The 57,671-nt window shown below is 59.4% G+C and carries 54 protein-coding genes, 1 tRNA gene and 1 pseudogene (1 of these 56 running past the window's edge); 23 read left to right on the top strand and 33 right to left on the bottom strand.

The features are described 5' to 3' along the window. The 4 genes from GOQ28_RS09230 to GOQ28_RS09215 all read left to right on the top strand — a co-directional run. Positions 1-691, top strand: the 3' portion of a protein-coding gene (locus tag GOQ28_RS09230) for a hypothetical protein (protein WP_160356251.1). It extends 1,193 nt beyond the left edge of the window; the window shows 691 of its 1,884 coding nt (coding positions 1,194-1,884); its start codon lies off the left edge, out of view; its stop codon occupies positions 689-691. Between the two features lie 30 nt (positions 692-721). Continuing rightward, on the top strand, positions 722-1,168 hold the full coding sequence (locus tag GOQ28_RS09225; protein WP_160350952.1) for a hypothetical protein: 447 nt from the start codon (positions 722-724) through the stop codon (positions 1,166-1,168). Positions 1,169-1,420: 252 nt separating this feature from the next. Next, positions 1,421-3,604 (top strand): sulfatase family protein, encoded by a 2,184-nt coding sequence (locus GOQ28_RS09220; RefSeq protein ID WP_160356250.1) that lies wholly within the window; start codon positions 1,421-1,423, stop codon positions 3,602-3,604. Then, the gene (locus GOQ28_RS09215) at positions 3,591-4,733 is read left to right on the top strand and encodes a formylglycine-generating enzyme family protein (RefSeq protein ID WP_160356249.1); all 1,143 of its coding nucleotides are present in this window, start codon (positions 3,591-3,593) and stop codon (positions 4,731-4,733) included. Before GOQ28_RS09220 ends, GOQ28_RS09215 begins: the two co-directional genes overlap by 14 nt. A gap of 4 nt (positions 4,734-4,737) precedes the next feature. Here the strand turns inward: GOQ28_RS09215 and gspF are convergent, their stop codons facing one another. The 11 genes from gspF to gspG are packed head-to-tail and all read right to left on the bottom strand — an operon-like array spanning position 4,738 to position 15,065. Further along, positions 4,738-5,949, bottom strand: a complete 1,212-nt coding sequence (gspF, locus tag GOQ28_RS09210; protein ID WP_160356248.1) for a type II secretion system inner membrane protein GspF — start codon at positions 5,947-5,949, stop codon at positions 4,738-4,740. Positions 5,950-5,969: 20 nt separating this feature from the next. Continuing rightward, positions 5,970-7,391 carry a type II secretion system ATPase GspE gene (gspE, locus tag GOQ28_RS09205; protein WP_160356247.1) on the bottom strand — a complete coding sequence of 474 codons (1,422 nt, stop codon included), beginning with the start codon at positions 7,389-7,391 and terminating at the stop codon, positions 5,970-5,972. Continuing rightward, positions 7,388-9,838 (bottom strand): type II secretion system secretin GspD, encoded by a 2,451-nt coding sequence (gene gspD / locus GOQ28_RS09200; protein WP_236844294.1) that lies wholly within the window; start codon positions 9,836-9,838, stop codon positions 7,388-7,390. The genes gspE and gspD overlap by 4 nt, the downstream gene beginning before the upstream one ends. A gap of 22 nt (positions 9,839-9,860) precedes the next feature. Then, positions 9,861-10,613 (bottom strand): type II secretion system protein N, encoded by a 753-nt coding sequence (gene gspN, locus GOQ28_RS09195; RefSeq protein ID WP_160350958.1) that lies wholly within the window; start codon positions 10,611-10,613, stop codon positions 9,861-9,863. Further along, positions 10,610-11,206 carry a type II secretion system protein GspM gene (gene gspM / locus GOQ28_RS09190; RefSeq protein WP_160350959.1) on the bottom strand — a complete coding sequence of 199 codons (597 nt, stop codon included), beginning with the start codon at positions 11,204-11,206 and terminating at the stop codon, positions 10,610-10,612. Before gspM ends, gspN begins: the two co-directional genes overlap by 4 nt. After that, positions 11,203-12,204: a type II secretion system protein GspL gene (gene gspL, locus GOQ28_RS09185; RefSeq protein ID WP_160356246.1), complete on the bottom strand. Its 1,002-nt coding sequence runs from the start codon at positions 12,202-12,204 to the stop codon at positions 11,203-11,205. Before gspL ends, gspM begins: the two co-directional genes overlap by 4 nt. Positions 12,205-12,229: 25 nt before the next feature. Then, positions 12,230-13,165, bottom strand: a complete 936-nt coding sequence (gene gspK / locus GOQ28_RS09180) for a type II secretion system minor pseudopilin GspK (RefSeq protein ID WP_160356245.1) — start codon at positions 13,163-13,165, stop codon at positions 12,230-12,232. Further along, the gene (locus tag GOQ28_RS09175; protein WP_160356244.1) at positions 13,162-13,770 is read right to left on the bottom strand and encodes a PulJ/GspJ family protein; all 609 of its coding nucleotides are present in this window, start codon (positions 13,768-13,770) and stop codon (positions 13,162-13,164) included. The genes gspK and GOQ28_RS09175 overlap by 4 nt, the downstream gene beginning before the upstream one ends. Next, positions 13,767-14,138 (bottom strand): type II secretion system minor pseudopilin GspI, encoded by a 372-nt coding sequence (gspI, locus tag GOQ28_RS09170; RefSeq protein ID WP_160356243.1) that lies wholly within the window; start codon positions 14,136-14,138, stop codon positions 13,767-13,769. Before gspI ends, GOQ28_RS09175 begins: the two co-directional genes overlap by 4 nt. After that, positions 14,135-14,659 carry a GspH/FimT family pseudopilin gene (locus tag GOQ28_RS09165; protein ID WP_272898843.1) on the bottom strand — a complete coding sequence of 175 codons (525 nt, stop codon included), beginning with the start codon at positions 14,657-14,659 and terminating at the stop codon, positions 14,135-14,137. Before GOQ28_RS09165 ends, gspI begins: the two co-directional genes overlap by 4 nt. Then, positions 14,637-15,065, bottom strand: a complete 429-nt coding sequence (gene gspG, locus GOQ28_RS09160) for a type II secretion system major pseudopilin GspG (RefSeq protein WP_160356241.1) — start codon at positions 15,063-15,065, stop codon at positions 14,637-14,639. The genes GOQ28_RS09165 and gspG overlap by 23 nt, the downstream gene beginning before the upstream one ends. 218 nt (positions 15,066-15,283) lie before the next feature. Between gspG and GOQ28_RS09155 the strand changes: the two genes are divergently transcribed. Then, positions 15,284-15,676, top strand: a complete 393-nt coding sequence (locus tag GOQ28_RS09155) for a type II secretion system protein N (RefSeq protein ID WP_160356240.1) — start codon at positions 15,284-15,286, stop codon at positions 15,674-15,676. Positions 15,677-15,769: 93 nt separating this feature from the next. Next, positions 15,770-15,845, top strand: a tRNA-Asn gene (locus GOQ28_RS09150). A gap of 67 nt (positions 15,846-15,912) precedes the next feature. Here the strand turns inward: GOQ28_RS09150 and GOQ28_RS09145 are convergent. The 3 genes from GOQ28_RS09145 to GOQ28_RS09135 all read right to left on the bottom strand — a co-directional run bounded on the left by GOQ28_RS09145 (position 15,913) and on the right by GOQ28_RS09135 (position 19,328). Continuing rightward, positions 15,913-17,394: an aldehyde dehydrogenase family protein gene (locus GOQ28_RS09145; RefSeq protein ID WP_160356239.1), complete on the bottom strand. Its 1,482-nt coding sequence runs from the start codon at positions 17,392-17,394 to the stop codon at positions 15,913-15,915. 13 nt (positions 17,395-17,407) lie between these two features. Next, on the bottom strand, positions 17,408-18,358 hold the full coding sequence (gene speB / locus GOQ28_RS09140) for an agmatinase (protein ID WP_160356238.1): 951 nt from the start codon (positions 18,356-18,358) through the stop codon (positions 17,408-17,410). A gap of 145 nt (positions 18,359-18,503) precedes the next feature. Continuing rightward, complete coding sequence (locus tag GOQ28_RS09135; RefSeq protein WP_160356237.1) at positions 18,504-19,328, bottom strand: helix-turn-helix transcriptional regulator; 825 nt, start codon at positions 19,326-19,328, stop codon at positions 18,504-18,506. 213 nt (positions 19,329-19,541) lie between these two features. Between GOQ28_RS09135 and GOQ28_RS09130 the strand changes: the two genes are divergently transcribed. From GOQ28_RS09130 to GOQ28_RS09110, 5 genes are all read left to right on the top strand, one after another. Then, a complete protein-coding gene (locus tag GOQ28_RS09130; RefSeq protein WP_160356236.1) occupies positions 19,542-19,883 on the top strand; it encodes a cupin domain-containing protein in 342 nt (113 codons plus the stop codon). An 87-nt stretch (positions 19,884-19,970) separates the two neighbouring features. Next, positions 19,971-21,452: an NAD(P)/FAD-dependent oxidoreductase gene (locus GOQ28_RS09125; RefSeq protein ID WP_160356235.1), complete on the top strand. Its 1,482-nt coding sequence runs from the start codon at positions 19,971-19,973 to the stop codon at positions 21,450-21,452. Between the two features lie 52 nt (positions 21,453-21,504). Further along, a complete protein-coding gene (locus GOQ28_RS09120) occupies positions 21,505-22,464 on the top strand; it encodes a LysR family transcriptional regulator (RefSeq protein ID WP_160356234.1) in 960 nt (319 codons plus the stop codon). Positions 22,465-22,589: 125 nt separating this feature from the next. Further along, positions 22,590-24,101, top strand: a complete 1,512-nt coding sequence (locus GOQ28_RS09115) for a purine-cytosine permease family protein (protein WP_160356233.1) — start codon at positions 22,590-22,592, stop codon at positions 24,099-24,101. Positions 24,102-24,191: 90 nt separating this feature from the next. Continuing rightward, positions 24,192-24,956: a TorF family putative porin gene (locus tag GOQ28_RS09110; RefSeq protein WP_160356232.1), complete on the top strand. Its 765-nt coding sequence runs from the start codon at positions 24,192-24,194 to the stop codon at positions 24,954-24,956. 76 nt (positions 24,957-25,032) lie between these two features. Here GOQ28_RS09110 and GOQ28_RS09105 read toward each other — a convergent pair whose 3' ends face one another. From GOQ28_RS09105 to GOQ28_RS09090, 4 genes are all read right to left on the bottom strand, one after another. After that, positions 25,033-25,593, bottom strand: a complete 561-nt coding sequence (locus GOQ28_RS09105; RefSeq protein WP_160356231.1) for a hypothetical protein — start codon at positions 25,591-25,593, stop codon at positions 25,033-25,035. Positions 25,594-25,597: 4 nt separating this feature from the next. Next, a complete protein-coding gene (locus GOQ28_RS09100) occupies positions 25,598-28,114 on the bottom strand; it encodes a fimbria/pilus outer membrane usher protein (RefSeq protein WP_160356230.1) in 2,517 nt (838 codons plus the stop codon). 11 nt (positions 28,115-28,125) lie between these two features. Next, positions 28,126-28,863: a fimbria/pilus chaperone family protein gene (locus GOQ28_RS09095; protein ID WP_202109679.1), complete on the bottom strand. Its 738-nt coding sequence runs from the start codon at positions 28,861-28,863 to the stop codon at positions 28,126-28,128. 215 nt (positions 28,864-29,078) lie between these two features. Next, positions 29,079-29,714, bottom strand: coding sequence for a DUF1120 domain-containing protein (locus GOQ28_RS09090; protein WP_160356229.1), 636 nt, complete (start codon positions 29,712-29,714; stop codon positions 29,079-29,081). A 134-nt stretch (positions 29,715-29,848) separates the two neighbouring features. On the opposite strand from GOQ28_RS09090, the pseudogene GOQ28_RS09085 reads away from it, so the two are divergent. Further along, positions 29,849-30,423: pseudogene (locus GOQ28_RS09085) on the top strand (IS3 family transposase); the annotation flags it as partial. 131 nt (positions 30,424-30,554) lie between these two features. Here GOQ28_RS09085 and GOQ28_RS09080 read toward each other — a convergent pair. After that, on the bottom strand, positions 30,555-31,193 hold the full coding sequence (locus GOQ28_RS09080) for a DUF1120 domain-containing protein (RefSeq protein ID WP_160356228.1): 639 nt from the start codon (positions 31,191-31,193) through the stop codon (positions 30,555-30,557). 1,234 nt (positions 31,194-32,427) lie between these two features. On the opposite strand from GOQ28_RS09080, the gene pagP reads away from it, so the two are divergent. Next, entirely contained in the window at positions 32,428-32,979 is a 552-nt protein-coding gene (gene pagP, locus GOQ28_RS09075) for a lipid IV(A) palmitoyltransferase PagP (protein ID WP_160356227.1), read from the top strand. Here the strand turns inward: pagP and GOQ28_RS09070 are convergent. Then, complete coding sequence (locus GOQ28_RS09070; protein ID WP_160356226.1) at positions 32,976-34,457, bottom strand: sensor histidine kinase; 1,482 nt, start codon at positions 34,455-34,457, stop codon at positions 32,976-32,978. The genes pagP and GOQ28_RS09070 overlap by 4 nt on opposite strands. Further along, positions 34,457-35,170, bottom strand: a complete 714-nt coding sequence (locus GOQ28_RS09065) for a response regulator transcription factor (protein ID WP_160356225.1) — start codon at positions 35,168-35,170, stop codon at positions 34,457-34,459. Before GOQ28_RS09065 ends, GOQ28_RS09070 begins: the two co-directional genes overlap by 1 nt. 122 nt (positions 35,171-35,292) lie before the next feature. On the opposite strand from GOQ28_RS09065, the gene GOQ28_RS09060 reads away from it, so the two are divergent. The 6 genes from GOQ28_RS09060 (at position 35,293) to GOQ28_RS09035 (ending at position 41,554) form a co-directional block, all read left to right on the top strand. Next, positions 35,293-35,925: a cytochrome b/b6 domain-containing protein gene (locus GOQ28_RS09060; RefSeq protein WP_160356224.1), complete on the top strand. Its 633-nt coding sequence runs from the start codon at positions 35,293-35,295 to the stop codon at positions 35,923-35,925. A gap of 12 nt (positions 35,926-35,937) precedes the next feature. Next, on the top strand, positions 35,938-36,729 hold the full coding sequence (locus tag GOQ28_RS09055; RefSeq protein WP_160356223.1) for a molybdopterin-dependent oxidoreductase: 792 nt from the start codon (positions 35,938-35,940) through the stop codon (positions 36,727-36,729). 47 nt (positions 36,730-36,776) lie between these two features. After that, complete coding sequence (locus GOQ28_RS09050) at positions 36,777-37,049, top strand: pentapeptide MXKDX repeat protein (RefSeq protein ID WP_160356222.1); 273 nt, start codon at positions 36,777-36,779, stop codon at positions 37,047-37,049. A 98-nt stretch (positions 37,050-37,147) separates the two neighbouring features. Next, positions 37,148-37,423 carry a DUF4148 domain-containing protein gene (locus GOQ28_RS09045; protein ID WP_160356221.1) on the top strand — a complete coding sequence of 92 codons (276 nt, stop codon included), beginning with the start codon at positions 37,148-37,150 and terminating at the stop codon, positions 37,421-37,423. A gap of 294 nt (positions 37,424-37,717) precedes the next feature. After that, entirely contained in the window at positions 37,718-38,062 is a 345-nt protein-coding gene (locus GOQ28_RS09040; RefSeq protein ID WP_160356220.1) for a helix-turn-helix domain-containing protein, read from the top strand. A gap of 351 nt (positions 38,063-38,413) precedes the next feature. Continuing rightward, positions 38,414-41,554 carry a hybrid sensor histidine kinase/response regulator gene (locus GOQ28_RS09035; protein ID WP_160356219.1) on the top strand — a complete coding sequence of 1,047 codons (3,141 nt, stop codon included), beginning with the start codon at positions 38,414-38,416 and terminating at the stop codon, positions 41,552-41,554. On the opposite strand, the gene GOQ28_RS09030 is transcribed toward GOQ28_RS09035, so the two are convergent. After that, on the bottom strand, positions 41,551-42,216 hold the full coding sequence (locus tag GOQ28_RS09030; RefSeq protein WP_160350988.1) for a response regulator transcription factor: 666 nt from the start codon (positions 42,214-42,216) through the stop codon (positions 41,551-41,553). The two genes, GOQ28_RS09035 and GOQ28_RS09030, sit on opposite strands and share 4 nt — an antisense overlap. A gap of 294 nt (positions 42,217-42,510) precedes the next feature. On the opposite strand from GOQ28_RS09030, the gene GOQ28_RS09025 reads away from it, so the two are divergent. After that, the gene (locus tag GOQ28_RS09025) at positions 42,511-43,815 is read left to right on the top strand and encodes an MASE1 domain-containing protein (protein WP_160356218.1); all 1,305 of its coding nucleotides are present in this window, start codon (positions 42,511-42,513) and stop codon (positions 43,813-43,815) included. Beyond that, on the top strand, positions 43,793-44,623 hold the full coding sequence (locus tag GOQ28_RS09020; protein ID WP_160356217.1) for an alpha/beta hydrolase: 831 nt from the start codon (positions 43,793-43,795) through the stop codon (positions 44,621-44,623). The genes GOQ28_RS09025 and GOQ28_RS09020 overlap by 23 nt, the downstream gene beginning before the upstream one ends. Positions 44,624-44,749: 126 nt before the next feature. Here the strand turns inward: GOQ28_RS09020 and GOQ28_RS09015 are convergent, their stop codons facing one another. The 6 genes from GOQ28_RS09015 to GOQ28_RS08990 all read right to left on the bottom strand — a co-directional run bounded on the left by GOQ28_RS09015 (position 44,750) and on the right by GOQ28_RS08990 (position 52,741). Further along, entirely contained in the window at positions 44,750-46,558 is a 1,809-nt protein-coding gene (locus tag GOQ28_RS09015; RefSeq protein WP_160356278.1) for an IlvD/Edd family dehydratase, read from the bottom strand. A 122-nt stretch (positions 46,559-46,680) separates the two neighbouring features. Next, positions 46,681-47,634, bottom strand: a complete 954-nt coding sequence (locus tag GOQ28_RS09010) for a 2-hydroxyacid dehydrogenase (RefSeq protein ID WP_160356216.1) — start codon at positions 47,632-47,634, stop codon at positions 46,681-46,683. Positions 47,635-47,664: 30 nt separating this feature from the next. Continuing rightward, positions 47,665-48,996 (bottom strand): MFS transporter, encoded by a 1,332-nt coding sequence (locus GOQ28_RS09005; protein WP_160350993.1) that lies wholly within the window; start codon positions 48,994-48,996, stop codon positions 47,665-47,667. Between the two features lie 69 nt (positions 48,997-49,065). Further along, a complete protein-coding gene (locus GOQ28_RS09000; protein WP_160350994.1) occupies positions 49,066-49,857 on the bottom strand; it encodes an SDR family oxidoreductase in 792 nt (263 codons plus the stop codon). A gap of 63 nt (positions 49,858-49,920) precedes the next feature. Then, complete coding sequence (locus GOQ28_RS08995) at positions 49,921-51,501, bottom strand: aldehyde dehydrogenase (NADP(+)) (protein ID WP_160356215.1); 1,581 nt, start codon at positions 51,499-51,501, stop codon at positions 49,921-49,923. Positions 51,502-51,601: 100 nt separating this feature from the next. Continuing rightward, on the bottom strand, positions 51,602-52,741 hold the full coding sequence (locus GOQ28_RS08990) for an iron-containing alcohol dehydrogenase (RefSeq protein ID WP_160356214.1): 1,140 nt from the start codon (positions 52,739-52,741) through the stop codon (positions 51,602-51,604). A gap of 182 nt (positions 52,742-52,923) precedes the next feature. Between GOQ28_RS08990 and GOQ28_RS08985 the strand changes: the two genes are divergently transcribed. Further along, on the top strand, positions 52,924-53,841 hold the full coding sequence (locus GOQ28_RS08985; protein ID WP_160350997.1) for a LysR family transcriptional regulator: 918 nt from the start codon (positions 52,924-52,926) through the stop codon (positions 53,839-53,841). A gap of 381 nt (positions 53,842-54,222) precedes the next feature. On the opposite strand, the gene GOQ28_RS08980 is transcribed toward GOQ28_RS08985, so the two are convergent. The 5 genes from GOQ28_RS08980 to GOQ28_RS08965 all read right to left on the bottom strand — a co-directional run bounded on the left by GOQ28_RS08980 (position 54,223) and on the right by GOQ28_RS08965 (position 56,350). Beyond that, positions 54,223-54,498 (bottom strand): DUF4148 domain-containing protein, encoded by a 276-nt coding sequence (locus GOQ28_RS08980; RefSeq protein ID WP_236844292.1) that lies wholly within the window; start codon positions 54,496-54,498, stop codon positions 54,223-54,225. 74 nt (positions 54,499-54,572) lie between these two features. After that, positions 54,573-55,100 (bottom strand): nuclear transport factor 2 family protein, encoded by a 528-nt coding sequence (locus GOQ28_RS08975; protein ID WP_160350999.1) that lies wholly within the window; start codon positions 55,098-55,100, stop codon positions 54,573-54,575. Further along, positions 55,097-55,447 (bottom strand): carboxymuconolactone decarboxylase family protein, encoded by a 351-nt coding sequence (locus GOQ28_RS08970; protein ID WP_236844291.1) that lies wholly within the window; start codon positions 55,445-55,447, stop codon positions 55,097-55,099. Before GOQ28_RS08970 ends, GOQ28_RS08975 begins: the two co-directional genes overlap by 4 nt. Further along, complete coding sequence (locus GOQ28_RS18520) at positions 55,444-55,581, bottom strand: hypothetical protein (protein ID WP_202109453.1); 138 nt, start codon at positions 55,579-55,581, stop codon at positions 55,444-55,446. The genes GOQ28_RS08970 and GOQ28_RS18520 overlap by 4 nt, the downstream gene beginning before the upstream one ends. Before the next feature lie 37 nt (positions 55,582-55,618). Then, positions 55,619-56,350: an SDR family oxidoreductase gene (locus GOQ28_RS08965; RefSeq protein WP_160351000.1), complete on the bottom strand. Its 732-nt coding sequence runs from the start codon at positions 56,348-56,350 to the stop codon at positions 55,619-55,621. A 248-nt stretch (positions 56,351-56,598) separates the two neighbouring features. On the opposite strand from GOQ28_RS08965, the gene GOQ28_RS08960 reads away from it, so the two are divergent. Then, entirely contained in the window at positions 56,599-57,561 is a 963-nt protein-coding gene (locus GOQ28_RS08960) for an AraC family transcriptional regulator (protein ID WP_160356277.1), read from the top strand. The last annotated feature ends 110 nt before the right edge of the window (positions 57,562-57,671 follow it).

The following is a 57,671-nucleotide window of genomic DNA, read 5'->3' as shown; positions in this document are numbered from 1 at the left end:
GGCGAGTGCGGCGGGCGCAGTCTATGCGTTCTCGACCCGGCGCATGACCCTGCCCGAACGCGTGGCGCTGAGTATCAATGACAAGATTGAGACCGTACTCGATAGCAAGCTGGCCGACCTGATGAAGGCCAATATGGATGTGCAGATCGGACGTCTGGGCCGCGGCGAGCCGCCCGCGCTCACGCCCGAAAGCGTCGCGCGCAAGCTGGATGCCGCCTTTGCCATGAAAGACATGGTCAACAGCTACGAAAGCACCGTGCGCGCGCGCCGCCGCCATGTCGCCGCCGAAGTCAGCAAGGCGCAACACATCCGTCTGGAAAGCCATCAGCGCCTGCGAAATGCCGCACTGGGCGTAACGGCCAGCTTTGTGCTGCTGGAGATCGGCGGGCGAATTCAGGACCATCGCGATCTGCAGGCGGGTACGGATGCTTTTTCCTATCTGTATTGGCTTGAGCGCGGGAAACTTGACGCGAATGCACCCACCGCAACGCCCGAAACGCCAATCACCACACTGGATTGCGCTCGCACCGAGGTCGTGCAGCAGCAGCCTCCCAGTTCCGACTGTCTGAATCAGTGGCGAGACAGCGCGCTTGCGTCCTCTTCCCAACTATTGTTTCTGGTATTTTTGATCGCGATGCTGATGTTCGCGGTTCGCGTGATACGCCCCGTCGAAAAGCCAGACACACTCTAGAACCCCGCTTTTTTCACAGGAGCACCCAGTATGAGCCGCAGTATTGCCGAGGGCTTGACCCAGTATTTCCAGACCTTGCTCGACAGCGAGGGCTTTAACCGTGGGCAGGCCCAATGGGATGACTCCGCGCAGACGGCCGACCTGATCTTCAAGGTCGAAGGCCGCAACTACATCCTGATCGCCGATGCCGACGACCCCGATTTCGTGCGCCTGGTGTTTCCGAATTTCTGGCCGTTGGAAAGCGACGAAGAATTCGCTGCCGCTCTGCAAGCTATCTCCATGGTGAATGGCCGCTGCAAGGGCGCGAAGATCCATGCCAACAGTGCCAATGACAACATCATTGTGACGACCGAGTTCCTGATTTCGGCAACGGACCCGCAACTGCCCAGCGGTTTATTCGTGCGCTATATCCGCATGATCAATAACGCGGCCGACGAGTTTGCGCGCATCATGCGTGAGTTTTCGAATCAGGGGTAATGTCGGCACTGCGCTGGCTGCGTAGTGGCAGCTCGCGCAGGCAATGCCCTGCAACGCCTTCAAATGCCGGGCGCCCGTGCGGGACTAGACCTGGGTATAGCCTGGCGCTCCCAAGAAAAAACCTTTTTTGACGTGCCTTATTGCCCCCCCTCCGGTAAACTTCTGCTCCAAATTGATTCAAAAAATAAACAGGGGAAGTCGTCGGAAGCAGGCGTCGGCCCGGATATTGTGCAGTTCTAGCCGATAGAGGGCATGTTGAAAAATAGGCTATGTTCACTGCCGCTGGCAGGATTGATTGCGCTCGCTCTTGCCGGATGCGATGGCGGTGGCTCCCATCATGAGTCAGATCCCGCGCCGAGCCCGCCTCAGGCGTCCAACATTCTGTTCATGATCATGGACGACGTCGGCATCGATCAGATGGCCGCGTTTGGATACGGTGGCGCCACGCCGCCAAAGCTGCCCAATATCGGTGCGGTTGCCAATGCAGGACTGCGGTTTCATAACACGTGGTCCATGCCGGAATGCTCCCCTGGGCGCGCTTCCTTTTTTGTCGGGCGCTATCCGTTCCGCACGAATATCTATCAGGCCATCGGCCCGAATGATTTGGCGAACTCACAAGTCTCGCCTTATGACGTGACGGTGCCGAAACTGCTTAAACGCGCCGGGTATGAGAACGGCATGTTCGGCAAGTTTCATTTGGCGGGGCCCGAGAATAACGAAGCCGAAAACATGACGCCTCGCGTCTTGGGCTGGGATTACTTCTATGGGTGGATTGGCGGTTTGCCGGGGTCGATCGATACGACGGCGGGCGGGATCGCCGCGGAGAGCACGTATTCCTGCGGATTTGTTCCCGGCAAACATGCGGGCGGCACGGACTCTGGCGCCTGCTATCAGGCCGACAACAGTTGCCGCGAAATCACGCGTACCGCCTTATCCCAAGATGCCGCAGGGCTGCAGTGTCTGAGTTCGGGCGGGATCTTTGTGCCAGATGAAACCTGCGGCACGCCGCCGTCGAACCTGAATTTCAATCGCGAAAACGGCTACTACGTGTCCCCGCTGGTCATCATTGATGGCGACCATCTGGAACAAGTGCCGCTGAGCGATCCACGCTCGCGCCAGTATCGCACCACCACCGAAGCCGATGCCGCCATCGAATGGATCAAGTCCCGGTCCGGCGCCAAACCGTGGATGGCCACGGTCAGCTTCAGCGCCGCGCATACGCCGTGGCAACAACCCCCTGGGTCGCTGGTCGATGGCCCCGAGGATTTCGCGTCTGATGGGTGGAGCTGCCAGGCAACCGCGACCGGTCGCCAGCTGCAGAACCAGATGACCGAGGCCATGGATAAGGAGTTCGGCCGCATCTTGGTCGAAACCGGTCTGGCGAGCCGCGCTCCGGATGGCAGCTTGATCTACGATCCGAATGCCTCGAACACGGTGATCGTCATCGTGGGCGATAACGGCACGTTGGGATCGGCCGTGAAGCTGCCTTTTGTGGGATCGCAAGCCAAGGGCACCGCATATCAAACCGGGGTGTGGGATCCGCTGATCGTCGCCGGCCCTCAAGTCGTGCAGCCCGGCCGCCAAGTGGACCACATGGTCAATGCGGTGGATCTGTATCAGTTCTTCGGTGAAATCGCGGGCCTGGATGTGCATAAGGAAGTACCGCGCACCGTGGACTCCGTTGCGCTACTGCCATACCTGAGCAATCCCGAGCAATCGAGCTTGCGCAATATCAACTTTACGATGGGCGGCGTGAACTATCAGGCCAATGGTGGCCGAAACGCGCCGTGCGTGATCAACACGACCTGCACGCAAATTCCAACGAGCAAAGGTGTGTGCGAAGACAATCAGGGCGTCTATTGGGGCCCGGGTTATACCGACGCATCGGTGATTCCAAACGATGGTGAGGGTTATAAGATGTGCGCAGACGTCAATCGCGCGCTCTACAACGCCGGCCGCGACATGGTGGACATCATGCCGGAGACCTCCATCGCGGTGCGCAACGATCAGTACAAACTCGTGCGCAACACCACCCAGAATTTCGATCCGACAACCCAGGGCCGCAAGACCGACGTGGTCGATGAGCTGTACGAGATCAACCAAGCAGTCCCCGTGCCGCTGCTCGATACGCCGGATCGGAATCTGTTGGTGAACAATCCTGATGCCAACACGTTGGCCATCTATGACGAGCTGCGCGCGACCATGGATCGCATGCTGGCCTCGGAGCCAGCATGCCCCGGTGATGGCAACCGCGACGGCGTCGTCAATGCCCAGGACCTGGAGAACTGGCGCAAGATCGCGCAAAACTGGGGCCTGTCCAGTGTCTACGACTTTTTCGTCAATGGCATGCTCGACGGGCTGACCAACCATGTGGACGAGACGATTGTCCAAAATAACCTGAACACCACCTGCCCGCCTTCGTATGGCGTTTACTAAACGAGGCAAGCTCGCTGCCAGCGTGGCGGGCGTGGGCGTGGTTCTGGCGGCGCTGGCATGGGCGGGGACGGCGCTTTGGAGCCGCGACGCGAACAGCGTGCCTGTCCCTCACACCATCACCATCGGGGATGGCATCAACGGGCCGATAAACATGGCCTGGGTGCCGCCGGGCAGATTTTTAATGGGTAGCGATAGCAAGCTTGCGCAACCCAATGAACGTCCGGCACACCCCGTTCGCGTCAACGGATTTTGGATGGACGTCACGCATGTGACGAACGACCAGTTTGCGCGGTTCGTGCGCGAGACCGGGTATGTCACCACGGCCGAGCAAGTGCCGGATTGGGAGACCGTGCGAGTCCAACTGCCACCCGGCACACCTCGCCCGCCGGTGGGCGTGCTGGTACCCGGTGCCATGGTCTTTGTTGGCACTCAGGCGCCCGTGAATCTGGCCAATTATGCAAGCTGGTGGCGCTACATCCCCGGTGCAAACTGGCGTCAGCCACAAGGGCCCGGCAGCAGCATCGCCGGCAAGGGCGACCATCCCGTGGTCCAGGTGAGCTATGTCGACGCATCGGCCTATGCCAAGTGGGCGGGCAAACGCCTGCCCACCGAAGCGGAATGGGAGTATGCCGCGCGCGGCGGACTCGAACAGGCGACTTATGTGTGGGGCGATGAGCTGGAACCCGAGGGCCAACGTATGGCGAACTACTGGGATACGAAAGCACAGCGCTTTCCCGTGGTCAGCCCCGCTGCGGGCGGCGCCAACGCGACGGTGCCGGCGGAAACCTTCCCCGCGAATGGTTACGGGCTGCACGATATGACGGGCAATGCCTGGCAATGGGTCGCCGACTGGTATCGCGCCGATTACTTTGCGAGCCAGGCTCGTCAAAAGACCGACATCGACAATCCTAAAGGCCCCACGCAATCCTTCGATCCGTCTGATCCCGGCGTCCCTGCTACTGCGCCAAAACGGGTCATCCGCGGTGGGTCCTTTCTCTGCAACGACAACTACTGCCTGTCGTATCGGCCAAGTGCGCGCCAAGGCGCCGACCCTTATAGCCCGATGTCGCACGTGGGATTTCGCCTCGTGAGCGATGCCAAACCTCCCAGCGCATCGCCATCGCGCTGATCTTTTAGAAACTCATCTGATTGATCTCGATGATCGGCATCATCACCGCTAGCACGATGACAAGCACGATCGCGCCCATGATCAGAATCATCAATGGCTCGAGCAGCGCGGTCATGGCCATCGCGCGTCTCTCTAACTGTGCCGACAAGGTCTGCGAGGCACGCTGCAACATGGCCGGCAGCTCCCCCGTGCGCTCACCGCTACTGACGAGATAGGTCAAGAGCGCGGGAAACGTCCGCTGCGCTTGTAATGCGGCCGCCAGCGGACTCCCTGCCCGCACACGTTGCGTGGCGTCATCGGCGGCCTGTCGCAGCTTTGCATTGCTCAGCGTGCGGCCGGCGGCTTCCAGTGCGGCCAGGAGCGGCACGCCGCCGCCCGTCAGGATCGCCAGTGTCGCCGCATAGCGCGCCGTATTCACGCCAGAGACAAAATAACCCACCACGGGCAATCTCAGAATGGTGGCATGCCAAGATAGCTTGACCTGTGGCCGCCGTAGCTGCCAACGCCACAGCCCGAGCGCGATCGCCACGCCCAGCGCTGCCTGCGGCCCCCATTCCCGCACAGCATCGCTCGCGGCCAGCATAAAGCGCGTCAATAGCGGCAATGTCTGATTCGTTTGACTGAATGCGCCCACCACCTGTGGGACGACATAACTCAACAAAAACACCACGATCCCGATCGATACCAGCGTCACAATGGCGGGATAGATAAACGCCGTGAGCACCTTGTTACGCAGGCTGCTGCGCGACTCCAGATAGTCCGCGAGATTCTCCATGACCCGCGACAAATCGCCCGATGCTTCGCCCGCATCGATGAGGGCGCGATAGATGGCGGGGAACTCGACCGGATGCGCGGCGAACGCCTGCCCGAGCCGGTGTCCCGAGCGCACATCGGCCCGGACACTGGCCAACACGTCGGTCAAATGGCGGCCTTGCGCTTGTTCCAGTGTGGCACTCAGCGCGGTATCCAGCGGCAGCCCCGCGCCCAGCAAGCTCGCCAGCTGCCGCGTCATCCAGCACAGTTCGGCGTCCTTGATCCGCCGGTGTGTACGTAACGCGCTCTTTGAAGAAGCTGCGGGATGCGCGGCTTTTAAGGTCAGAGGCAAGAGTCCGCGCCCTCGCAAGGCCTGTCTGGCCATGCGTTCGTTTTCCGCCTCGATGAGGCCGTTCTGAACGCGTCCTTGAACGTCGCTGGCTTCATATCGGAACGCTGGCATGCTGTCTCGTAAACGCTGGATTAGGATTCATTCGTCACGCGTGATATCTCGGCCACGGTGGTCACGCCTTGCTCCACCCAGCGCCACCCGTCTTCATGCAGGCTGCGCATGCCACTATGCAAGGCTGCCTGCCGTAAGGCCTGTTCGTCACTGCCATCATGGATCAAGGCGCGGGCCGCATCGTCCACGCAAAACAACTCGTGTATGCCCGTGCGGCCACTGAAGCCCGTGTGATTGCATGCCGGGCAGCCCTGATGCAACCAGCTACCCGTGACATCGCAACGCGTCTTGCATTGCGGGCAAAGCTTGCGCACGAGGCGTTGTGCCAGCACGCCTTGCAGGGTCGAGGCCAGTAGAAAGGGCTCCACCCCCATATCGATCAAGCGTGTCACCGCGGAGACCGCGTCATTGGTGTGCAAGGTAGCCAGCACCAAGTGCCCGGTAAGCGACGCCTGCACTGCGATGCGCGCGGTCTCCAGATCGCGGATTTCCCCGATCATGATGACATCCGGATCCTGTCGCAGAATGGCGCGCAATGCCGTGGCGAAACTCAGGTTGATTTTGCTATTGACCTGCGTTTGCCCGACACCGGGCAAGTCATATTCAATCGGGTCCTCGACGGTGAGGATGTTGGTCGTATTGGTATCGAGTCGTCCTATGGCCGCGTATAGGGTCGTACTCTTGCCGCTACCTGTGGGGCCAGTGACCAGCACAATCCCATGCGGACGATGAATCAACGCATCGAGTTGCGCACGCACGTCCTCGGCCATGCCGAGATGATCGAGGTCGTTTTGCCCCTTGCCTTTTTCCAGCAAGCGCAGCACGGCGCGCTCGCCGTGCCCCGTCGGCAATGTCGAGACCCGTACATCGATGGGACGGCCGCCGACGCGTAACGCGATACGGCCATCCTGGGGCAATCGCTTTTCAGCAATGTCGAGGTGAGCCATGATCTTGATGCGCGACACCAGCGCATTGTGTAGCGCGCGTTGCGGACTGACGATATCGCGCAGCATACCGTCAACGCGGTAACGTACCATCGAATGCGTCTCGAAGATTTCGAGGTGGATATCGCTCGCACCGTCGCGGCTAGCCTGCGTAAATAGCGCGTTGATCATGCGGATGATCGGCGCATCGTCTTGCGAATCAAGCAGGTCCTCGACTGCGGGGATTTCCTGCATGAGTCGATCCAGATCCACTTCGCTGGCCGCCTCGTCCACGATGGTGGCCGCGTCGCCCGTCTTGGCATAAGCGGCAGTCAACATAAGATCCAACTCGGTGTCCGCCACCACCTGGTGAGGCAGTTCACCATGGCAACGGCGAATCTCGGCAAGCGCCCAGGCGGGCGTCAGTTCCGAGATCGTCAGCCGAACTCCCGCTGCCGTCGACGTTTCCAGCAGCACGCGCTGCGCCCGCGCCCAGGCATAAGGAATGCGCGGCTTCACAGGGGTTCGCTCCCGTTAGCCGCGCGCGGCACATTGGCGCTGACAGGCGGTATGGGCTGAACCTTGACCGCGGGTTCTGGCGGTGTCGCGGGCGCAGCGTCTTCACTACGCAAATCCAACAAGCCCGTACCAGGGTTGCGCGTGATCTCCGGCAGCACGCTCGAACCCAGGTTGGGTGCAAACCACGTAGAACGCTCCGGCAGACCATTCTGCATGGCACGCATATGGTTGTAGCGGTCCAGCGTAATGCTGGCATTGTCTTGCGAACTGCGTAAAATATGCGGCCGCAAGAACACCATCAGGTTGGTCTTGGTACGGCTGCGGCTCTCATAGCGAAAGAGGCTGCCCAACAGAGGAATCTTGCTCAGAATGGGCACGGCGTTGGTGGTATCGGCAATCGAGTCCTCGATCAATCCCCCCAACACGATGATCTGGCTATCATCGACCAGCACGTTCGTCTCGAGCGCCCGCTTGCGGGTGACCAGCCCACCGGCGGTAGTCGATGCGGCGGTGTCGATACTGCTCACCTCTTGATAGAGTGCGAGCTTGACCGTGCCGCCCTCTGAGATCTGTGGACGAATGCGCAGCGTGAGGCCGACATCTTCGCGCGACACCGTCTGAAAGGGATTGCTCGCGCCATCGCCCGAGGTGGTGTAGCGTCCCGTCACGAAGGGCACCGTGCGCCCCACCATGATGCTGGCCGCTTCGTTATCCAGCGTCAACAGGTTCGGCGTGGACAGAATATTCGCGCCCCCAGTGGACTCCAACGCGCGGGCCAGCACACTGAGGTTGATGATCTCTTTGCCAAGCACGTTCACCGATCCCTTGACCACGCCTAACGTCAACCCCTGCGCCAGCGCATCGATCGTGGTCGCGCCGTTCGGATTCAGACCGCTGCCATCCCAATTGGTACCGCCGAGAAAGGTCGATCCGTCCGAACCGAGACCGTTGCCGCCAGTCATCCACTGCACGCCAAACATCGCCTTGTTCTCGTCGGTCACCTCGACAATCAAGCTTTCCACCAGCACTTGCGCACGCCGTTGATCGAGCTGGTCGATGACTTCGCGCAAGCTGCGGTACAGCGGCGGCGGTGCGGAAATCAGCAGCGTGTTGGTGGTGGGATCGGCTTGCACCGTGGCGCCGCCAGCGGTGAATGCCACCGGCCGTGTGCTGACGGACGACTCCATGCCCATATTGGCGAGGCTAGAGCCAGAGTCAGAAAGCGAGGCATTCCGGTCCAGGCCCGCCATCGACGTGGGCGCGGGCGATGACGGCGATCCGCTGGTCGCCGGATTCATCGCTATCTCGCCCGACTGCGCTCCGCGCTCGGCGTTCTGTCCGCTCAAGACACCTCGCAACACCTCGGCAAGCTGGCTGGCCTGGGCATTGCGCAGATACACCACATGCAGATTGCCCGCGCGCGTGTCAGGGCTATCGATACGATAGATGAGCGTGCGCGCCTGGGCCAATTTTTCCGGACTACTCGCACGCAACAAGATGGAGTTGCTGCGCGGATCGGCCACGACGCTAATGGGTTGAGACCCACGAGGCGAGCCGGGAGCATTCAGCATTTGCGACACCAGCCCAGCGACATCCGAGGCGATGCCGTGCTGGACCGGCACGATATCGGTGCTGAACGAATCGGGCGTATCAATGCTGGCAATCACATCGGCGATCCGACTGAGGTTGTCGGCATAATCGGTGATCACCAATGTGTTGTTGGCTGGATAAACATTGATGGCATTATTCGGTGCGATCATAGGCCGCAGCACCGGCATCAGATTGGCGGCGTTTTCATAACGCAGCTGAAAAACGCGGGTAATCAGCTCTCCACTGTGCGGCTGAGGCGCAGTGGTTGGGCCACTGGTCACCGACATGCCTTGCACCTTGGCCTCGGCTTCCGGCACAACACGCGTGACGCCGTCAGACTCCACCACCGAATATCCCTGCATACGCAGCGCGCTCAATAGCATTGAGTATGCCGTAGCGCGATTCACCGGCTGTTCCGACACCAAGGTCAGCTTGCCCTTGACGCGAGGATCGACCACAAAGTTTCGGCCGGTGAAGTGCGCCAGCGCTCGAATGACGCTTTGCAAATCGACATCATTGAAGTTCAGCATGGTGTCGCCGTCTGCCGCGCCAGCACTTGTGCCGGGGCTGCTGGGCGCCATGGCCTGCGGTCGTACGCTGCGTGGCGGCGCCGGTTCATAGGAACGCCTGGGCGGCGTGTCCGCACGGCTGCGATTTGGCGCTGGCTCCGTTGGCGTAGCGGGCACTTCCCGCCATGCCGACCCCGTCGAGGTGTACACGATTAACGGTGTCGTCTCCTTGTTGTCACCGACTGTGCCGGACGGAGCGGCGCAACCCGCGATGGCACCTGCCATCGCCAACATGAAAGCGAGGCGCAGACCAGTGTACGTGGGCAAAGCGGCAGAAGAATGTTCCATGACGGTACCGGTGAGAGAAGCGCTAGCGTATGCTGAAGAGCGTTTGATCATTCTTTCCAGGGCCGATGGCGGCCAGCAAGTCGGTCAGGCGTGTACGGATATCTGAGGAGGCGTTGGGCTCGACCCGAGCAACCCCATCGAATTGGGTAGTGGTAGCGGTCATACTGCCCGCCCCCTCAAGCATTAAAGGGCCCTGCAGCGTCTTTAACTGCAGACGCATTCCGTCGGCGTCATCAGGCGTAGCAGTCAGCCGATAACTTCCCAAGGGACGAACCGTGCTCAACGCGGAAGTCGCCTGCCGCCAATCCATGTGCAATGGCGATGGAGCCGTTAACCGTCCGCGAAAATCGAATGTCAGCGGCGGCCACGACGCCCGCAGATCCCCACCCGGGGCGATCGCCGCCAGGCGGGCATCCACCGCGCCCAGTACGGAAGCGGGCATCTGCAATGTTTGCCCCGTGATCTTGAACCCCAGCCAGCCAGGCGAGATCTCGACGGGCCCGCCCAGCCACGCATGCGTCACGCGCAGGCGAGGCACGGGGAGCCAGGTCACTTCCCACGCCAGAGGATCGGGCAGCATACGGCGATGACTCGCCGACCCAATGATCACGTTGGCGCTTCCCGCCCAGAGCGTGCCGCGAGCCGCCACCACGCTTAACGGTGCATCCACAGGGATCGCCAACAGGATCCACCGTGCCGGCGCGACGATCAGTGCACTGATCAATGCCAATGCGACTAATGCCAGCCCTAGCCACACTCGACGTAAACCGATCATGAGGCCTCCTTCGGCATGGCAATGCGCAACATCCCGTTCACGCTACCTGCGCGTTGCCGACCGCCGATCGTGGAGCGCTCCAGCTCGACGTACTGAGGCTGAACATGCAACACATGGGGCAGATCCGCCAACCATTGCATGACGCGCGCCACATCAGCCTGATTGAAGGTCACGGTCCATTCTGTTGCCGCACCTGCATTGCTGTCAGGTCCCACGGTCACGCGCGCGACCGGCGCGAGTCCCGCGCGGCCGAGCGATGAGGTCAATTCCTCGGTCAGGTGCGCGTAGTCAGCACCGCCGGTTCGTTGACTCTTGAGCGCACGCGTTTCACGGATCAGTCCTTCGACGCGAGCCGCCTGTGCCTGCAGCTGCGGCAATTCCGCGCGCGATAGCGAGATGGTGCGCCAAGCTGGCTGTATCGCCCAACTCCAAACGAGCGCGCCGATGAGCACCGCCAGCGCGACGCGCAGCAGTCTTTGTTCACGGGGCGTGCGCACGCGCCACCACGCCGAGAGCTGCTGACGCAGGCGTTGAACCACCTGTCTGCCCTGTCGGTGCGCATGCGACGTTGGGGATTCGAATGGCGTACTCAAGAGCGCTCCTCGCTGCGTAGCGCCATGCCGGCGCGACGGACCTGCCAGGCGTTCTGTGTCTTGTCCCGGCGAACCAACTCCAGGCCTCGGGCAGCAAAGGCTTGCTTGACCGAAGCCTCGTTCACGGGAGGTGCGTCGCCGTCGACCAACACCACGGTCAACATGCCGGCGTCGTAGCGTAGCGACGCCACCTGTCCCGCTGCGAATTCCATCGCCGCTGCACTATCGGTCAATAACGACATGAAATCGTCATTGGTTGCTGCTCCCTCGTTCATACGAAGCTGATCCCGCATGTTCTGAGCTTGTCGCACCGGATCGATCACGACTTGGATCGATGGAAACGCCGTCCGTACGGCTTCGTCCATCGCCTCGTGAATAGCCCGTGTTTCGCCACGCACTTTCGCCGCGTAGAAGTTCAACCCCAACAGCCAAATCAATACAGCCGCGCCAATCCAGAAAGCGGCGGCGCGCCAAGGATGCGACGGATTGGCCGGACGGCAATCCGGTTGCGCCAGGGACCAGGACGGAAGCCGAGCCTGCCACCGTTCATCGACGGGCAACGCCAACGGCTGGGCGGGCTGTGCATCCCCCGGGGGTAATGCCAAGGCATGAGGCACCAACCGATCGACCTTCAACCCGGCGTCGGCCAGACAATGCCACACGCGCGCGATGCGCGCGCGCTCGGCCCAGGCCACACACACCTTGCCGTCGACAGCGCGCGGGCCGTGCGCGATGCAAAGCTCCGACACATCGCTAAGCGTCAGGGGTTCGACACTACTCACCACGGCGGCCGTCAACCGCCGTCCCGGCAAAGGAGGCAACGACAAAGTCATCACAATCGCATCGTCGGGATGCAGAATGGCATCGACATGATGAACCGACAAAACAGACACGAGCTGCTCGACAGGCAACTCACCCGTGCGCAGAATTTGCCCCTTGCGACTGAAGCACGCAAAGGCGACCACCGATTGCGGTATCACCGAGGCCAAAGGTGGCAAAGAGATTCGTAGTGTTGGTTTGATATCAGCCTCTCACCCAAACAATCACTGGCGCCGCATTGCCCTCGCGCCGAAGCAGGGCCTGCATCGACTGCGCCACGCCGCGACTGATGACTTCCCCAGAAACGAGAAACCACTCGCTGCGCACGTGAACCGGCTGCGCGGGGACAGCGTTCTCGACAGGCAAGCGATCCAGAAAGTCCTCGCTATCCGTAAACCACTGCCCCCGGTCGCGCTCGCGCACCAGATCGCGCGCCTGTGCGAGAGAGAGCCCCGGAACAACGGCGCTTAGCACCACCGCGCTGGCGGTGTTGACGTTGATACCGGTTCTGGCCGGAACGATGGTGACGTGCGGCGATAACGCGCGCAGCACGTCTGGCGTGATGCCTTCCATGCCAAGCAGATCCGACATTCCCGCCAACCCGGGCGCACTCGCGGGCCGGCCGGCAGCGCCTTGCGCGTCAGCCACACGCTGGGCAATCGATCGGGCCAGTGAGTCGGGCAAGTCCAATGCGCGCAGCACGCGTTGCAACACGACCAGATCCTGACGTTGCACCGTACCCTGCGCGGCCAGCCGCCACAGGTTCACCTTGCCCTGCTCGTCTTCAATAACGCCCGAGAACTGCCCGGCGCGCGCCTTATCCGGGCTCTGAATGTCCAGCCCCACGATGGGTTGTGCCCACATCGCACTGCTATGCGTAATGGCGCTGCCGCGAGCATCGCTGTGCAAAATCACGCGTGCCCATTCAATGCCACCACGCAACACACTCTGGGCCTCGGCGCGGTCGCGTTCTACCGTCAGGGTGTCGATCAGCAACGCCTGCCTGTCGAGAATCGCAGCGGCCGCCACCGATGCCGCCGCCACCACCACCAGCGCGGCGATGACCGCCATGCCCCGTTCTGCGGCGGGCGACTGTCGCTGGCTTCGGCGCGCCGGGGTTTTCAGCGAGATCCACATCATGGCAAGACCATCACTTTGCGATAGCGCTCGGTCTTGCCGTTCACTTCGCGTCCGATGGTGATTTCTAATCCGCTGGCCGACCGATCCGCGATCGAGGCGCGATCCGGGGCGGTCCAACCTTGTCCTGGGATCCACATGCGAGCGGAGAAATCATGCACGCTGGCCAGCATAGATTCACGGCTTGAAGCCGCCGGCAGCGGCAATGTACGTGCAGCCACACCCGACCACCGTTGTAGCGAGCCGTCGGTCGCTTTCCACACCACGCTCTGCCACTGACCGTCCTGGGCGGATCGCACGATAGCCAGTTGCGAATCGCCCCAGTGAATCCCCGATGGCAACAGCGCGCCATTCTTGGCTGCCGGGTTCCAAACGGGATGCGAGGACAAAATGGCAGGTCCGGCGTGCAGCGCGATATCGGTTTCGAGTTGCTCCATCATGCGCACCAAGGCCAAGGCATCATCGGCGTTGGCCACCAGATGGGCGTTGGCCCGCTCGACCGAATCCAAAGCACGCCACGAGATGACACTGAGTAGAGCCATCAGCGCTAACGCGACCATGACTTCGATGAGCGTAAAACCCTCCTGACGCGCGTGCGGTTTCCTCATGGCAGCCCCGACAGCAAGCCATGCACTTCGGCGACCACGGGCCCTTCGGGCAACCGTGCACGGACCGTCACTAGCCTGAGTCGGCTGTTGCCGGTGTTCTGGTATTCCTGCTCGCAGACCAGATTCAACGGACCCTGCGGACATGGCTGCGTTGCGCGCCCCGCAGTGGGGAAAGCACGCGCCAGGCGCAGCTCGTTCAAGACGTTTTCGGCCGCCTGGATACCCAGGCTGCTTTGCTGAATTCCCCGCGCATTGTTGGATGCGACTCCCACTGCCCTGACGGCGGCAGCCAGGGCGACGCTGACGATGGTGAGCGCGATCAACACTTCCAACAGGCTGAACCCTTGTTGCCGCGCGCGTGGTCTCACGACTGCACCCGATACTGGCCCGGACCAGCGCGCTCAATACGGACCCGGTGCGCGCCGTCATAGAGCTCGACAGCCTGCGGACCCGACGTCCACTCTGCGTTGAATGAGATGGCGCCCGCTGGCTCTACGTCGACCGTGACCGCATTCGGCGAGGACCATGTGCGCGGCCGCAACGGACTCGGATCGGCAAATGGGCGCGTGGCAGCTACGGGTTCGGAACGCTGCAAGGCCGCCGGCAAAACGCGCTGTCGCGGTTTGACAAGGAAAGCGTAACCTTGCCCATCGACCTTCCAGAGAATCTCGGCCCCGTCCCGACGGGCTTCGGCGTGTGCCGCCGCGAACAGCTGCGCCAGCCGCTGGCCATCCTGCCGCAACGCGCGCAAATCGCTGTCCGGCCAGACATTCACGCCGACCATGGTCGTCGCGATGGCGATGACCGCGACCGTGACCAGCATCTCTAACAGCGAGAACCCGTGCTGAACGGCACGCCACGAGCGCCTACCAGCTGCCGATATCGGCATTGATGCCCTCGCCCCCGGGCTTGCCATCGGCGCCCAGGGAAAACACGTCTACTTCGCCGTAGACGCCAGGGTTTAGATACTGATAAGGGTGACCGAAGGGATCGAGAGGCAAGCGATCCATGTACACACGCCCCTGCCCGCCCTGCCGCGCCAGCACGGCCAGTCCCTCCTCGGCCGTGGGGTAGCGGCCGTGATCCAGGCGGTAAAGCTTGAGCGCCTGCATGATGGCCGACACATCATGGCGCGCCGCCACGACCCGCGCCTGGTCCGGACGGTCAATCAGGCTCGGCACAATCAACGTGGCCAGCACCCCCATGATCACGACCACGATCATGACTTCGATGAGCGAGAACCCCGTCTCGCGTCTCCGTGCCCGGCACTGCTTAGGATGTTGACGGTGTTGCATCGAATACGCCTGGTTGCGTTGAAGTTCCGGTACGATGGCCTAGAATGACTGTATGTATCGATCGGTTAGGAAGTATATAAGACTGATGCACCCCTCTACCGACACATTCCTATCTGGATAAGTGAAAATTGAGTGCAACTAGTTCCAACGTTATGAGCCGATTGCGGCCTTTCGGTCTGAGCACGGCAATGGGATGGGCGTGGGCCCGCCTTGCGGGTATGGCGCTATGCGCAATCGGTGTCGGTGTCTGGGGCTCGTTGCTATGGGCACCCGCCCCCCGGCTCGCGCCGCAGGTGTTGCAAACGACACCGGATGAGATCGCGGACACGACCGCCGTGGCGCGCTGGTTCGGCGGCGAAGCGTTGAGGGTGCGTATCACCGTGTCTGGCCTGATCGCCAGCGGCAATGGAAAGCACGGCGCAGCGGTACTTTCCGTCAACGGTCAGCCGCCCCGTGCATATCGCGTCAACGATACCTTGGCCCCGGGCGTGACGCTGGTCGCCATATCGCCGACTGGGGTAACCGTGGATCAAGACGGCGCGCAAGAAACCCTGCTACCCCCTGCCAAACCGCCAGCCGGCAACAATGGTTTTATCGTGCTGCCAAAATAATTTCGGTTTTTGCCAGCACGACTTCGATTTTTTTTGTAGAATCTGCGCTTCGTTTTTTGGCGCCACGCTGAAAAACGAATCAGGCACCTATGATCCCCGATAGCTCAGTCGGTAGAGCGACGGACTGTTAATCCGCAGGTCGCTGGTTCGAACCCAGCTCGGGGAGCCATCTCTCTCTGCCTTGTCTGGCCGACATAGGCCAACGAGGCGATATCTCGCCCCGCACTTCAAATACATCAAATAGCGCTTAGCGTGTGCCGCAGTTCCTGGTAGCTGCGCAGCCCCTCTACGCCCAGTTCCCGGCCGATGCCGCTCAGCCCGAGGCCTCCCCAACACAGTTGCGGAAAGATGAGCTGGGGCGTATTGATCCACACCAACCCCGCGCGCAGCGAATATTGATAGCGCTTGGCCGCCGAGGCATCCGCCGTCAGTACGGTTGCCACCAGGCCATAGCGCGTACTGTTGGCGATTTGGATGGCTTCGTCGTCAGTGTGAAAGGACTTGACGCAGGCAACCGGGCCAAACACTTCGTCCGTCCAGAGTACGTTGTCGACATCGGGGTCGGTCACTACCATCGGAGGCAGGAAAAAACCCTTGCCGCAGCTTTCATCTAATCGACCGGAAAACGCCACCGCCGCGCCGTCGCTGATCCCGGCATCCAACATGGCCCGTACTCGCACCAAGTGAGACGCGGACACCAACGGCCCCATCGACACTCCCGCACGCATGGGCGGCGCCACCATCAGCGCGCCCACCGCAGCCTCCAATTTGGCCAAGAATTCGTTGTACACCTGGTCCTGCACCAGAATGCGTGCCGTCGCCGAACACATCTGCCCGGCATTGCCAAACGCCCCACTGACCGCTAGCGACACCGCGCTGTCGAGATCGGCATCGGCGCGCACAATGAGCGCGGATTTACCTCCCAGCTCCAACGTCGTGCGCTTCATGTCGTTGGCCGCTGCGCGCATCACGCGCTTGCCGACTTCCGTGCTCCCCGTGAAAGAGACCTTATCGACCAAGGGATGCTCGACTAGCTGTGTTCCCACCGCCGCACCGCCGTTGACCATATTGACCACGCCGTCGGGCACGCCGGCCTCGGCGAGCAGGCCCACCAGCATGTGCTCCACCGGCGACGTCAGCTCAGAAGGCTTGAGCACCACGGTGCAACCCGCCGCCAAGGCCGGCGCCATCTTCCATGCCGTGGTCACCATGGGAAAATTCCACGGAACGATGAGCGCGGCCACGCCCACAGCATCATAGTATCGCTGACCCGCCACCGTCTTATCGGGCAAGCTGACCGTCTGTGGCGCGAAGAGCCCGACGTCATCGCATAGCGCCGCGTAGTAGTCGAATGTGGCAACCGCATCGCTGACGTCCTGCTCGGCCTCCAGCGGCGGCTTGCCGCTCACACGCATTTGGGCACCGACCAGCCGATCGCGACTGTGCTCGATCAGTTCAGCAATCCTTTTTAGAATCTGGCCACGCGATGCCGGCGTCGTGGCCCGCCATCTCGGCAACGCGGTTCGCGCGGCGCGCACCGCGTCATCGATTTGCGCGACATTCGCGTGCTCCTGCCAGCCTATCACTACACCCGTCGCCGCGTTGTAGATAGGAGTAGTGTCGCGCACATCGACGGCGCGTTGGGCGACCCCGGCGATCGTGGCGCCCGGCAGGACAAAGGCGCCGTCATCAGCACGCGGTTCGAATATCGTCGTCATGAATTGTCTCGGATTAGCGGTAATGAACGCCCGGCATCACGCACAGCATCTCGAACGCAAGATTCGCGGCCACCAGCGCGGTGGTGCCAGCCTGATCGTATGGCGGAGAGACTTCGACCATATCGGCGCCAACAATGTTCAGACCTTTCATGCCACGGATGATCTGCAGCGCTTGATGAACGGTCAGCCCGCCAATCTCGGGTGTGCCGGTACCGGGCGCGAACGCGGGATCCAGGCCGTCGATGTCAAAACTCAGGTACACCGGGGTGTCACCGACACGCATCCGCACCGCGTCCATCAGCGCTACGAGCGAACGGTTCCAGCATGATTCGGCCTGCACGACCGTAAAACCTTGCTGTCTGCACCAATCGAAGTCCTCGGCATGGTAGCCCGTGCCGCGCAGACCGATCTGGGTGACTTTGGCGCAATCGAGCAAGCCGTCCTCGACGGCGCGGCGAAACGGCGTGCCATGTGCGATCTTTTCGCCCGACATCGTGTCATTGACATCGGCGTGCGCATCGACGTGAACGACCGCCACTTTGCCATAGCGCTTGTGCAAGGCACGCAGAATGGGCCAGGCGATCGTATGGTCGCCACCCAGCGTGATCGGGCGGCATCCATGGGCGACGATGTCGTCGTACGCTTGCTCGATCAGACGGATAGAGTCTTTCAAGTCGTACGGATTGATCGCAACGTCGCCAATGTCGGCCACTTGTAGCGAATCGAATGGCGCCGCCCGGGTGGCCATATTGTAAGGACGTAGCAATACGGACTCGGTACGAATCTGGCGCGGTCCAAAGCGTGTACCAGACCGATTCGACGTCCCCAGGTCCAATGGCACGCCCACAAAGCAGGCATCCAAGCCCTCTGCGCTATGGACTAGAGGAAGGCGCATCATGGTGGCAATGCCGCCAAAGCGCGGCATGTCGTCGCCGCCTAGCGGACGGTTAAACGGGTGGTGCATAGGAATAGCCTCCGATCATGTTGCACTATTGCATAGTGTTTGGGGCACATCGTATGCGTCTGGGGAGCTGCCTGGATCGCAAGGTTAGGATGTTTACATTGATGAGGATCGATGTGAATGCCACCATACATCGTCCGTGGCCGGACTAATCGCGCGCGGCTCCCCACATGATGAGCTCGCGCTTGGTCCGCACGCCGAGCTTGGCGAACGCCCGCTTCATATAGGATTCCGCCGTCGACGGTCGCACGCCGAGTATGGCCGCGGACTCGGGCACTGTCTTGCCACTGATGAGATGCACACAGGTCTCGTACTCTCGGCGAGACAATCCTATTTCCTCATCCTGGATACGGGCATTGAATTGCGCAAGCGGATGCACACTGACGTCGGTTTGGGCGACGCGTCTGGCGGCGCTGGTCGAGACATGCAATGCCAGCAAAGGAAACAAGAACTCTCCCACTTTGCGAAACCGGCCGAGCTCGGTCAGCGTAAACGCCGGCGTGTTCAACGCACGCTCGATTGCGATCGAATGCTGCACGTAGCGGGTACCATGCGCCAACACGCACTCATGCGCGATATGCGCGTCATCGAACAGCAGTTTGCGGAATTCCCCGGCGGGAATCGCCCCGATATCCCTCACGACCAATACGGTGCCGAGCTGGCCGCGGATACCCGAGAACAGCGGATCGATGGCGTAAAAGCGATCGTAGTAAAGCGTCATCGCTTTTGAAATCGAACTCAAGTCCATATCGACGCCGCCGCTGCCAACCCACTCGCAGCGAAAGCCTGTCGGCTGGTTCGCGTCTACGCAGGATCGTTCGATATGCACCGCATTCAAGGGCACGATATCGTGTAGCAGCGCGGTCAGGCAGGACACAAAGTTTTGTGTACCCACGCTATCGATGACCTTGCCGAGCTTTTCGAAAGACAGCGGGAAACTCGGCGACTCCTGCTGCGGGATAGATATCAGCATGCCAGGCCTTTCAGAAGTGCGATTCATCATAGCAGAGCCACGACGCAACCAATGACCGCGTGGCGACGGCACGGACGCCATCCCCCAATTGCCCTTTGCCCCCCTTGAGGGAGGGCACATTCCCGCACGGGGGCTGGCACTATGCTTGATCCACAACAATGAATTTAACGTGGCTCGCCCTCAGCAGCGAGCGACACAAAGGAAGTGCGATTCATGAGCAAGACCGTCCACGACATCAAGGTACTGGGCCCCGGCATGGGCGATTTCACCAGACTGAACTACGGCATGGAAGAAGGCGATTGGTGTATTACACAGGGTACCAATAAGTCCTACGTGGTGGGTTGGTGGGAAGGCAAGGTCGGCATGCTCGACTTTCCCGAGACGAGCGCGGATGAAGCCGTATGGCTGGTTGAAGGAAAGATCGCATTGACCGACACCGAGGGCGGACGTATCGAATTTTCCGCAGGCCAGGGCTACCTGCTGCCGCGGGGCTTTGCGGGACGCTGGGAAACGATCTCCGACGCCAAAAAGCTCTACGTGCTGCTCATGCCTTGAGGTTGAAGCGCTACCGCATCTATTACTGCCATACATCCCAACCCCGCACGACGACTTCACCCTTCTCGTTTAACGCCTCGATCCGCTATGACACTATCTCGCCAAACGGTACGCGCTGAGCCGGACACGCCAGCAGGCTCAACGCACAATGCGCCGCCCGTATTCCGCGCCAAGCGCCCCACGTTGAGCGTGCGAGAAGCCCTAGCTCGCACCAAGCTGTCTCCCTACTGGCTAGACAATCCAGAGCAGCCCCCTGCCCAACCGAAACTCACAGGAGAAATCACTGCCGACCTTCTGATCGTAGGCGGCGGCTTTACCGGGCTGTGGGCGGCGGTACAGGCTAAAGAGCAGATGCCGCAGCTCAATGTGGTCATCATCGAAGCCGACCGCGTTGCGCACGGTGCTTCGGGGCGGGCCGGTGGCATTGTTTCGACCTCGGTCATGCACGGCTTGCCCAATGCCGTCCGTGTATTTCCCAAGGACATCGCAAAGCTCGAGGAATTCGGTCAGCGCAATCTGGATGGTTTCGAGAAAACGCTAAAGCGCTACGGTATCGATGCCGATGTGGAGTGGAACGGCGAAATGACTGTCGCGGTAGACCCCGAACATCTCGCGCATCTGCGGGCCGATTACGAGTTGCACACCCAATACGGGCACAACGTCGAGTTGCTGGATGAACGCGCGACGCGAGAGCAGTTGAATTCTCCGCTCTTTGCGGGCGCGCTTTGGTCACACAATCGCAGCGGCATCGTGCACCCGGCCAAGCTCGCATGGGGCTTAAAGCGCGCTGCACTCTTTCTGGGAGTAAGCATCTATGAGCACACCCCGCTCGTCTCCTTTGTCGACGAGGGGCAGCGCGTTCGCGTCAAGACGCCTTCCGGCACGATAACAGCGCCCCGAATACTACTGGGTAGCGGCACCGCGAAGGTGGGCATTTCCGATATCAACAGGCGCGTCGTGCAAGTGCGCGACCATGTGCTGGCGACCGAGCCGCTCACCGACGAGCAACTATCTCGCCTCGGCTGGAAGAACCGGCAAGGCATCTACGACACGCGTACGCAGCTGAATTATTTCCGTCTGACCAAGAGCAACAACATCATCTTTGGCGGACTAGTGAGCTATCACTTCGACGGCGACAACAATCCTCGGCAAGACGCCCGGCGGGAAACCTACTACCGGCTCGCACAGGCGTTCTACAAGACGTTCCCTCAGCTCTCCGATGTCCGTTTCTCGCATGCCTGGGGCGGCCCTATCGATTATTGCTCACGTGGCTCGGTCTTCGCCAAACGCTACCTCGGTGGCAAGGCAGTATTCGTGGCTGGCTATACCGGTTTCGGCGTCGCGGCGAGCCGGTTTGGCGCCTCGATGGGCCTGAATCTATTGTTCGACCGCGACGCCCCTGAGCGCGACTTGGACATATCCCGGCTGGGTCCCACCTATATCCCCCCCGAGCCCCTGCGCTGGCTGGCGGCAAAGGTCACTTTCCACGCGCTAGACGGCGCGGATCAGCAAGGCGGCTGGAAGCGCGCATGGATCAAGGCCATCAAAGCATTAGGTTTCCCGATGTGAGGTCCGATCGTTTTATAGCCGCTGCCAGGACGCAAGCGGCGCATTGCTCAACATGCTGACCAGTCTGTCCGATCTCGATTTGCGCCTGGTGCGCGTGTTCCTCGCCGTCGTCGATGCGCGCGGTGTGACTGCGGCCGAGGCTACAGTCGGCGCACGCCAGTCCACCATCAGCTCGCAATTGTCCGTACTAGAGACCCGCATAGGTTTCGCGTTATGCGAACGCGGTCGCGGTGGTTTTCGCTTGACACCCAAGGGCGAACGCTTCGTCGTGCTCGCGCGCGCGCTCCTAGCGCAGACCGCGCAGTTCGTCGCGCAAGTTCAGCACATTGACCGCAAGCTCGTGGGCACGCTCTCCATTGGTATGATCGGCCATGCATCGCTTGACGAAAACGCGCGTCTGGCCAAGGCAATCGCAACGTTTCGGCAGCGTGATGAAGCGGTGCGGTTTCATATGCGGGTGGCAACCTCGACGGAACTAGAAACGCAGATTTTGAACCAACAGCTGGATTTGGCCATCGGCTATTTTTCCCATCGCGCAGACGGAATCGCGTACAGCAAGCTGTTCGACGAGCGTCAGGTCATTTGCTGTGGCCGCGGCCACCCGCTTTTTCATCACCGCGGGCAGGTCCAGATCGAGCATCTACGCGCACATCATTGGGTGTGGCGCACTTATCCTGTACCAGAAGAAATCGCCAGCATTAGCGAACGCCAGGTGACGGCGACCGCCGACAACGTCGATGCGGCGACCGTACTGATCCTCTCGGGCAGGCACATCGGTTACTTGCCCAAGCACCATGCCCACGCGTTCGAGCAGCGGGGACTGATCCGCGTGCTTAACGAAACGGCGTTTGGCTTCGACGTGCCGCATCAGCTGGCATCGCGACCCAGACAGCGCGACAACCCGATTGTCCAGGCGTTTTGCGAAGACTTGCTAGAAGCTTATGGCAAACAGCGCGGGAGCGCAGCTTCCTCCTCGCGCGATACATCGACAGACGGCAACGTCAACATCTGACATGCACGATGCTGCACGCCAGTGCGGCCGTATAGACTGCATCCGACTGCGAATAGCGCGACGTCAAAGCGCTCTGGCAAACACAAAGCCGTCAAAGTCAGTCATCAGTACAGGAGTGAGACACCATGCCGAAAAAAGCGCCTATCACGCAGATCGAGACCTTTGGCTTCGAGCGCATCCCGGACGCTTCGCGTTATGCCCGTCCTCGTGACGTCTTTCGCTTGCTGTTTGGCGGGTGTAATACGTTTTCGACCTCGGTCCTGGGAGCATTTCCCGTGTTGTTAGGCTTGTCGTTTCAGGCGGGCTTATGGGCGATCGTGGCGGGTGTATTCGCCGGCACGTTCATTCTCGCGCCCATGAGTCTGTTTGGCCCCCGCAATGGCACCAGCGACCCCGTTTCCTCTGGCGCGCACTTTGGCATCCACGGGCGGATCGTGGGCTCGTTTCTCGCATTGTTGACGTCCATCGCTTTCTTTTCGCTGGCCGTCTGGAGTTCAGGCGACGCGCTCGTGGGCGGTGCTCACACGCTGACCGGCCTGCCGGTCAATAACTGGACGCTGGGTTCTGCTTACCTGATCTTTGCGGTCCTCGTGCTCGTGGTGTGCGTCTATGGTTTTCGCTTCATGTTATGGGTGAACAAGATCGCCGTGTGGACAGCGAGCCTGTTGTTCCTGTTGGGCGCTTTCGCTTTTTATGATGTCCTGGATACGCATTACGCCGGTGTGCTGCAGCTGGGCACGCCGGGCTTTTGGGGCGCCTTCATCGCATCCGTGCTCGTGGCCATGAGCAACCCAGTGTCATTTGCTTCGACGCTGGGCGACTGGACGCGCTATGTGCCGGAGAACACGCCGCGCAGGCGACTCATGGCCTCCGTCTATGCCGCGCAGATCGCGACATTCGTGCCATTCTTTTTCGGCCTGGCGACGGCCACGATCATCTCTACGACTGCGCCAAGTTTCATCCAAGCCGACGACTATGTGGGCGGCCTTTTGGCGGTATCCCCCACGTGGTTTCTGCTGCCGGTTTGCCTGATCGCGATCATCGGTGGAATGTCCACGGGCACTACGGCGCTCTATGGCACCGGGCTCGACATGTCCAGCATTTTCCCCAAGGTGTTTGATCGCGTCCGCGCGACGGTGTTCATCGGCGTCCTCGCGATCGGGTTCATCTTTCTCGGCCGCTTTGCCTTTAACCTGGTGCAAAGCGTCTCGACGTTCTCGACCTTGATTTGCACCTTCAGCTGCCCGTGGATCGCCATCATGGTGATCGGCTATCTGCAACGACGCGGTTTTTATCTGGCTGATGACCTGCAAGTCTTTAACCGTGGCGGACGCGGCGGTCATTATTGGTTCACGCATGGGTGGAACTTGCGCGCGATCTGCGCGTGGCTGCCTGCAGCGTTTATCGGTCTGTCGATGGTGAATCTGCCGGGGCAGTTCGTAGGTCCGCTGGGCAGCCTGTTCGGCGATCTCGATCTCAGCGTGCCCGTGTCGTTCGTGACCGGCGGGGTGCTCTATCTGCTTGCGCTCTGGGTATGCCCGGAACCGGCCGCGGTCTACGGCCCGCGAGGAGGACGCTTTATCCGCGCGCCGGGAGAGCGCACTCGTGGCCACGTTCACAAAGCTGTCGCGCCATAGGCCTTCGCAACGCCAAACAAGTTCATATCTCGGGTAACCCGCCGGATTTCGGTGCCGGTATGGTGTCCCTCACCCTGCAGGAGAGTGAATATGCGCAGTAGCTACATTGCGATGGCGTTAGGGCTCGCTCTGGGCGTCTCATCATATGCTCATGCCCAGTCGCAACGCGAGGACACGCAGCCCCCTTCATATTGGACGCCCGATCTTGCCATCGGGGCGGATTTCGGCAGCGACAGCATGTTTCGCGGGCAATCTCAGACGCGCGGAAAACCCGGCATGACGGCGCAGGCGGTCGCTAGCCTGGGACCGCTATATGCCGGCGCGATCTGGATGAACCGCGACTATGGCAAGCACGATCCGACCACGGCCGAGACGGATCTGTTAGCCGGCGTTAGCCCCTCATATGGGCCATTTCGATTTGACTTCAATGCGCTACGCGTCCACTTCACGCACAACGCGAGTTCGGATTATTGGGAATACAAGGCGGGCGCGGAAACGGACTTGCCCTTGGGGATTACCGCAGCACTGAATTATTACCACTCTCCCAACTACTACAACGCTCATACCAAAGAAAACGTGTATGAGCTGACGCTGGACAAACCACTAAACACAAAATGGTCACTGTCTGGCTCCGTCGGCCTTGCCCGATTCACCGGTCACGACGCCCCAAACAGCTACAAATGGTTTGACGCTGGGATTGATTATCACATTACGCCGGACCTGAAGGCCGGGTTGAAGTACTACACCACCACGCTGGGCCGGGCCGACTGTGCGCCCGCCAACGCGTGCCATAGTCGTGTGGTGCTGGAACTGTCCTGGTCCACGACGTTGCGATCGCTTTTGAGCAAGGATTGATCGTTGCACCGAAAGCGATACGGCCCCGGGATGCGTTAGAGCGTCGCGGGGCCGTCGACCGTGCGGCCGCGTCAAACTAAGGGGTAAAGAGCTGAAACACGGACGTATCTTCCCACTTGTTCGAGCGATTTGCCGGAGCCGGTGCCGTACTGACTTCAGTGTTGAGCTGAAGCTGAATACTGAGATTCTTTCCGGCCTCCAGATATTGAGGCTGGACACGATCTCCCGCGGTCAGTTTCGTGAGGATTTTGTCCGGGTCCTGGTTTGACACCAACGAAATAGACTTGCCATCCAGCTGTGCGCTCAAGATGCGCAGGTTCACATTGACCTTGCTCTCGGCCGTTGCGGCCGACGCCGAGTTATAGGATATTCCAATCAGTTGCGGCGTCTCGCATCGAGCCGATAATGTCACTATGCGCTCACCAAGCGCCGCCTTGCCTTGATGCTCGCGGCTTAGCAGCTCTACGCGAGCAATCGAGCCATAATCGAGGACCCGATCGCTCATGTCCAACGAGCAGGACGACGACTGCGCCAAGCTTGAAACGCTGGTAGCACATAGTACCGCCAGCAACGCAAACTTTGGTACGCTGGTACCTACGTGGGGCGCACCGCGTGTCAGAACGTGAAAAATTCCCATGTCATTATCCTTGCGCGGGTAAGCGGCAGACCGCTTCCGCGGTTTCGAAGTACTTGTCCATATTCGGCTTTGCGTCGAGATCAAATACGAGCTCGCACTGTTTCGCGTCCGGTAGCTCGGCGTGCAGTGTGGCAGACGCATTGGCATCGGAAAGAAAAATCTTGCCGTTGTTGAGTACGGTCGTCACAAAGTTCCCTTTGGCATCAACGATCGAGGTACCTTTCGCCAGCACGCCTCCGTTGGACATGCTAGTATTCAGCAGTACGCGCCGAGTGCTGATCACATCGAAGTCGACATGCTGCACCGTTCCTCTCGCTGCCTCAAGTTCGCGAAAACCATTGTTCAAATCGACGTTTCGCGGCAGCGACGTGGTCGACACTTGCAGGCGGCTGGTTTGGAACGGCGCCAGATTGGGAACGACCGCTTGCCCTTTCATATCGGTCCAGACAGGGCCTTGCGAAGTGGCGATTTTCACTCCCGACAGGTTGCCAACTTTCGCAATCGCGAATGTGTCATAGATCGGATATGGCGATAGCGTCACACCTGAAGAATGCACCGCGACGCCGCCACGCACCTGGCCGCTATACATCGTGCTGGTGTTGCCGTTTCTGGCCACACCGAGGTTGGCTTGGAAGTAGCGCGGCAGCAGATTCAGATTGCCCGATATATTGGTGGATCTATCCGATTGGTCGCGTTCAACCGCAAGCGAATAGCCGACATAGTCATTGACCTGCTCGCTAACGTCGGCGCCAGTACGGGTCCGGCCATCAGTATGGTCCACATACGTGCGTACCGAGCGTGCACCGAATGGAATGCTCACAGAGAGTAAAGCGGTATTGCCGCTCGCGAATCGCCCGCCCGTACTATGCTGAAGATTGAGCGATACCGTTGCGGCTTTGAAAGCTTTGGTCCAAGAGCCGGTGATGAATTGCGTCTGATGACCATCGAAGGTCGTCGATCTCGAATACGATCCCGTCACACTGCCGAAAGTTTCGTCGGACCAGCCCAACGAGCCGGTAAATTGCGTACGATTGCGGGACAGAAACCATTTGCCCGCGCCCTGATCCGTGACCACGTCCGATAAATCACGGTAACCGGACGTTTGAATGGTGCCGCCCAGCCCGGCCGAAATGCTCCGCGTGATTTGCGTGCTGAGCGAAACGCTCGTCTGCGCGCCACCCACATGCTTGTCTGTCGCGTAGGACGTCACCTGCCTCGCGCTGATATTCGTTCCAGGCGTTAGAACGCGATTGGCGGCAACGCCGGCTGCGTAATAATCCGACGCGGCCATGACGCCTGCGGTGATATCGGTTTTGTTATCCAGCGACCATGTCCCCGTTCCGGTAGCCAGCAAGGGCTTGCGCGTGTTCGACCCCGAGCCATAGGGCCGATACTGCCCCAGCGCAACCGAGTAGCCAGGCACGCCCCCAAGGTTTCCCGAGGTCAGTTCGGCTGCGGGAACAACAAAGGTTCTTCTAGCACCATTGTTTTCGATGACGGAGACATGCAGATCGCTCGACCGGTTCAGGACGGGGATATCCGTCAGGGAGAAAGGCCCCTGGGGAACCACGGTGGAATAGATCAGCGTATCGTTCTGCCGCACCTCGATGCGCGCCGGCGAATTGGCGATTCCGTTGACTAACGCAGGCCGCGCACGCCGGCTTTCCTGCAACGCCTGCTCGGGTATGAACTGCACCCCAGTGATGCTGTCGCCGGAAAACAAGGAATTCGCGATGGAGATCTGGCCTGCCTGGAAAATCTGGCCCAGATCGGTAAAGGTCTTCTGCCCATATGCATACACATGGTCGAAACGCGTGCGGCCCGAGCTCTCGACATAACTTTGGCGACTGCGCAACACCCAATCGCCCGCGTTCAAGCCTACCTCGGATTGCAAGTATCTAAACTGTTGAGCTCCACCCCGAAATTGACTATGGGTCACCAGGGCGTCGTAGTTCAGCATCGCCGCCGTACCGCCTGTCGCGTAGCTGCGGTGTGGCTCCAACTCGGATCGAATAGACTCGGTCGGTACGATCAGCCGAACCTCCTCGCGCCCAGGATTGGGCTCGACGATCGACGTCGGATACTGATTCAAAAACTCCGTACATGTGACGTTCTTATCGGCTGATGACGGGGAGCGTAAGCGTAGGCCTGCACTATTCAGAAACTCCTGATCGAGGCAAACGTCTCCGTGCTCATCGAAGCGTGCCTTCACTGTACCGATGCGCCGATCGTTGACGAACACGGTCACATTGGAAACACCCGCTCGAAAGCGCGCCCCGTATTTAAAGTACTCGCCTACCTCTGTGCTCAGCCCGCGACTTTTGAGCGCGTCCGCGTCGAATTCCACCGTAGCGGGAGTCGCGTGCACGAGGCCGGCACTGCAACTCAACACCAACAGACTCGCGGACAACGACCCCATCGTACGCGCGCGCGCACGTCGCCATGATTGGCCTTGCTTGCAACGGCCAACGTTCGGCTTGATGGCGCGCACTCTAGGGTGCAGATCGAACAGATGTCCCATGTCGGTTATCGTCAGTGGGACGCTGACGTAGTCAGCTTGGCGTCATAGGTGCCGACCGAAAAACCGTAAGTCGTGGCGGGGGTAAATCGCACGCTCGCCAGTTGTCCGCCCTGCTCGCTGGGCAAGGGATAGCTGAATGACTGATTTGGCAGGATATAGGTACGACCTAAATCCAACTTCGCACCCGAGGGTTCCAACGAGGCGCCGGGACTTAGCCTAACGACGTACGGGCTCGGATTTTTTACGGTCAACGAGTTTCCGTCTGAAGTCCATTGCAGGCGCTTCCAAGGCTCCGAGTCCACTGCCAGGCCGGCGGGTCTTACGATCACGGGCAGGTTCTGCCGAAAGTTCACGTTGATCCTGACACCGGCTTCACTGTCTTTAGGAGGAATGCCGTCGAAGATCACGCGCCGCAGACGTTCGGTTTTTAACGGCGCTGGAGAGCTCACGATGAAGCGCACCAGTTGGGATTGCCCGCCTTCAACCCGTGCAACGGGGGGTGTGACGATCAACAAGTCTTCATCGTCTTCAGGGATGCCCTGAATAGAGGTGTAAAGCAGCGCTGGGGTAGCATCCGTATTTTGAACAGTCATGCTGGCCTCGCCAGCGCCTTCGCTGACAATGACCACAGAGGTTTCGGGGCGCATGCCTGCGGCCTGCGCTTGCGGCGCACCGAACGTCATGGCGAGCATCGCCATCGACGCTTGCAGTACTGCCAGTGGTAGTATCGATTTGCATGATGTATTCATTTTTTTAGTCGCCGAATCCCGGACCAACCGGGATAGGTTGCAAGAGCGATCTCGCGGAGCCCGGGCGCACAATCTTCAACGAGCCGAAATTGGTGCGCACATGGCTCCGCCAGCCTTGATAAAGGCCATCGAGATACGAAATTGGGAAACCGGTTCCACGGGTTCAACGAGCGTTGACCGTAGCAACCTCGCTGCCCGCAGGCGTCGGGACCCGCTTACAGATAGACAAGTTCGAAGGTCGTCAGACCATCGAGCTTGATTTCGCCCTTCAGAGGCAAAGCACTGGCCTTTTCGATATAGGTGGCGATTTTCACGTCGGTAGTGACGAGCTTATATGGCACCACTTCGCTACCGCTGCCGTCCCCAAACGCGGAAAATTTGTTGGCTGCGACTTCCGCGAGTTTGGCCGGGGTTTTCTCGGGTGAATCCAGTCGGAGGACATTGATCGCCTTGCCATCGCCTTTCGGGTTGACAAAGGTGACGGTATAAGCGCCGACATTGACGCCGCCGGCCTGGCCCAACCCGTACAAGTCGATGCTCGATTTGCCGGTACTCGTGATCGCAGTCCCTGATCGCGCGTCAGTGGGCTTTATCAAAAACAGCGTCGGCGCATCGCACGAGACTTGAATGTTCGCGCGAACATCGTTGCCAAGCTCCGTCACCTTGTCCTGATTTAACGAGCCGGAGGCGATCCTCCCATAGTCCACCGTCGTGCCACCAGGCATAGTAATCTGGCAAGAGGCAGGAAAGATGGTGCCAGTGACCTTCATCTGAACGGATGACGCCGCCGTGGCCAACATGGGCGAAAGCGCTGTCGCGGCAAGCGCGAGAGATAAGAAAGTACGTTTCATGTAAATTCCTAGAGAGTTTGTGAATATGCCTGTTGATACAACAACGTCGGCACGTGAGCATTTTCTCCAAGCGGGATGTCGTTTCGAATAAGACGTGTCTTGTTTTGAACCCTGCAGATGGATGACCTCAACCCAGGCTTGTCGCCGATCTGTCTCTGGACAAGGTCATGCTGCAGGATGTACTGAAAAAAGCTCTAAGGCCGACGCAGTGCGAGCAGCTCTTCGGCCACTTGATTGAACGCTACCGCGTAAGTGTGAATCGGGCAGGCCAGTTCTGTCAGCAGAGCCGGGCCGGTTGGTATCAAAACCTCAAGCCCAAAGTCCTTTACGCCCCACTCAAAGCCCGTATGCATGAGATCGCCGCACATTCGTGCGATACGGTTTCTGGCGTATCTATGTGCTGAGTCGTCGCGATGGTGGGTGCGTCAATCACAAGCGTATCTACCGCCTATACAAGGAAGAAGGATTGAATTTGCGCAGCAAACGACCATATCGTCGTAAAGCCGGAGCCCACCGCTTGTAGCGCCCCAAGCTGACCGCACCCGATCAGAGCTGGAGCATGGACTTCGTCTCGGATGCGCTGTTCAACGGCCAGCGGTTTCGCGCCTTGACCGTCTTGGACAACTTCACCCGAGAGTGCCTTGCCATTGAAGCGGGGCAATCGTTGACAGGTCAGGACGTCGTGCAGGTAATGACGCGCATTGCGGCCTAGCGCTGCATGTTGGCGCTTCGCATTCAAGCAGACAATGGCCCTCGTGATCTCGATCAAGAGGGAGGAGGCGGCCCGAATGCCATCAGCAATACGCGCCAACCTCACGGCACGATACCCTCGGCAGAGGCTTACATGTAAACGAGCTCGAAAGTCGCCAGGCCATCGAGCTTGATATCGCCCTTCAGCGGCAACGCACTAGCCTTCTCGATATAAGTCGTAAATTTCATATCGGCAGTAACGCTTTTATGAGCAGCATACTTTACGCCGCTCTCCTCGCCGAATGACACCAGTTCGCCGGGAGTGACTAGGGCCGTAGCGGTCGCCACTGTACTACCGACTGGCGTGCTTAACACGCGCGGCCTTTTCCCGGCGTCGTCAATAGGATCGACAAGATTGATGCTATAGGCTCCTATGTTCACGCTCCCCGACTTGCCCAAGCCAAAAAGGGTGGCAGGGCTCGAGCCCGCTACTGCAATTTTGGTCGCAGCACGTGCGTCGGAGGACTTAATCGCAAAAAGTGTCGGAGCGTTGCAAGTAACTGCAACCTTCGCTCGGACATCATCGCCGATTTTCGTCACAGTGTCTTTGTTCAGTGTGGCGGAGGCGATTCTTCCATAATCAATCGTTGTGCCACCGGGCATACTAATATCGCAGGCGGCAGGATAAATGGTGCCCGCTACCTTCATCTGAACCGATGACGCCGCCGTGGCCAACATGGGCGAGAGCGCTGTAGCAGCGAGTGCGAGAGACAGCAAAGTACGTTTCATGTAAATTCCTAGAGAGTTTGTGAATATGCCTGTTGATACAACAACGTCGGCACGTGAGCATTTTTCTCGAAGCGGGAGCTCGTCTCAAATGGGACGAGTCTCATTTTGAGGAGCCTATCCGGAATTTGTGGGCGAGGCATATCATGAGAGGTAAATCGCATGGATATGCCTCGCCCACAAATTCCGGATAGGCTCGCCAAGCTGCAAGTAGTATCATGCTTTGACACTCCCTTGCCCGGTTCAATGCGCGACACATCGGCCAATATTCCATCGACGTGCGAACCTAAAAACATGACGTGGTATCGGCCTATGTTGACGGCACCAGCCTTGCCCAAGCCAAAGCAGGCCTGGGGCACCGACACATCGTCCACAGCTGCCGTGCCGCTTCGTTCATCAATGGCCTTAAACTAACGACCGTGAGTGCGGGGCAGGTAATCTCGACTCTATCCCGCGATCCACCCGCACCTTCACTCGTTGACTTGTCTCCGTTCAGTTGGCTTGCGGGAATACGCCCCAGCATGACGTCATGCTCGCCAGATCAAGGCAGGCGCTCAATAAGACTCGCCTCTCTCTGCTCCATAGATAAATACCGCATCGGAAAGCTTGGCCGATCAACCCAAGCGGCCAGACAAACAGCGCCCTACTAAATAGGAGCCCCATGTCGTAATGAGACTAGTCTCATCGACTTGAACGGTATACGCTGCGACCATGTCGCCTGAAGCCATTCCCAAACCTAGACAACCCCAACTGTGCATTGATGACGGCATGACCCTGACGGCGTTATATCGCTTCGGTGTGAACAAACTATGAATCGAAATTTTTTCCTCTCGGCCTGGCAATCTTTGAGCTGTTTTATATGTAGTTAACCAGTACCGTCGATAATCTTTTTAACTGTTCGTCGGGCGCGGCGCGTCATAGTGCGATAGTCGAGGCGGCGGCGGGGTAGGCGACGGCGGCCGCCGAGGAACTCTGACCTCGATAAACACATGGCTATCGTCTATGGCCGACGAGCTTGATTCGCATATGACCGGCAGCTCCGCACGATGAGCCTGATCTCATCACTTGGACTGCACGCTCTGCGAGCATGATGCCCGGCCAAAACAATCACCCATCTCCAGAACTGCAATGGGTGGGTCGACTCCCTATTGCAACTACACATTAACTTGCGCGGCAGTGTGACGGCCCACCGGGCGGGCCAGATCGCGTTCGCATCGTCTTTTTGAGGAACCCTTTCGTGAGAAAAGCACTGATTGGATTTCTGATCGGGGCGTGGGCCCTGATCCCAGTTTCCAGCCAGGCGCAAGACGCGTCGACGAACTGGTTCCAACGCACCGGCGACCATCTCGAGAACATCTGGACAACGGGCTCTAATGATCTGTACATGAGCGGCTGGGCTTGGCATAACCGGTCCACCTACAGCGCCAAAAAGATACGCAGCTTCAATGAGACCGCTTGGGGCGGCGGGTACGGACGAAGCATTTACGATCAGGACGGTGATTGGCAGGGGCTGTACGCCATGGCGTTTCTCGATTCGCATCGCAACGTACAACCAATTGCCGGGTACGGCTTTCTAAAGCTTGCCCACTTGCCACATAACTGGCGCCTGGGTGCTGGATACACGGTGTTCCTCACGGCCCGAAAGGATATCTTCAGCTATATCCCCTTTCCCGGCGTATTGCCGCTGGTATCCGTCGGCTATCGAGATGCGGCGTTGTACGCGACGTATATTCCCGGCGGTGCGGGTGCTGGCAATGTCCTCTTTGCCTTCGGGAGATGGTCTTTCTAAGCCGAAGACGGTGAGTGTGTCGTCGGTAGCGCGAACCAGAACACCGCACCCTGACCCGGTTCATCGAGCAGCCGGATCTCACTGCGATGCAGCTGCAAGATGCGCTGCACGATTACCAGCCCGAGCCCACCGCTCTCGCGGTGTTGCTGACCCAGCGCCGACGCCCGCGTGAACAAGCCCTCGCGCAGCGCCGTCGGGATACCCGGGCCATTGTCACTGACGCGCACTTCCACTGCCTGCCCCGCGCTGCCCAGCCGTACCTGGATACAGGTGCCCGGAGGACTGTGCCGGATCGCATTGTCGAGCAGATTGGTCAGCACCCGCTCGATCATGCCCAGATCGGCACGCACGGGCTGCAGATCGCGCGGAAATTCCGTAATCAAACGCTGGCGGCGCGCTTCGGCTGCCAGTTCAAACTTCTGGATGACATCCTGCACCAACTCCTGCAGTGCAAAGGTTTCGAGATCCGGCTGCACCAAGCCGGACTCGAGACGCGCCAGTTCGAACAGTTCCTGCGCCAGGCGGCTGACCTTGCGGCTCTGCCCCAGGGCGATATCCAGGTAGCGGCGACGCTCGTCGCGGCGCAGTGCATCGTCTTTAAATCGCAAGGTCTCCAGGTAGCCGTGCAGCGATGTCAGCGGCGTACGGAGATCGTGCGAAATGTTGGCGACCAGGTCGCGCCGTTGCTGGTCCTGGCGTGTCAGTTCGCGCCACTGCTCGGCAATACGCTGCCCCATCTGTGCGAAGGCGCGTCTCAGCACTGCAATTTCATCGGCGCGCCCTTCGGTATCACCGGCTCGGTACAGCGCGGCAGCGGCGGCACCATCGCCATCAAAATTGCGCACGGTGTGCGTCAGTGCACGCAGGGGCCGCGTGATCAACGCAAATGCCACCAAGCCGGCGGCCAACCCCAGCAGTCCAACCAGCAAAATCGACAGCAGCGTCGTGCGTAGGACGGCGCTGCCCGACAGCTTCGCGGCCAGGGCGTCATGGGCTTCTCCTTGCAGCACGACATAAACATAACCGCGACCTTGTCCGTCGACACGGATCGGCGCGGCGCTGAACACTTTGCGCAGCGTTGAGTGCCGAGGATCCACCCCCAGGATGGGCAAGGGGTCGCCGTCCAGAAATCGTCGCACCGGTTCCAGATCGACTTTGCTCTGTTTAATGCGCCCGGGAGGCGCTGCCTCGGCCTCGATATGGCCGTCGCTGCCCAGCAGATAGACTTCGACAGAGGGATTGACGGCCATTAGTTGGGCGAACAACGTGCGCACGGACTCCGGCTTCCATCCCTCGGCGTCCATGAGCGCGCGACTGTCTGCAATGTGCCGAGCCAGATCGCTCGACAACTGTTGCACGACCTCTTGCTGATACTGGTCATTAGCAGCCACGTACAGCCATGCCGTAGCGCCGCAGCATGCCAACAACAACAGCGCGAACACAACCGAGAGCCGCTGGGTCAACGTCAGTCTTTTCATCAAGATTCTCCATCGTCCGGCGCAGCAAATTTATAGCCGCGACCCCAAACTGTCAGGATGCGGCTGGGCGTTGATGGATATGCTTCAATCTTGGCGCGCAGCCTATTTATGTGGGTGTTCACGGTGTGCTCGTAGCCTTCGTGCTGATAGCCCCATACCTGGTTGAGCAGGTCCATTCGCGAGAAAACCTTGCCCGGATGCCGCGCAAACAAATACAGCAGATCGAATTCACGCGGCGTCAGATCAAGTAGTCGTCCACTGACGACCGCATCACGCGCGATAGGATCGATCGATAAGTCCGCCACTTCCAGACGACCGGCATCCAGGCGGGCATTACGCTCCAACGCGTTCGCCCGGCGCAGCAGCGCCTTGATGCGGGCCACCAGCTCCAGCATCGAGAACGGCTTGGCAAGGTAGTCGTCAGCGCCGAGTTCCAGGCCAAGAATACGATGCACCTCGCTGGAGCGTGCGCTAGCGATAATGATGGGCGTATAGCGTGCCGCGGCACGAGCGCGCTTGCATATCTCAAGCCCATCAATGCCGGGCAACATCAGGTCCAGGACCAGCGCATCCCAGTGTCCCGATTCCAGCTGGCGCAGGCCAGCGTCGCCATCGGCTGCGTGCGTGACCGCATAACCTTCGTCGCGCAGGTGCAGTTGGAGCAGGTCTGCGATGTGAGCATCGTCTTCGACTATCAGTATGCGCTTGGACATGATGGTGGCAATTCAAACGAACGGGATGCCTATTATTGTCGCCAATTGCGGCCGAGGAGTTATCACATTTAATTTAAATTTACGTGAGGACTTCGCGATCAAGCGCGGGCCAAAATGCCTCCATGGCTACTCCACTGCATCCTCACTCACAGACGGGCCTGGCCGCGGGCACGCGGACCATCCATCCTGTCTGGCTACGTTTCACACACTGGCTAAACGCGCTGGCGGTATCGATCATGATCACCAGCGGATGGCGTATCTATAACGCGTCACCGTTATACGATTTTCGCTTTGCTGCGGGCATGACCCTCGGAGGTTGGCTGGGAGGTGCCTTGCAGTGGCACTTTGCTGGCATGTGGTTGCTGACTGCCAACGGCCTGTTTTATCTGGCCATGAACCTAGGTAGCGGTCGGCTGATCCGCCGTTTCTTTCCCTTGTCGCTTCGTGCCTTCGCGATAGATCTTACCGCTGCGCTGCGTGGCCGACTGTCGCATGCCGACCTACGGCATTACAACGCTGTGCAGCGTCTGGCCTATTTATTCGCCATGTTTGATATCGCCGTGCTGGTGCTATCGGGGCTCGTGCTTTGGAAATCGGTGCAGTTCGCCACATTGCGCACGCTACTGGGCGGCTACGACGCCGCGCGACACATTCACTTCATTGCCATGGCGTTGTTAAGCGCATTCATCGTGGTCCACGTGCTGATGGTGGCCCTGGTGCCGCGCACCCTGGCGGCCATGATCCGCGGCAGGTAGGAGAACCATTCAATGGGCATACGCAAACGCCCCACCTCACTCGGCCTGGACGCCCCAGCGATCTTGAAAGAGGCGCGCAAGCTGCTTTCCCGACGCATCGAGCAACCCACGCGCCGCGCCTTCTTGCAACGCACGCTGAGCATGGGTGGGCTGGCTCTCTTATCGGGTTGCAGCCTGAGCGATGAAGACAGTGTCGAGCAGGCGCTGGTGACCGTGTCCCGCTTTAACGACCGGGTGCAGGGCTGGATCTTCGATCCCAATCGCTTGGCTCCCCCCTATCCCGATTCGATGATCACGCGGCCGTTTCCCTTTAACGCCTACTACGGAATCGAGGACGCACCACAAGTCAACGAAGCCGACTATCGCCTGGAGCTGTCCGGCCTGATTGCCGACAAGCGGCCGTGGCGGCTGGCGCAACTACGCGCCATGTCCCAAGTAGATCAGGTCACGCGCCATATTTGCGTAGAGGGCTGGAGCGCTATCGGCAAGTGGGGCGGCGTGCGGTTCTCGGATTTTCTACGCACCGTGGGCGCCGATCTGCAGGCCAAATATGTGGGCTTCAAGTGCGCTGATGACTATTACACCAGCATCGATATGCCTACCGCCCTGCACCCGCAGACTTTGCTCGCCCTGACCTATGACGGGCAGCCTCTGCCACGCGAATACGGGTTTCCCATGAAGCTGCGTATGCCAACCAAGCTTGGCTACAAGAACCCCAAGCATATCCAGGCCATTTACGTGACGAACACGTATCCGGGCGGGTATTGGGAAGACCAAGGCTACAACTGGTTCGGCGGCAGCTGACAAATTTTCAACCCGCGGCAGCGCCGCAACACACTGGAGCTTTCACCATGAAAAAAAGCGCAATTTTTGCAGTCTCGTTGTGCATGGCCATGGCCGCCGGCAGCGCGTTTGCCGCCGACGGAATGCATAAGGACGGGATGTCCAAAGGCGGCATGTCTCAACACGCAGGCATGTCAAAGGACGGCATGAAAAAGGGCGAGATGAATAAGGACAGCATGTCCAAAGACCGCATGTCGAAAAGCGGTATGTCCAAGGGCGAAATGTCCAAAGATTCGATGAAGAAAGAAGGAGCAATGTCTCAAGACGGAATGAAGAAATAATCCTCGAAGGCACCTCGCCCAGACGTTCGTACCAACAGGCGCCTGGGCGATTAGTTGCAGAACAACCCAAGATAGACCTATTTTTATCAAGATTGCCCATGAAGAAAAAACTCGCTATCGTCGCGATGACACTATCCACCCTCACTATCGGCACTGCGGCGCACGCCGAGGAACAGACTTATGTGCCTCTCACGCAGTCCACGATGACGCGATCGGAAGTGCTAGCCGATCTCGCTGCATGGCGCTCCGCTGGCTTGGCGGACGAATGGCACAGCGAGCAGACGCCCGACATCGAAAGCCGCGAATATCGCGACAAGTTCGCGCGCTATCAGCAGCTGCGTATGCAACAGCAGTCCTCGAAAGGCAATGCTTAGCCGGGGTTCTGGCCTACCCGCGGCGCTAAGCGCCGCGTTCGTCTGTCGTCCGTATGGGCGACAACAACATTTTTAGTACCACCTCCAGGTTCTCCACGCGCGATCGGGCTCTCGTTTTCAGACAAATCCTATTCTATGGGGTACTAGGCGGTGGATATCGTTGAGAGGTGGCTTCCTCAGCCATTGAATTCAACGAACGGAGGTGACTAAATGAGAGTAATGAATCCGCCCCTTCATTCTGGGCCCGGTAGTTTGCATGGCAAATACCCGTCGTTGCGAGCAGGGGACTTCGCCTTGACCAAGTCGGTCCATTCCGAACGCCCTATACCGCTAGAAGGTCTGCTGACACAAAAGGCGCAGATTCAGCTTGGCAGGCTGGTACGCGGAGCTCGCCCCGGCGACATTCCGCGTGGTGGAGTGATTCCGAAGGAAGTTCATTATTTAGCCGTGCGCCATGGATGGTCCCTGCCCCGAGCGTGGCGAGAATATCTGTGGTTATCGAAAGCAGAAGTGGCCAAACGCGCAAAAATCAATGTCGACACCTATCACGCTTTGGAATCGAACTTCGCCAGCGTCAGCAAGGAAATAAAAATCTTCATCGCTTCGCTTTTAGGCTTGAGCGCGGAGCAGCTGGGCTGAACCCTTGTCGCTTGGTATGGATCCGTGGGCAAGGCCCATGGACGCCAGACTTCTCATGACCAGTGATGAGTGGTATAAGGCCTGGAGCGCCGCATCATGTTGATCGCTTTTTGCGTACTGTTGATATTGGCGGTCGGTGCCGCGCTATATTTTTTCACAGTCCGGCACCGGACCAGGAGAAAACTATCGCATCTGCGCTACACGCTTGAGCTGATTGGCTGGCTGTCGATCTTGACCCCAGTATTTTTATTTGTAATTTGTACGGCTTTACTTTAGAACGCGGCGGTGACAGCCCATTAGCAGTATCCGACCCGTATTCCGCGCGCGCCCCTTTTCGGCTGCATCACGTAGATGAATCGTTCACTGCTATGGTCAATAATAATCAGTATTTGCGCCGTCGCCGCGGTGGTGCTGGTACGGGCTTCCCAGCCGGACAGGGAGCCCACCAGCCATGGTCTAGAGACACTGAATAGTACGATCCACCTGTCGGCGGCCGATCGTAACCGGCTGCGCGACATGCCGGTTATTCGTGTCGGCTATGTACCAGATTGGCGACCGCTTTCGTTTCTAGACGGTGACGAAGTAAGCGGAATCGCGGGAGAGTACTTAAGAATACTGACCGAAACGCTGGGCATGCGGTTCGAGCTCGTTAAGGCGGACAGCTTGATGGACCTGCAGTCGCTCATGCTCAAGAACGAGATCGATCTGATTCCGCTCATGAGCCCGTTTCATTCGGCCGGACGTCGATTCCTCTTCAGTGAACCGTATTTGATGTTGCCCGAGGTGTTTGTCACCCGGTCGCATCCTAATGGCCCGGACATGGCCAGCGCATTGGCTGGCAAAGTCATTTTGACTGCCGCGCCGGAGCTCACCCAGCAGAAACTTCGCAACTTGGTTCCCGGGGCCAGCATATATGGCGTCGCAAACGCCATCGAGGGCTTGGATCTGGTCCGAGACGGCCACGCAGATGCTTACGTAGGCAACGTGGCGGTCGTTGATGCGCTGATTCGAGGGCGTTATCAGTTTTCGCTCCAGATCGCCGGCCAAGCGGGCACCGTCTTGCCATTGAGCGTCGCTGTCTCGGAACGCTACGCGTGGCTCATGCCGTTGGTGGATCGCACGCTGGATGCCATTCCCGACACCACAAGGCGGCAAATTCTGAATTCCTGGACGGCAGTCGTCTACGACCCGTCAAAGGTCAACTGGCGCCGTGTTGCGGAGACCTTGCTGCCTGCGGGGCTGGCCGCTGCATTAATTCTCAGCGCGCTCTTTTTCGCCTTTGTGAAGTATCGCCGAGAGGCCTTGCAAAGGCGCGAGGCAGAGGCAAAGCTCAATGCCGTCACGCGACATCTGCCCGCGGTGGTATTTCAAGCGCGCAAAGAAGGCGCAGACGATCTGGCATTCGATTACGTCAGCGGCAATTCTGCGGACATATGGGGTCTGGAGCCGGAAACAATGCGCGCCAATCCCTGGCTGTTCCTCGAGAGCATTGATGAACGCGATTTGGATTCCTTTCTAGCAGCCCAAAAACAGGCGGTAGAAAAGTTCGAGCCGTTCTTGCTGGAATTTCGCGTGCGCCGCGACGGGCAAGCCCCCCGTTGGATCAGGGGCAACGCCGTACCTACCCGTTCTGTAGACGGCGCGGTTGTCTGGTGCGGCTATTGGGTGGATATTTCGGACATCAAGCTTCAGTCGGTGGAGTTGCAACGGGCCCGGGACGCTGCCGAGCAAGCCGCTCAAAGCAAGGCCCACTTCTTGGCGACGATGAGCCACGAGATACGCACGCCATTAAATGGGGTGATAGGCATGCTGGAGCTCATCCGTCGCAGCGAGCTCCCGCCCGAGCAGGCGTCTATGTTGGCAACCATCGACGATTCGGCGAGCAATTTGCGGCGTCTGCTCGACGAGATTTTGGACATCTCGAAGATTGAGGCGGGCCACCTGCAGCTCGATATTCAGCCGGTCGACCTGCGGGCGATAGCGGCTGATGTCGTCCTGCTATTTAATGCCTCGGCGGTTTCCAAGGGCCTGTCGCTGACACTACGCGTGGACCAAGGTGTGCCCTGGCTGGTGCGCGCCGATGCACTACGTCTGCGCCAGATCCTATCGAACTTGGTTAGCAACGCGATCAAGTTCACCAATGAAGGCGAGGTGGCAGTGAGTATCACTGGTGCAGCCGCCTTGGCTGGAGCCGACATGACCACCGTACGGGTCATGGTCACCGATACGGGCATAGGCCTGGGCGACGCGACCGCCGAGGAACTCTTTGCACCGTATACGCAGGGCCCTCATGGGCACGATGCTGGCGATGCTCCTAGCGGCACCGGGCTTGGTCTGTCGATTTGCCGCAGAATTGCTGATGCGATGGGTGGCGAGATCACGTTGCGCGCGGGGCCGCAGGCATGCGGGGCGCAGGCGACCTTAACGCTGAACTTACCGATTGAAAAGCGCGCATTGATCGACAGCGTGCCCTATGCCGAGATCTACTTTGCGATAGACGATGCAGAGACAGATCAACTGCTGCATCGTTGTATGGAGGTACTGGGGTGCACGTCGCGGGTGCGTGGTCGATCGCGCGCTGAGGCGCTTCACGACGCGTCTTGGATTGAGTTCGCCTGTCACGCGGGAGAGTCGGCCCTCGTTGTTCGCGCGTCGGATCGGGCCGAGGCAGTCACCCTCCATATCGATGAGTCACTATTGCAATGGCGAGAGCTCTTAGCCTGTCTGCAAGGACATGACAGCGACTCGATGGCAGCGCCAGCAACCCAGACCGAGGTAAAAAATTACGCCTACGATGTACTAGTCGCGGAAGATCACGATGTCAGTCGACGCCTGCTCGTGAGCCAATTGCAAAAGCTCGGCTGCAATGTAACCGCGTGTGAGGACGGCGAGCAAGCATGGCAGTTTTTGATCCGTGGTGGCAAATTTGATGTGCTGATTACCGACGGTCATATGCCGAGACTAGGCGGGCTGGCCCTCTTGAAGCGTCTGCGCGAATCGGACGTACCGGCCTTGCGGCAGCTGCCGGTCTTGTTGTTGTCGGCGACCCCCCTACCCGTACCAGAGACCCCGGCAGGCAGCAAAGCAAGCACTGCGCTCTTGTTGAAGCCAGCCAAAATCAAGGACTTTAGCGATGCGTTCAATAAGCTCGCGGCTCAGCCATCCGCCATCGCATCAAACATTCGTGTCAGCGACTCGGTGACTTTACCACGAGAGACGGTATTGGAGTTTGTCGAGGCAATTCGCGCGGATCAATCCGTTCTGGAGAAACATTTAGCCGCCGACGACCGCCACGCGATGCGCAGATGGGTGCATAGGCAAGCTGGCCCATTGGCGATACTAGGTTTGAACGAGCTGACCGACCAGGCGGAGAATGTCGAACGCGCCTTGGACAAAGACCACCATGACGCGATCGCGGCGGTCATCGCGTTCAATCAAAGCTTATCGGAGCTAATTGCGCGAGTGACGGCATCCGCGGGCAGTTTGAATTAGCGCTCGAAATTATTCTGCAGATATTCGTACAGCTGGGCGTCATTCGTGAGGCCCAATTTCGCCATAGCAGCTTTTTTTTGTGCACTAATGGTTTTCTTGCTGCGGTTTAGCACTGCGGCGATTTCTGACACTTTCATACCGCTGCGCAGGAATCGCAGCGTCTCGATTTGCCGGGGCGACAGCACCGATTGCGCATCTTCGCAGTCAGAGTTGATTTGCGCTTCGCTGGTTTCCTCGAGCAGAGTCGCCAACTCGGGAGACAGAAAAGGACGATCCTTGATGGCGGCTTCGATCGCGAGCGCCAGGTGCTCATGTAGTCCGCGCTTGCCCACGATGCAGCGTACGCCCAGGGCTTGAACGCTTCGGATCAGCGCGGCATTGGTCAGCATAGTCAATACGACGATTCGGATGGATGGGTACAGCTGACGCAGGCGGCGCAGCAATCGCAGCCCGTCCTGCCCACCATCGTCCATGGCAAAGTCCGTGATGACGACGTCGACGTGCTCCGTACTGTGCAAAACGTCGAGCAACTCCCCACCTGATGACGCCTCGCCAACCAACCGGAAACGTATGGGCTGTTCCGCTAGAAACGCTTTTACTCCGACGCGAACAATCGGATGGTCGTCCGCGATCACAATATCTAAGGCCGACAGGCTCATCATCTATTCCATGTGTTAATCGCCCAGAGCACAGCTAGGCCCTTGCCAGGGTTGCTGCGTACTGCCGTAGTTCAATAATAAATGCATTCAATTTACCCTCGGAGGCGGCGTGTCTGCCCGTCCCTCGTCGCAAGGTCTTATATCGAACAACTGGACCATTTGATGCAGACTCGTCTGATCGAAATGCATGTTTCCTTACCTCATGCTATCTCAGCCGTTCGCGTAAAGACTAATTGAAGGTAATTATTTTGGCGGATATAACGTGAGACTTTCTATACTTTCCTCGAGCTGCACCTTATGAACGACACTCGCGCACTACGTATTCTCCTTTTTGTGAGCGTTTATGGTGCGCTTGCGTTCTACTGCATGACGCTTTTAGACCCTCGCGGCTATTCTAATATGCTGTGGCCGGCGGGTGGAATCGCGTTTGGTACGCTGATGGTCAGCCGCAGACGCGAGTGGCCTATGTGGATATTGCTGGCGGGCGCCTTGCATTTTGCCGCGGGCCTGTTCAGTGATCGTCCCATCAGTGTATCGGCGCTCTATTCCGTGGTCGACATGATCACCTTGCCCTGCGGCGCCGCACTCTGGCGCTGGGGCGTCAAGCATCGCGCGGAGGGGCTCGCGACGCCGCGCAACTTAGTGTGGTTCTTTGGAGCGATTGTCGTCTCCGGCGTCGTCGGTTTATGCCTTTGCATTGGAGGCCTGACCCTGGCGGGCTTCACGCCGACGACCTCGTGGGCCGTCTGGACCGTCGCCGAAATGGTCGGCTGTCTGGTGGGCGCACCGTTGGTGGTCACGTGGTCGCGATTCCAGGCCAAGATATCTGGCGACGCCAGCCTGCGCAGATTTTGGATTGGCGCCGTTTGGCTCGTGTTGTTGGTGGTGACCGCCACGATTGCGTTCGATGGTCCGACCGCTATCGCGGTATTGGGCAGCGCACGCTACGAACTATCCTATCTGCCGTTGCTTTTTGTCGTACTGCTGGCGCTCACATGGAATCAAAGCGGTGCCACGGTCGGGATTCTGATTCTTGCTCTGATCGCGATAGACCAGACCAATCAGGGCGAGGGTCCGTTCGGGATCATGAATACCTACCGAGATACCAGCCTGATCGAGGCACAGGTCTACATCGGAGCGGCAGCGATTCTGGGACTAATCATGTCCGCATTGATCGCCCATAGCCGCAAGGCGTATGACGCCATGCACGCCAGAAGCGTTGAAATAGAAGCAGCGCTCGTGGGCAGCCAACACCTCATGTATGTCTATGATCCGGCTGCAGGAACTCTCTCTTGGGAGGGAGATGTAGAGACAGTTCTGGGCATCCCACGGGCGAGCATTCAAACGCTCGACAGCCTGATGGCGCGTGTCCATGAAGCCGACCGGCCCGCTCTGCAGACCGCGCTGCAAGAGCGACTTTCGAATCCCCTGGCGCCGATTGTCTTGCCTGTCGAACGCTATCGATTCGCCGATGCTGATGGTGATTGGATCACGATTTCCCATGTTGGATCAGCCATCGCCGATAGCAATAACTCCGTGTATCGCGTGGCGGGTTTAATCAGCCGAGTGACAGAATCCCATGACCGACGCCAAGACCGATGAGACGCCCTCGCCGGCTACGGGCGTGCTGTTGATCCATGGCTTGGGCGGCACGCAATATGATCTGGGCGCGCTGCTAAAGGCGTTACAACGCGCGGGCACACACGTACAGGCTCCGACCCTGCCCGGTCACGGCACCCGGCCAGAAGACCTACTACACGTCAGCGCGGAAGACTGGCTCACGGCGGTACACCACAAGTATCAGGAAATGCTGCAAACCCACGAGACCGTACATATCGTGGGAATGTGCATGGGTTCGCTCTTGGCGGTCGAACTCGCCAAGCGCGTGCGTCACCAGCGCGGCAAGCTGGCCGTGCTCGCCGCACCCATCTATATCGACGGGTGGTCTACCCCCTGGTACCGCGGCGTGCGCCATGCGCTTAGCCGGCTGGATTATTTCTGCCGCCGCATCAAGATCATGGAAGAAGAACCGTTCGGCATCAAAAACAACTTGCTGCGTGCCATCGTCAAAAAGAAGCTCGACGCCGGCGAGAGCTTTCATTATGGCTGGGTGCCCTTGGCAGCGGTAAGGCAGGTGGATCGGTTGCGAGCATGGGTCACCCGCAACCTGGACCATATTCAGTGTCCGACCTTGGTCGTGCATGCGCGCGAAGATGAACTCACGTCGCTCAAATCCGCGCAGTTCCTGATGTCCCAGCTCACCCATGCCCCCAAGCAACTGGAAGTGCTGGAGAACAGCTACCACATGATCTGCGTCGACAACGATCGTAACCAGGTGGTCAAGAGTGTGTTGGACCACCTCGGCCTCGCGCCGGCGCGGCCTTCCGCGTCGCCGACGGAGAAAAACTAGCATCTAGCGTGCGCATTCTGGAGTTATAGATATGCTCGCGCATGGCATCGCGAGCTTGCTCGGGCTGCTGCTAGCGGATCGCGTTGTAGATCCGTTCGCGCCTTGTTGCACGCGCTGGTCAATGCGTCAATGATTATGACGCGACTCACCCCGTGTTTCCAAGATGTTCACATACAGCGTGGCTGGCTCCAGGCATGCGCCGCTGCCGTGCTGCCCGACCAGGCTGCGATAAATCTCCTCCCACGGAGTCTGGTTCTGCAACGTCGGCGCGACCCACGCGTCGCGCCTGCGGGCAAGCTCATCCTCCGGCAAAATCACGTCCACTTTGCGCGATTTCAGATCAATGCGAATCTTGTCGCCCGTCTTGAGCAGCGCAATACCTCCGCCGACAGCCGCCTCCGGCGAAACGTTGAGGATCGATGGGCTCGCCGAGGTGCCGCTCTGCCTGCCATCGCCGATTGTCGGCAATGTTTTGACTCCGCGCTTGAGTAATTCGGCGGGTGGCTGCATATTGACGACTTCCGCGCCGCCCGGATAACCGACCGGTCCGCAGTTACGGATAACAAGAACGGAGCGATCGTCGATATTAAATTCCGGATCGTCGATTCGCGCATGATAATCCTCTGGCCCCTCGAACACGACAGCACGACCCTCGAACACATCCGGGTTGTCTGGATCAGACAGAAATTGCTTGCGGAAAGCGGAATCGATCACGCTAATCTTCATCACGGCACTGTCGAAAAAGTTGCCCGACATGACGACGTACCCGGCCGCCTCTTTCAACGGATTGCCGAAGGCACGAATGACCGTACGGTCGGGCTCTGGCACTGCCGCAAGGTCTTCGGCCAGCGTACGCCCCGTGACCGTTCTGACCTCGGTATGTAAACGTCCCGCCAACATCAGTTCCTTCATGACCGCCGGCACACCTCCCGCGCGATGAAACGCCTCGCCAAGAAACCGACCGGCCGGCTGGCAGTCGACAAGTAGCGGAATCTCCGGCCCAAGGCGCTGCCAATCGTCAAGCGTGTGGTCTACCCCCATGTGCCTCGCAATTGCGACTACGTGAATCGGACAGTTCGACGATGCGCCGAGCGCCGCTGCGGCGACGACCGCATTTTCGAACGCGGCCTGGGTCATAATGTCGGACGGCCGCAGATTCTCGGCCACCATCTCGACGATCCTCTGCCCTGTGTGATATGCCATCCACCCTCGCTCGCGATAAGGCGCGGGAATCGCGGCACACCCAGGTAGAGACATGCCCAGGGCCTCGGCGAGCGAATTCATCGACAGCGCGGTGCCCATCGTATTGCAGTGGCCCACCGACGGTGCGGAGGAAGCCACCATGTTCATAAACGCGTCATAGTCGATCTCGCCCGTGGCGAACCTCTTGCGCGCATCCCACACGACTGTGCCAGAGCCCGCCAGACGCCCCTGGTACCAACCGTCGAGCATCGGTCCACCCGAAAGCACGATCGATGGAATATTCACGGTAGCCGCCGCCATCAGACAGGCCGGCGTGGTCTTATCGCAGCCGGTCGTGAGCACCACCCCGTCGATGGGATAGCCGTGCAGTATTTCGACTAGACCAAGATACGCGAGGTTGCGATCGATCGCGGCCGTCGGGCGCTTGCCGGTTTCCTGGATCGGATGTACAGGAAATTCGAGGGGAATTCCACCTGCGTCACGGATGCCGTCCCTGACTCGCTTGGCCAGGTCGAGATGATGCCTGTTACATGGCGCAAGGTCCGAACCGGTTTGCGCGATGCCAATAATCGGTTTGCCCGACTGCAGTTCCGCGCGGGTGATACCAAAGTTCATGTACCTCTCGATGTACAGAGCGGTCATGCCTGGATCGGCGGGATCGTCAAACCAGCGGCGGCTACGCAGGCGGGGACGACTCCCCGTGGCAGCCGACAGATGTTTTCCTGTCGTCATGGTACGCACGTTCCTTCAAAATTTTCAGTCGATCGGATTGAGGCGCGACACCCGATGCATTGGTACGGCTCTTGATTTCCGAGCGCATAAGCGTGGCGTGGCCACGCGCGTGCCCGCCGCGCCTACCTCGTTGCTACGGCAACTTCCGTAAGCAACGGGCGACCTGCGAAGTAAGCACTCAAGTTTTCGCGTACGAGAGCCCCCATGGCGGTGCGCGTTTCTCTCGTTGCACTCGCTTGATGCGGTTGCAGAATCACATTGTCCAGCTCGCGGAACTCCTGCGCGATATCGGGTTCGTTGTGAAAGACGTCAAGCGCGGCTCCGGCGAGCAGACGCTCTCGCAGGTACGTTAGCAAGACAGGCTCGTCCACGATTGCACCCCGGCCCACATTCACTAACATTCCGTCGCGTCCCAAGGCGTCGAGCACAGCTTTTCCGATCAGCCCGCGCGTGTCAGCATCAGCGGACGCACAGATCACAAAGAAGTCCACTTCAGCAGCCAGCGCGACCACATCGTCAAAATAGCGATATGGCACATCGTCGAAACGGCATCGATCGTGATATGCGACATCAAGCCTGAATGCCTCAGCTCGCCTTGCCACTGCGCGCCCCACGCGGCCGAGCCCCAATATGCCGACACGCTTGCCCCATACGCGGGTTGTCAGCCCCGGGCCTCCCTCGGGCCAGCGCCCTTGCCTCACGTAGCTATCACACTGCGGAATACGGCGAGCGCATGCGAGCAACAAGCCAACCGCCATGTCCGCGACATCTTCGGTTAACACATCTGGCGTGTGAGTCACCCGGATATTGCGGTGCCGTGCGTGCGCGAGGTCGATTGCGTCAAGCCCGACGCCAAAGCTCGCGATAAGCTCGAGATCCGGGAGCAAATCCATTGTCGCCGCGTCGGCGCCGTGCTCTCCATCCGTCGCCAGCACGCGCACACCTGGCCCGACAGCCCGAAGGAAGCTTACCTTGTCGGATGCTTCCCACAAACGGTGTACGTCATACGATTGTTCAAGAATCGCCATATCGGTCGGCGTATAGGGTCGAACAAGAATCAAGGGTTGCTTGCTCATAAGATGATCATCAATAGAAGGCGTCGGTATCTATCGTCGCTGCGTGCCGCCATCGCGGAAGCGAATGTTGCGTGGTATCGCATAGGCAATGAGTAAAGCCGTCACCGCGCAGGTCAGTGCGATCGTATAGAGACCCATTGATGCGCTGCCTGTTGCCTCCTTGACCTTCCCCACCATATACGGTGCGATGAGCCCGCCGATCTGACCGATCGAGTTAATGAGCGCCACACCCGCAGCGGCGGCCGCCCCCGTCAATACGCGCGCCGGGAAAATCCAGAAAATGCCAAAGGATGCGATCACGCCGGTTGCCGCGATCATCATGCCAATGACGAGAATCATCGTGTTATTTCCGTACGCCGCGCTGAGCACATAGCCGATTGCCGCCGCTAATGCGCATCCGGTCAGGTGCCAGCGGCGCTCACCCGTACGGTCCGAGGTCCTGCCCAACAAAATCGTGCCCACCAACGCGACGACGTACGGCAGCGACGTAATCAGGCCGATCATGAACGGATCATCGGTGCCCGCTGTCTTGATTAGCTGTGGCATCCAGAACAAAAACCCATAGATGCCCATGCACAGCCCGAAATAAATCAGCGAGAACAGGTACGTGACTGGCCGCTTCAGCGCCGCGGCGAACGAATGCGTGCTGTTGACTTGGGGATCGCGCGCCAGGATCTCACTCAGGCGCCGTTTCTCGTCTTGTGTCAGCCACTTCGCATCCTCGACGCGATCGTCAAGCACCAGCAGCACGATCACGCCGAGCAAGATCGACGGCACACCTTCCAGCAGAAACAACCATTGCCAACCCGGCAAGCCCTGCACCCCATCGAAGAACTTGAGAATCGCGCCTGAAACCGGCCCCGCGATAATGCCGCACAACGCGATACTGCCGAAAAACAGATTGTTGATTCGTCCACGTCGCTCGGCGGGAAACCACCGTGTGAAGTAATAGAGCACGCCCGGCACGAAACCTGCCTCCAGTACACCCAGCAGGAAACGCAAGAAGTAGTACGAATTTTCCGAGCGCACGAACATCATCGCGGCCGAGACGATGCCCCACGTAACCATGATCCGCGCGATCCAGAGACGCGGACCCACCTTCACCAGAATGGCATTGCTCGGAATTTCGAATAGCAGGTAGCCGGCAAAAAAAGCACTGGCACCGAGACCATAGGCAGCTTCACTCAGGCCGATATCCGACTGCATCTGCAGTTTGGCGAAGCTGACATTTACTCGGTCCAGGTAAGCGACGACGAAACAGGCGAGAATTAACGGAACAATACGCCAACTGACCTTGTTAAGAATTCTGGCCTCGTCGAGCTGATCGACGGGCTGTTCACCCGCCACCAATGATGCTTGCATTTTGTGTCTCCCATTTGTCTTGTAGTGCTGCTTATAACAACCCACGTCCAACGGCTACACCTGCTCGCGCTAACCACGCCCTATAAAAGGCATTGCGGTCGCCATGACCGTCATGAACTGAACGTTGGCGTCCAAAGGCAGGCTTGCCATGTAGGCGACCGAACGCGCCGCGTGCGACACATCCATCACCGGCTCAAGCGCACGTTCACCGTTCGCTTGAAGTGTGCCGGCGCCCATCTTTGCGGTCATGTCAGTCTGCGCGTTGCCGAAATCAATCTGACAAACCGCTATGCCGTATTGGCGTCCGTCCAGCGCGCAAGCCTTGGTCAAGCCGAGGACCGCGTGTTTGCTGGCGGTGTAATCGGCTGAATGCAATCGGGGCGCGTGCGCGGAGAGCGAGCCGTTATTGATAATGCGCCCGCCGCTAGGGCTTTGTGCGCGCATCTGTCGAAACGCAGCCTGCGTGCAAAGCAGCGTCCCCGTCACGTTGACATCCATTAACTGCTTCCACCGATCGATGGACAATGCCTCTACCGACACCCCTTCCACGCCCAGGCCCGCGTTATTAAAAAGGAGGTCAAGTCGGCCGAACGTCTGCCGCGTAACATCGAACAGTTGCTGCACCGATGCCGGGTCGCAAACGTCAGTGGGCACCGCGATTGCCCGAGCCTTCTCGCCCCCGGCTTCGCAATACTCATGCACCACTTCATTAAGCGCGTCTTCGCGGCGGCTGGCCAGCGCTACGCACCATCCATCGTCGAGCAATGCACGCGTAGTGGCTCGACCGATTCCCGTGCTCGCACCGGTCACGATTGCTACCCGGTTAAACGTCACGCCCTCTTTTGATGTCCCTCTCTCCATGTCATAGCCTCCTCTTGCTGGCGTGCGCGCCAGCGTATTTACTGTGTGGCAGGGCCACTAACGCTACGCAAGCTCGATCTTTCCATCGACGAGACGAGCGACGTGCCAAGGATTAGCTGCCTTTAGCGCCTCGGGCAACAATGCCTCGGGCATGTCCTGATAGCAGACCGGCCGCAAATAACGGCGAATGGCGAGGGTTCCCACCGAAGTCGAGCGACCATCGGCCGTGGATGGATAGGGTCCGCCGTGCACCATCGCATGCGAGACTTCCACCCCCGTGCCAAAACCATTGACAAGCAACCGCCCCGCACGCCGCTCCAGAACTGGCAGGAACGACCGCGCTGCCGGATAATCCGCCTCATCAAGATGCAGTGCCGCCGTCAGTTGTCCCTCCAACGATTCCATCAGTTCTTGCATGGCTTGCAGATCGGGACAACTTACGATCAGTGAAGCCGCGCCGAAAATCTCTTCCCGCAAAAGGGCGTGCTCGCGAAACGCCTCGACGGTGGTCGAAAAGAGCGCGCCCTGTCCCTGGTTCGCGCCGGCAGCCGGCTGCGCGCGCGCCACCGTTTGCACCTGCGGATGCGCAGAGAAGTTCGCTATGCCAGCTTCGAAGGCGCGGTGAATGCCCGGTGTGAGCATCGTTGCGGCCGGCGTACGAACCAATGCTTCCGATGCCGCAGCCACGAACCGGTCGAGCGCTGGCCCTCGCACTGCCAGGATCAACCCGGGGTTCGTGCAAAATTGACCAGCGCCCAGCGTCAGCGATTGCACGAATGCCTGGGCAATGGCTTCGCCACGCCGCTCTAGCGCATGAGGAAACAGAAGCACCGGATTGATGCTGCTCATTTCCGCATATACGGGAATCGGCTCGGGACGCGCAGCGGCGACAGCCATCAGATCCGTTCCTGCAGCGCGCGAACCCGTGAAACCCACGGCCTTGATACGCGGATCGCGCACGAGACCTTGCCCGATTTCGCGGCCGCTTCCAAACAGCAGCGAGAAAGTCCCCGCCGGCATACCGCAGTCCTCAACGGCCTGACGGATGGCCTGGCCCACCAGTTCGGATGTGCCGGGATGCGCGGAGTGCGCCTTGACAATCACCGGGCAACCCGCGGCGAAGGCGGCTGCCGTATCGCCACCCGCAACGGAAAAGGCGAGGGGAAAATTACTGGCCCCAAACACCCCGACCGGCCCGAGCGCAATATGCCGCAGGCGCAGATCGGGGCGTGCCAGCGGCTTGCGTTCTGGCTGCGCAGGATCCACACGCACTTCAAGAAAGTCGCCGGTACGCACCACGTCCGCAAAGATGCGCAGTTGCCCAACCGTGCGTGCACGCTCGCCTTCGATCCGTGCGCGCGGCAACCCCGACTCGGCCACGCAGCGCTCAATGAGTCTGTCGCCCAACGCGAGAATATTGGCGGCGATCGTATCCAGGAATTCCGCCCGGGCCTGCAAACTCGTTTCGCGGAAGCGATCGAATGCGGACCATGCGAGCTGGCAAGCGTCGTCCACATCCTCAAGCGTGGCGCCGCCGAAACCGGGTTCGAGGCGATCGCCGCTTGCCGCGTCCAATGCATACGACACCCCGTTGGTTCCGCGTCGCGCGCTCTGGCCAATCAATAGATTTCCTGCGATGTCCATTTCCATTTCCTCAATGGGGTAACTCGCCCCTTCGAATGCCCACCGTCGAAAAGCACGTGCGCGCCAGCGCCGCGCATCCCGGCCCTGCCACCCGCGCGCCTCAAAGCGAGGCTTCAAGCATGGCGCGGTAATCCGCCTCGGACGCCTCGCGCGGATTGGTCTTGTGGCTATGGTCCTTGAGCGCGCCCGTGATGATGTCCGGAAACATCGCGGGCGTAACGCCCAGTTGTGCAAGCCCAGTGGGCAAGCCCAGGCGCAGCGTCATCGCGCGCACCGATGAAGCCACCTCATTGCCATTGCTCAGACCCATGGCCATCGCGATGCGATCGAGCTTGTGCTCGTCGCGCACGGAAGGCGCTTCCTGGTTAAAAGCGAGCACAGCCGGCAGAAAGATCGCGTTCAGCGTGCCGTGATGAAGTCGCGGATTGATGCCACCAAGCGAATGGCTCAGGCTGTGCACGCAACCCAGACCCTTCTGGAATGCGAGCGCGCCCTGCATCGACGCGCTCATCATGTTCATGCGCGCGACACGGTCACCTGGCTCTCGCGTGGCACGCTCGATATGCCGCCAGGCGCGCCATAACCCATCTAGCGCGATTCCGTCCGCAGGCGGATTGAATGACGGGGCCAGGAACGTTTCGATGCAATGCGCGATGGCGTCCATACCCGTTGCCGCCGTCAACGCACTCGGCAAGCCCAATGTCAGTTCAGGATCGCAGATCGCAACGCGCGGCACCACGAACGGCGAGAGCACGCCCACTTTGCGGCCATCGTCAAGAATCAGGATCGCGCCACGGCCCACCTCGCTACCGGTCCCCGCCGTCGTCGGGACCGCGATGACCGGCGCGGTTTTCGCGGTAATGTTTGCCGCGCCGCCTTCGATCACAGCGAAGCGCTGCAGCGGACCGTCGTGGGTTGCGCAAACAGCCACCCCCTTGGCCAGGTCAATGGAGGACCCACCGCCCACGGCGATGATGCCATCGCACGCACCGGCCTCATACACCGCCACGGCCTCGCGCACGGCTGCCTCGTTCGGGTTCGGCGGTGTGCCGTCGTAGATCGTTGCGGGCACGGCGCCGGCTAGCGCTTCGAGCACGGTATCGATAATGCCTGCAGCGCGCACCCCCTTATCCGTGACGATCAAGGGTCGGCGTATGCCCACGCGTTCGCACTCACTCTTGAGCAAACGGACAGCACCGAAGTCGAACTGAATCTGCGTGATGTAGTTGATAAGAGGCATGGCAATAAGCTTTAGTTATAATGAATGAATCGATGAAAACAGCGCCGTGGCGTAGGTTGCCCGACCGTTTGGACTCATGCTGCTCTGTGACGCCTGAAATGTCTGCGTGGACCCAGTATAGGAAAAAGGTTGCCGCGCAGTAATTGAGAAGATCTGATACGGGTATAACTTTTCTTCAACCCATGATTCCACCGCTCAATTCCATCGTCTCCCGACTGCACCTGAAGCAACTACGGCTATTGATCGCGCTCGGTGACCACGGATCCCTGTTCAAAGCCGCGCAGCAAGTGGCACTGACACAGCCGGGCGCCAGCAAGGCATTACAAGAAATCGAAACCACCTTCAACACGCCACTATTCAAGCGCACCAATCGCGGGCTCGAACCCAATGAGGCCGGGCATTGCGCGATCCGTTATGCGCGCGTGATCTACACCGAGCTATCGCAGATGCGCGAGGAGATGGTGGGAATCCAGGGAGGGCGGGTGTCGGTCGGGGTCATCATGGGCGCCGTGCCGCTCCTCACCGATGCGATCACGGCGCTCAACCCGGAGCTGTCGGTGGAGATCGTGGAAGACACCAGCGCAGCCCTGCTAAGCCTGATCGACGTGGGCCGTCTAGATCTCGCAATCTGCCGTACGACAATCAGCCAAACGCCACAAATTTACGATTCGCTCAAGCTACAGGACGAAACACTCGCGGTGGTTGCCAACGTGGAGCATCCACTCAGGCGTGAGAAGCGCCTTACGCTACATGATCTCTCGCAATATCGTTGGGTGGTGTATCGCGCCAACATGCCGATGCGCCTGCTTCTCGAGCGCGAGTTTCGGGACGCCGAAATTCCCTTCCCAAGGCATCTGCTCGAAACGACTTCCGTGTTCGCCACTTTGGCGATTTTGCGCAGCAATCCGTCATTCGTCGCTCTCGTGTCCATCGACGTCGCGCAGTTTTTCGCGCGCCACGACATGACATGCATCCTTTCGCTGGAGCTGGCCTCCCGCAGTGAGCCCTACGAGCTCGTCACGCGAAAAGGCGCGTCGCTCTCACACGGAGCACAACTGCTAATCGAAGCGCTGAGACGGAACCAAGACATCAATCATTGAAGTGCGCGCTCGAACCGGAGATCGTTCCTTCTGATCCAAACCAATTCTCTGGGTCAGAGCCAGTTCTGCTGGTTAATCAGCCGCGTGGCGGACATCCATGACCGACGCCAAGATCAATGAAGCGCCATCCATCACGGGTGTGCTGCTGATACATGGCTTAGGCAGTACTCAATGTGATCTCGGGGCGCTTTTGAAAGCGCTGCAACGCTTGAGCAATCTCGGTCAGACCCCGATTTGTCGGGTCACAGCACGCGACATGAAGACCTGTAGGAGGGCGAGCTGTAATGGGGCCAGGAGCGGCCTGATATTCTGGCGCGCGCCCGGAAGCAAAGAACGACGGCCGCCTCCCCGCGCCATGCTCCCGACCCACGTCGGCCCGCATCAGCGCATAGGTTTCGCTGAGGGCGGGTAGTCCAACTCGCCGAATGTGACCAGTCCAGCCGCTTTAGCTTGCAACAGCTCTTCGCGTACCTGACTCGTGGTTTTGCCGGGCCCATTTTGGCAGGCTCGGATCACCGGTTGTTCGCTATCGTCCTCGATTGCGTTGCAGACGTTTGCGCGGTGGGGCTCACGATCGTCCGATTCGCCGGGCTGTGCCTGGGCGTACGATCCAAAGCTGATGACGGCGGTGAGGAAAAAGGCTTTCAAATTTTTCATGACGACTCCCATACAGAGTGCGTGTCGCAGCACCCTATCCGAATAAAAAGTAAATATCGATATGCGCGCTCGTTTCAGGGCTTGCGCATCAATCTGTCGAGATTCCAGGTATCGAGAAACGCGAGGACTCCGGTGACCTGACCATTGGCCATCGTCAGATACCACGCATACGTGTTCTCGTAGGAAGTCCCGTCCTTTGCGGTGGCAACGCCATCCCAAATGACGACGACCTGGTCGCCTTGCGCCACGATATGCCTGACTCTAGGCGTGATCGAACCCAACAGTTGGGCGTGAATGGGTTGCACCGCCTGCTCGACCAAGGCACGCTTGGACTCATATACGTTTGATACCGGGCTGACACCTGCCACTTCCCAATTCGCATCATCCGACAGCAGATCAAACATACTGCCTTCGCCTCTGGTCCACTTGTCGAATGAATCCGCGATCAAAGACGCATTGCGACTCTCCTGCGTTGAAGGCGTCGAGGTGGCTTGCGCCACGCCCGGGCCCACCGCAGCCACTATCAATGCCAGCGCGCCTACGGCAAAGTCCCGAATCAGCGAGACGCCAGTCCGCAACGATCCGTCGTGGCATGGAGTCATTTTTGCTTACCTCCGGGCGTGACGGCATGCTGTGCGATCACTTTGGACAGCGCCTGAGATGCGGCGATAGCCGGCGGGAAGCCTGAAGTGACTGTCACAAGATAGATCGCCTCTTTGAGCTCCTCAGCAGGAACGCCAATGTTTAGGGCATACCCGGCGTGCACACTCATCATGCCGGTCTCTCCCATCGCGGCGAACGCAGCGACTGCGGCAATCTGCCGGGTGCGATCGTCCAGTACTGTGCGGCCCCAAACATCACCCAAGGCGTAGGCCTCGGTGGCATCGGCCAAAAACGGGAATTCGCTTCTCATGGCCTCCAGCACCGGTTGGCTGTTGCCTCGATTCAATTTTTTATCACGGCACTACCCTGATCGCGTCGAGCTTGCAGATCGCCCGTATCGGCCATCGCGGTTGTGGCCAGAGTGAGAACCATCGCCAGCGCCATCGGCACGCTGCGCGTCACGAGCTTGAGTGTTTTCATAAGATTTCCTTTTCAGTCAGGTAGGCGAGCGGTGCAGTCAGGCGCTCGCGGTGGGACGCACCACGATGTCGCTGGTGTCGACGCCGTCGGGCTGATTGATGACATGCGCGATAGCGGCTGCAATGGCCTCGGGCTTCAAGGCAATTTCACGAAACTTCTTCATCGCTTGGGCGGCGACCTCGTCCGTGATGGTGTCAGCCAGCTCCGACTCGACGACTCCTGGATAAACGCAGGTCACTCGCAGCTTGTCGTTCTCCTGACGCAATCCGTCAGAGATGGCGCGTACCGCGTACTTGGTGGCGCAGTACACCGCCGCCGTCGGGACGACCGACAAGCCACCTATCGACGAAATGTTGATGATTTGCCCGCTGCCGCGCGCCGTCATCGACGGCAGTACGGCTGCAACGCCATACAGGACGCCGCGAATATTCACGTCTATCATCTGGTCCCATTCATCGACCTTAATTGCGCTCATCGGCGACAGCGGCATCACACCGGCATTGTTGATGATGACATCGATGTGTCCGTAGCGCGCGAGCGCCACATCAGCAAAGGCCTGCACACTGGCACGTTGCGTGACGTCAAGCGCGTGAACGTCGACCCGGCCGCCCTTTGCGCGTATCTCCGCGGCAAGACGTTCGAGTCTATCGCTACGCCTTGCCCCTATCACGAGTTGATGACCTTGGCTCGCGAGATAGGTGGTGCAGGCCGCGCCTATGCCACTGCTCGCGCCCGTCAGCAGAATGATTTTTCCTGGTTTAGTACTCATGGGTAGCCCTCTCTGGCAGTTAGACGGTTCGGTCCTGAATCAAGCACGATGCCTGTCGCGCCATGACCGTCATGCTACGGAAAAGGGGCCCTCTCGCTAAGGTTCGTTTCTATTCGATGTTTGCCTAAACCTATTTTCCTGCTCGCTTTTAAGTACCAGGCACGCCTATTCCTTGACGCTTTGCTATCATCCTCTACACCTGCCAATGACGCGAATACGAGGGGAATATGGCAACCCAATTAGCGCGGATGGTCGCATTGACCAAGCAGCTCGCCCCTGCAGAGGGCTACACCGAGACGCTGCTCAATGGCGTCACGATAATGCGCAGCAACCGCCCGTTGACACACACTCAGGCTCTGTATGAGCCGAGCATCGTTATCGTGCTGCAGGGTCGTAAACAAGGCATGCACGGGGGCAAGTTATACGTCTATGACGCGCAACACTATCTGGTACTTTCGGTACCTTTACCCTTCACTACAGAGACACAGGCCAGCGAAGCAGAGCCGATGTTGGGCATTGCCTTACGTATTGACCCGAGCATTACAGCGGAGTTGTCCGTGGCCATCGAAGCTGAAGAATCGCCCCACTCGGTACCGGCTACACTCTACGCCACAAGGCTGGACGACAAACTGCAAGACGCCACGCTACGCTTGTTGGAAGCGCTCACGTCGCCGCTCGAAGCTAAATTGATCGGACCGTCCATATATCGCGAAATCACTTATCGCGTGCTCATCGGCGAACAGGGCGGGTCTCTGCGAGCGGCCTATCAGCAAGGTACAAATTTTGGCCGTATCGCAAAGGTACTCAGGCGCATTCATACCCAGTACGATCTCGATCTGGATGTCGCCACCCTGGCTGGCGAAGCGCACCTGAGCGTACCCGCCTTTCATGCGCACTTCAAGGCCGTTACAGCGACCTCGCCCATTCAGTACATCAAAGCGATACGCCTACATCAAGCCCGTATGATGATGATACGCAATGGAATAAGCGCGGGCAGTGCAGCCGAGCAGGTGGGCTATGAGAGCCCTTCGCAATTCAGCCGCGAGTTCAAGCGTCAGTTCGGCCGCAGCCCCACTGACGAAGTGCGCCATCTCAAAGAAGTTATGGCGTTAACGCCGGCGACGCACCGTCGCGAAAACAGCAGGCGCACTCAACATCGATACCCACACTTGCGTGAAACAGCAAGAACGCTCCCAAAACTGGCTGGATAACAAAAAGCGGCTCTACATCATAAACGGGGGACGACCAGCATTCATTAGACTTGTTTTTGCGAAGAACCTGTCTAAAGGAAACAATGCTGATGTCCCCAATCGATTCTATC

The sequence above is a fragment of the Bordetella sp. 02P26C-1 genome (assembly GCF_009763255.1).
Lineage (GTDB): Bacteria > Pseudomonadota > Gammaproteobacteria > Burkholderiales > Burkholderiaceae_B > Bordetella_A.
This window is presented reverse-complemented; position numbering and strand designations above follow the sequence as displayed.

Coding starts and splice junctions, on each gene's coding strand:
- GOQ28_RS09225 (WP_160350952.1), top strand. CDS start 722: ATGAGCCGCAGTATTGCCGAGGGCTTGACCCAGTATTTCCAGACCTTG.
- GOQ28_RS09220 (WP_160356250.1), top strand. CDS start 1,421: ATGTTGAAAAATAGGCTATGTTCACTGCCGCTGGCAGGATTGATTGCG.
- GOQ28_RS09215 (WP_160356249.1), top strand. CDS start 3,591: ATGGCGTTTACTAAACGAGGCAAGCTCGCTGCCAGCGTGGCGGGCGTG.
- gspF (WP_160356248.1), bottom strand. CDS start 5,949: ATGCCAGCGTTCCGATATGAAGCCAGCGACGTTCAAGGACGCGTTCAG.
- gspD (WP_236844294.1), bottom strand. CDS start 9,838: ATGGAACATTCTTCTGCCGCTTTGCCCACGTACACTGGTCTGCGCCTC.
- gspN (WP_160350958.1), bottom strand. CDS start 10,613: ATGATCGGTTTACGTCGAGTGTGGCTAGGGCTGGCATTAGTCGCATTG.
- gspK (WP_160356245.1), bottom strand. CDS start 13,165: ATGATGTGGATCTCGCTGAAAACCCCGGCGCGCCGAAGCCAGCGACAG.
- GOQ28_RS09175 (WP_160356244.1), bottom strand. CDS start 13,770: ATGAGGAAACCGCACGCGCGTCAGGAGGGTTTTACGCTCATCGAAGTC.
- GOQ28_RS09165 (WP_272898843.1), bottom strand. CDS start 14,659: ATGCCGATATCGGCAGCTGGTAGGCGCTCGTGGCGTGCCGTTCAGCAC.
- gspG (WP_160356241.1), bottom strand. CDS start 15,065: ATGCAACACCGTCAACATCCTAAGCAGTGCCGGGCACGGAGACGCGAG.
- GOQ28_RS09155 (WP_160356240.1), top strand. CDS start 15,284: ATGGCGCTATGCGCAATCGGTGTCGGTGTCTGGGGCTCGTTGCTATGG.
- GOQ28_RS09145 (WP_160356239.1), bottom strand. CDS start 17,394: ATGACGACGATATTCGAACCGCGTGCTGATGACGGCGCCTTTGTCCTG.
- speB (WP_160356238.1), bottom strand. CDS start 18,358: ATGCACCACCCGTTTAACCGTCCGCTAGGCGGCGACGACATGCCGCGC.
- GOQ28_RS09135 (WP_160356237.1), bottom strand. CDS start 19,328: ATGCTGATATCTATCCCGCAGCAGGAGTCGCCGAGTTTCCCGCTGTCT.
- GOQ28_RS09130 (WP_160356236.1), top strand. CDS start 19,542: ATGAGCAAGACCGTCCACGACATCAAGGTACTGGGCCCCGGCATGGGC.
- GOQ28_RS09125 (WP_160356235.1), top strand. CDS start 19,971: ATGACACTATCTCGCCAAACGGTACGCGCTGAGCCGGACACGCCAGCA.
- GOQ28_RS09120 (WP_160356234.1), top strand. CDS start 21,505: ATGCTGACCAGTCTGTCCGATCTCGATTTGCGCCTGGTGCGCGTGTTC.
- GOQ28_RS09115 (WP_160356233.1), top strand. CDS start 22,590: ATGCCGAAAAAAGCGCCTATCACGCAGATCGAGACCTTTGGCTTCGAG.
- GOQ28_RS09110 (WP_160356232.1), top strand. CDS start 24,192: ATGCGCAGTAGCTACATTGCGATGGCGTTAGGGCTCGCTCTGGGCGTC.
- GOQ28_RS09105 (WP_160356231.1), bottom strand. CDS start 25,593: ATGGGAATTTTTCACGTTCTGACACGCGGTGCGCCCCACGTAGGTACC.
- GOQ28_RS09100 (WP_160356230.1), bottom strand. CDS start 28,114: ATGGGACATCTGTTCGATCTGCACCCTAGAGTGCGCGCCATCAAGCCG.
- GOQ28_RS09095 (WP_202109679.1), bottom strand. CDS start 28,863: ATGAATACATCATGCAAATCGATACTACCACTGGCAGTACTGCAAGCG.
- GOQ28_RS09090 (WP_160356229.1), bottom strand. CDS start 29,714: ATGAAACGTACTTTCTTATCTCTCGCGCTTGCCGCGACAGCGCTTTCG.
- GOQ28_RS09080 (WP_160356228.1), bottom strand. CDS start 31,193: ATGAAACGTACTTTGCTGTCTCTCGCACTCGCTGCTACAGCGCTCTCG.
- GOQ28_RS09070 (WP_160356226.1), bottom strand. CDS start 34,457: ATGAAAAGACTGACGTTGACCCAGCGGCTCTCGGTTGTGTTCGCGCTG.
- GOQ28_RS09065 (WP_160356225.1), bottom strand. CDS start 35,170: ATGTCCAAGCGCATACTGATAGTCGAAGACGATGCTCACATCGCAGAC.
- GOQ28_RS09060 (WP_160356224.1), top strand. CDS start 35,293: ATGGCTACTCCACTGCATCCTCACTCACAGACGGGCCTGGCCGCGGGC.
- GOQ28_RS09055 (WP_160356223.1), top strand. CDS start 35,938: ATGGGCATACGCAAACGCCCCACCTCACTCGGCCTGGACGCCCCAGCG.
- GOQ28_RS09050 (WP_160356222.1), top strand. CDS start 36,777: ATGAAAAAAAGCGCAATTTTTGCAGTCTCGTTGTGCATGGCCATGGCC.
- GOQ28_RS09045 (WP_160356221.1), top strand. CDS start 37,148: ATGAAGAAAAAACTCGCTATCGTCGCGATGACACTATCCACCCTCACT.
- GOQ28_RS09035 (WP_160356219.1), top strand. CDS start 38,414: ATGAATCGTTCACTGCTATGGTCAATAATAATCAGTATTTGCGCCGTC.
- GOQ28_RS09030 (WP_160350988.1), bottom strand. CDS start 42,216: ATGATGAGCCTGTCGGCCTTAGATATTGTGATCGCGGACGACCATCCG.
- GOQ28_RS09025 (WP_160356218.1), top strand. CDS start 42,511: ATGAACGACACTCGCGCACTACGTATTCTCCTTTTTGTGAGCGTTTAT.
- GOQ28_RS09020 (WP_160356217.1), top strand. CDS start 43,793: ATGACCGACGCCAAGACCGATGAGACGCCCTCGCCGGCTACGGGCGTG.
- GOQ28_RS09015 (WP_160356278.1), bottom strand. CDS start 46,558: ATGACGACAGGAAAACATCTGTCGGCTGCCACGGGGAGTCGTCCCCGC.
- GOQ28_RS09010 (WP_160356216.1), bottom strand. CDS start 47,634: ATGAGCAAGCAACCCTTGATTCTTGTTCGACCCTATACGCCGACCGAT.
- GOQ28_RS09005 (WP_160350993.1), bottom strand. CDS start 48,996: ATGCAAGCATCATTGGTGGCGGGTGAACAGCCCGTCGATCAGCTCGAC.
- GOQ28_RS09000 (WP_160350994.1), bottom strand. CDS start 49,857: ATGGAGAGAGGGACATCAAAAGAGGGCGTGACGTTTAACCGGGTAGCA.
- GOQ28_RS08995 (WP_160356215.1), bottom strand. CDS start 51,501: ATGGACATCGCAGGAAATCTATTGATTGGCCAGAGCGCGCGACGCGGA.
- GOQ28_RS08990 (WP_160356214.1), bottom strand. CDS start 52,741: ATGCCTCTTATCAACTACATCACGCAGATTCAGTTCGACTTCGGTGCT.
- GOQ28_RS08985 (WP_160350997.1), top strand. CDS start 52,924: ATGATTCCACCGCTCAATTCCATCGTCTCCCGACTGCACCTGAAGCAA.
- GOQ28_RS08980 (WP_236844292.1), bottom strand. CDS start 54,498: ATGAAAAATTTGAAAGCCTTTTTCCTCACCGCCGTCATCAGCTTTGGA.
- GOQ28_RS08975 (WP_160350999.1), bottom strand. CDS start 55,100: ATGACTCCATGCCACGACGGATCGTTGCGGACTGGCGTCTCGCTGATT.
- GOQ28_RS18520 (WP_202109453.1), bottom strand. CDS start 55,581: ATGAAAACACTCAAGCTCGTGACGCGCAGCGTGCCGATGGCGCTGGCG.
- GOQ28_RS08965 (WP_160351000.1), bottom strand. CDS start 56,350: ATGAGTACTAAACCAGGAAAAATCATTCTGCTGACGGGCGCGAGCAGT.
- GOQ28_RS08960 (WP_160356277.1), top strand. CDS start 56,599: ATGGTCGCATTGACCAAGCAGCTCGCCCCTGCAGAGGGCTACACCGAG.